Raw genomic sequence first — 57,671 nt, forward strand, 5'->3', positions numbered from 1 at the left:
TTATATTATTGTCTTGTAAAGCAAATTACAGTTTGATTGGGATATTTAATCATGAAAAATTTAGAAGATTGCTTTACATATAATTGGTTGAATTATTATTTGTGGGAACGATTTATACATATTTTTATAATTTTATAATTAAATAGCGCGATAATATTGTTCTCACAGAATAATATAATTTATTAAAATTCTGGAGGAATATACTATGACAAAACAAAACAAAGGTCGTAAATTTTTCGCAACTACAGCTACAGCAGCACTTGTAGCATCAGCAATCGTACCAGTAGCATCAGCTGCGGAATTTCAAGATGCAGCTAGCATTTCATCTTGGGCAAAAGAAGCTGTTCAATTTTTAACTGATAAAGGCTACATCCAAGGCGATGAAAAAGGAAACTTCAACCCAGCTGGTACACTTACTCGTGCAGAAGCGGCTGAAATTTTATCAAAAGCATTAGATTTAAAAGCTACTGGTACTGAAGATTTTTCTGATGTTAGTGAAAATGATTGGTTCTATAATGCAGTACTTGCAACTTCACCAGAATTATTTGATGGTATGGGCAATGGTAAATTTGAGCCTAAAGCTCAATTAACAAGAGAACAAGCTGCTAAAGTCATCGTTCAAGGCTACCAATTAACAGGTAAAGCAGATCTTAGCCAATTTGCAGATGCTTCTAAAGCTTCTAAATGGGCTGTATCTTACTTAGAAACAGCTGTAGAAAATGGTGTAATCAATGGTAAAGGCTCTTTATTAGCACCACAAGATAAAATTAGCCGCGAAGAATTCGCTACAATGGTAAAACGTACGATTGATGCAGTTCAAGAAGTAACACCAGCTGTAGAAGCTGTAAAAGGACTTAATGCAAAAGAACTTGAAGTGAAATTCAACACAGCTGTTGATGCAAAAGATGCAGCAATCACAACAAAATATGCTGTTGAAGGTGTAGCAATCACTAACGCAATAGTATCTGAAGACGGTATGACAGTTACGTTAACAACTGATAAAGAAGTAAAATTAACAAATGGTAAAGTAACTGTAAAACCAATTAAAACAAAAGCGGATGCTAAAGTTTTAACTGAAGAGTTCAACAAATTAATCACATTTGCAGATACGACTCCTGTAAGCGTTAATTCTGTAGAAGCTAAAGGTACTACAGCTGTTATCACTTTCGACGAGCCAGTACAAAGTGAAGGAACAATCAGCTTAAATGGTACAGAACTATCAAAAGAGCGCTATACTTTATCTGGCAAGAAATTAACAATTACTGGATTAACAGCAGAACAATCTTACAAAGTAGACATTGTTGGTGCAACTGACTTCGCTAATAATATCGCAAATCCTATCGCAGTTAACTTCACAGTTTTGAAAGCAGACGTTGATAATTCAAAACCAACTGTTTCTACAGCAGTGAATGGTACAGAAATTACGTTTGATTTCTCTGAAGAATTAATGAAACAAAATCTTAATGCAGATGCAGAGACTAAAGAATATGCAAAAGTAACAGTAGGATCAACTGTATTCTATTTAACAGATGCTGATATTAAAGATACAGAGGATAAAACTGTATTCACTATTGATGCTAAATCTGCTTTAGGTACAGCTACATTCATTAATACAAACATTAAAGTAGAAGGACAAAAAGATTTAGCTGGTAATGCAGGTGATGCATTTGAGTTCAATGCTATTCTTTCAAAAGATTTAACACCTGCTACACTTGTTTCTGCTGCTACTAAAATGTTAGTAGCTGATGATGTAAATGCTACTACAGACGTTGATGCATTATACCTTACTTTTAGTGAGCCAGTAAAAGTAGAAGGAAAATTAACTGTTAAAACACAAAATGGTATTGCTTACACTACTGGAAAAGAAACAGCAGTAAAAGCAGATGCAGGTTTCGATGTAGATGGTAACGGTAAAATCGAGGGTGCAGAGAAAAACACTGTAAAAGTTGACATTGATCTAGATAGCAATTCAACATACACTTTCGAGTTATCTGCTAAAGCAGTAACAGATTTAGCTGGCAATGTAACTGCTGATACTGTTACTTTCAATGTAACAACAGGCGTATTTGAAGCTACACCTGAAACACCAACAGATTCATTAGTATTCGGCGCTACTCCAGTTGTTGTAACTGACAATAACGTATTCACAGTTGAGTATGCTAAAGATGTGACTGCAACAGCTACAAATGCTGCTAACTACACACTTGGAGGAAAAGAACTTCCTGCAGGTACGCAACTTCAGTTTGTAGATGGTACTAAGAAAGTAAGATTCACTTTACCAGAAGGTTCTATCACAGCTAATGGTAATTATGTACTTGAAGCTAGCAATGTAGTAGATACAAAAGGTAACACGCTTAAAGGTGGAAAAGTGACAACTCAAGTTGCACTTAAAGAAAATATTGTTCCTGTTGCTACTAAAGTAACTGCAGTAGATAGCAAAACATTTACAGTAGATTTCTCTGAAAATATTGCTGATCAAGCTGCTCCAACAGGTGTTACTGTTAAAATTGCAGGATCAACTGTAGAACTTGCTTCTATTACAGTAGCTGGTGGTAAACTTACTGCGATAACTAAAGCTGACTATGCATTAACAGACAGCATTGTAGTTGAATTCAAATCAACAAACCTAGTTGATGCTAATAACAACAAAGTAAAAGACGGTTCTATTGCAAAATAATTAAATCGTTCATTGAAAAGCCCTGTGGAGATTTCCACAGGGCTTTTTTAGTGTTTAAATAAGGATCATGCTAATAGGAGAGAAAGACCTTTAGGCAAGGCGAGAGGTTGATTTCCGTTCCGCCAGCGTCCTTTCCAGAGGGCGTCCGATGAGCCGCTGTGTTCGCTCCAGGGTCTCCTCTGAGACGCTAAATCCCCTAGGAGTGACGCTGGCTCCACTCCAATCAACCATTCTGCAAAAGTGTTTTTTCCTTATTTTTCATACTAGCAGTAGCGATCAAAATAGCCCATGATTTGCATGATTAGAAAAAGGATAGGTTTTTATTTTCAATGTAGAGAAGTGATGCGTGATAACACCTCTTCATAAAACCTTCACTTTATTTGTAAACCTTTGCTAATAAGGTAACACTTTTGTGGGGGAGGGGAGGGCTACTTGACTCCCGTGGGATAGCAAGACAGGCAAAACGCTAAACGGAGTGGTAGCGGAGGAAGCAATTCGGCGCTCGCCCACAGGAAAGTAAGTAGCCTGCAATGGAAATTCATTTTCACTTTTTATTGATTGCTTTTTTAACACTATGAAACCCCTTGGTAGATTTCCACAGGGTCTTTTTAATTTGTTTCTTCTTATTTAATAATGCACCACAGAAGAAACATTAGTATTTCAGTAACGGTAAGCACAAAATAACAGGTTCTCAACTAAATATACACCAGTTGACGGAAACAAATCGACGACTGGCTGTGCATATTGAACGGCTATTTGTAAGGGAATTTGCTAGGGATAGGTCCAAAGGCAATCCAATGGTACTTAAAGAATCTGCCCATCAATAGCACGACCATCCATGTGACGAATAGAGCAAAGATAAAGCCACCAATGCTCCATAGGTGATAGATTATACTATTACCACCAGTACTTAATTGTCTATAAAGGAAAAGGAAAAATGGATGCAATAGATAGACGCCAAATGATACTGTTCCTAGATTGATTAAGCCATTTACAAAAGCATGGTTCCATATATCATAGATCCAGAAAGAAAGCTGTAATAAGACAATACAGGCTGTTAAAGATTGTAGCTGAAAAACTAGCTCAAATATTGTGCTGTTCACTATATAGGTTTGTGATGTATAAACAAAGTAATATAAATAAACATTATATATAGTAGAAATTAGCCATATGCACCACACAAAAAGTATCTTGATAGGAAAATTTTCTTTTTTTAGTTGAAGCCATCCTTTGTATTTTTCAAAATAAATTCCTAAAAATGCCCCTGCTAAGAAATAAAAGAGATAGGAAAAAGCGATACTCCCTCTATAGGGAAACTGCCATAACTCAGCGTTTAATAGAATAAAGACCCATTGAAGAACGAACCCAATCCAAATTAAATAAGGAGATAGTGCTGGTTTTTTCTTTAAAATATATAGGAATAATGGGAACATAAGATAGAATTGAACAATAATAAAAATATAGTATAGATGCGTATACGCTTTGCCTAATAAAAGTTTTTCTAGAAATTCGATACTAAATAGAGAACGCCATGTGTCTACTAAATCATGTGACACATAAAATTGCATCGCTGCATAATAAAAAATAGAAAAAAAGAGATAAGGAATGAGTATTTGGGTCACTCTTTTTTTATAAAAATGAATGATAAGCTCCTTTGTTAAATCCTTTTGTATATAATTGTAAAATAATACAAAGCCACTTAAAAAAATAAAAGCAGGGACAGCGAATTTAGGGGAGATATTGAAAAATACATAAAATGGATATAATTTTGAGTCACTAGATAAAGCCGTTACAGGTGTACTAGTAGAATGAATAAGAAGAACAGCTAGAATGGCTAAAGCCCGTGTAATAGCTAATTCATTAATATGTGCTCGCTTCATACGATCATCTCCAAAGTATTAATTATAGTATTGAATTCCCAGAATACTGCCTACATACTCTATTGGTATGCTTGTTAGTACAAATTTAGACAAGCTTTGTTGCCTAAATTTGTCTAAAGGAAACAAGTGGGTTGTTCATGAGCTACTATAAAGCGCTTTTATGTCAGGGAGATGTCAACAATAAAAAAAGCTACCACGCTCGCTTTGCGTAGTAGCTGTATGTTGTTATTCGCCATCTAGAATTATTTTCTGGGAAATAGAATAAAGAAGGAAGCTTAATTAAACTCCTTATAATGCAACAAGGATTCTACCTCTTGCTTGACCCTTCAGTAAAATAGGTAAAACATCAGGAAGTTGTTGTAGTGTTACCTCTTGCTGAATAAAATCATTAAGGTTTGCTGGTTTGAAATCAGTCGCTAGTCGATGCCAAATGTTTAATCGAATGTCCATTGGGCAATAAACAGAATCAACTCCAAGTAAACTCACGCCTCTTAAAATGAAGGGAAATACACTTGTAGGAAGCTGTGTACCTGCCGTTAAACCACTACATGCAACAGCCCCACCATATTGAATTTGGCTTAATAATGAGGCAAGTGGCTCTCCACCAACAGAATCAACAGCAGCAGCCCATTTTTGTTTGCCTAATGCTTTAATTTTTCCATCATAAACCTCTTCACGATTTACTATTGTAGTAGCCCCGAGTGATTGTAAATATTCATGTTCAGATTCTTTTCCTGTGCTCGCTTCAACTTGATAACCCAGTGTTGAAAGAATAGATACGGCAAAGCTACCTACACCTCCTGTAGCCCCTGTCACAAGAATTTTCCCCTTTTCAGGATGAATACCATTTTCCTCTAACTTTTGAACAGATAATGCAGCTGTAAATCCTGCAGTACCAATTACCATAGCCTCTTTAAGGGAAAGTCCTTTTGGAAGCGGTACAATCCATTGCGCTGGGATGCGGGCATATTCACTAAAGCCACCAAAATGGGAAACACCTATTTCATAGCTAGTCGCAATGACCTCGTCACCAATTTTAAAGCGAGAATCCTCAGAAGAAACAACAGTCCCAGCTAAATCAATGCCAGGAACAAAAGGATAAGACGTAACGATTTTACCATCAGGAATAGAGGCAAGACTATCTTTATAATTAATACCTGAATAACTAACTTTAATTAATACCTCACCCTTTGGTAGATCTTCTAAAGTTAACTTGTTCACTTTCACTGTAAATGCATCATCTTTATTGACTACTAACGCACTAAAATTTTCTGCCGTCATCGTAAACGTCCCCCCTATAATTTTATTCCATTAAACAGTATCAAAATTATTCTGACCGGTCAACATAAAATTGGATTGTTGCTACTCTTCATGTATAATAACTTCTATCAAGTCATCGGAGGCTCCTATGAAAAAGAAAGAGGAAGAACGTAAAAAACAGATTATGAAAGCAGCCTTTAACGCTGTTTCACAATTAGGTTATGATAAGGTTACACTACAAGACATAGCCAATCATGCCAGTGTCTCAAAAGGGGTAGTTCATTACTACTTTACAAGCAAACAAAACATTTTATTAGAATTACTTGAATCCACTACGAACAAAATCTACAGCTATGAAATACAGGAAATAGGCAAGCATCAAACAGCTATAGACAAGCTTCATGCCTACTTAAATGCTGTATTTGTATCGCCTATAGAAAATAAAAAATTTTACAGGGTTTATTTAGACTTTTTAGCTCAGGCAAATAGCAAAGAAGAGTACAAAAGAATTAACTTAAAATTTTATGAGAATTGCTGGGGAATTGGACAAGAAATTATTGAATTAGGAAAAAGAGAAGGTGTCTTTAGTTCAGACATTGATTCCTTAACCTATGCAAAAATGATGAGGGCAATGATTGATGGTTCATTAATTCAGTGGTTAACCTGCGATTTAGAAGAACAACATAAATTTTATAAAGAAACCTGTTTGAATAGTATTGTGCGATTATTAAAATAGGCAATTGAAAAGCCTTATTACTATTGTAGTAAGGCTTTTTTTTGCCGTAAAAAAGAAGAATAATTGAATGATTTTGGAAAATATTTATTAACATATTGCATTTATAGATAAAATTACCGTCAAAATTTTCGGAAAAAACTATAAAAAAAGAACAGTTTTAATATTTTGTTTAGTAATTTTTTACAAAAATACGCACTTAAAAGGAAAAAAATGTTTTGTTATGCATTGAAATAGCGTTTATGCAATCGTTTATACAAGAATAAATCTATGTTTTTAATAATTTAAACTGTATAAAAATTTAAAATAATGTCGAGTTGAGTCAATGTTGCAATTTCTTTATACTGTGAAAGTAATTATTGGAGAGGAGAAAACATCATGAATAAAGAAGTGACAATTATTGGGGTGCCCATGGATTTAGGTCAAACAAGAAGAGGCGTAGACATGGGACCAAGTGCTATCAGATATGCGGGGGTAACTGAACGACTTGAGAGACTTGGTTATTCGATTTACGACGAAGGGGATTTAACTATTGACTTCGTACACGAAGATAAAGACGCAGAAGGAAAGACAAACTTAAAAAATTTAAAAACTGTCACAGAAAGTAACGAGAAGCTAGGCCAAAAAGTAGACCATGAAATTTCTTTAAACCGTTTTCCTTTAGTTTTAGGTGGAGACCATAGTATTGCTATTGGAACATTAGCAGGAGTTTCCAAGCATTATGAGAATCTAGGTGTCATTTGGTATGATGCCCATGGCGATTTAAATACTGGTGAAACATCTCCTTCAGGAAATATCCATGGCATGTCTTTAGCTGTAAGCTTGGGCCTTGGACATCCAGCACTTACAAATATCGGAGGCTATGCTCCAAAGGTAAAGCCTGAAAACGTTGTTATCATTGGTGCTCGAGATTTAGATCCTGGTGAAAAAAAGCTTATTAAGGAAATTGGTATTAAAGTATACACGATGCATGAAATTGATCGTTTAGGAATGACGAAAGTAATGTCAGAAACGATTGACTATTTAAAGGAGCGCACAGACGGTGTTCACCTATCATTAGATTTAGATGGACTGGATCCAAATGATGCACCAGGTGTAGGCACGCCAGTAGCAGGTGGTATTAGCTATCGTGAAAGTCATTTAGCTATGGAAATGCTGTCAGAAGCAAATATTATTACTTCAGCAGAATTTGTTGAGACAAACCCTGTATTAGATCAATACAATAAAACGGCTATTGCTGCGGTAGCTTTAATCAGCTCACTATTTGGCGATACATTACTTTAAGCCATGAATAGAAGTCATTTTGTATCCCAGAAGGAAGAACTTTTCTTAAAAAATTAGGTCGCGACAACCAACTATAAGAAAATAGCTCTCCCTATAGTAAGTTTACAATACAATTTAGCTATTCAATAGCCTTTATTTTGTCAGAAAATTGACAGTTCATAAAATATATAAAACAGTTTATCTATTAACATTCAAATTTTAGATTGTTATCTGTTTTGTACGAAAAAAAGAAAGTGCTTACACAGATAATGAATGTAAGGAGTTTTTTATGGCAGCAGAACAATATGAATTAAAAAGAAGTATGAAAGCAAGACACTTATTTATGATTTCACTTGGCGGATGTATTGGAACTGGTTTCTTTCTTGGATCAGGCTACACGATTAACCAAGCTGGGCCAACTGGTGCCATCCTAGCTTACTTAGTAGGCGGAGCAGTTATGTATTTAACAATGCTATGTTTGGGTGAATTGTCTGTTGCTATGCCGGTATCAGGTTCATTCCAAACGTACACGACGAAATTTATCGGTCCTGCTACTGGTTTTGCCGTTGGATGGCTATACTGGCTAGGTTGGGCAGTAACTGTTGCTCTTGAGTTTTTAGGGGCTGGACAACTAATGCAAAGATGGTTTCCTGATTCACCAGTATGGATGTGGTGCCTAATATTTGCAGCACTACTCTTTGTATTGAATGGTTTATCAGCAAAAGCATTTGGTGAAGCAGAATTTGTCTTCTCCAGCATTAAGATATTGGCAATTATTATGTTCCTTGCGGTTGGTGGAGCAGCTATGTTTGGGCTAATCGATATGAAAGATGGAACAAACGCCCCATTCCTTACTCATTTTTATGAGGGTGGATTGTTTCCTAATGGTGTAACAGCACTGCTTATTACAATGATTACCGTGAATTTTTCATTCCAGGGTACAGAATTGATTGGTATTGCTGCTGGGGAGAGTGAAAATCCTGAAAAGACTATCCCTAAATCTATTAAGCAAACTGTTTGGCGTACGCTGTTCTTCTTTGTGTTATCCGTATTTGTACTTGCAGCAATGATACCAATGGATAAAGCAGGTGTGGTGGAAAGTCCATTTGTAGTCGTATTAGATAGCATAGGTATTCCATATGCAGCAGATATTATGAATTTTGTTATCCTAACAGCCTTATTATCTGTCGCAAACTCTGGTCTTTATGCTGCAACACGTATGCTGTTCTCACTATCTGTCGAAAAGATGGCAAGTCCCGTTTTAGGGAAAGTTAATAAAAGAGGTATCCCAATGAATGCATTACTAATCACACTCGCTGTAGCAGGTCTGTCTTTACTGTCAAGTGTATTTGCTGCTAATACAGTCTTTGTGTGGTTATTATCTCTAGCAGGCTTAGGTGCACAAATTGGTTGGATTGCGATTACAGCATCTCAAATTGCATTTAGACGCTCCTATATACGCCAAGGAGGAAAAGTAGAGGATTTAAAATTCAAAGCGCCACTGTATCCAGTGATCCCTATTTTAGGTTTATTAGCGAACTGTATTGTTATGGCAAGCTTGGCTTTTGATCCAGCTCAACGTTTAGCACTCTACTGTGGTGGAACATTCTTCATTGGTTGTTATATCGTTTATTATTTAAAAGTGAAAAAAGTGACGAATTTAGAAATAAACCAACAAGAAGTCCAATTAAAATTAAATCAAAAAATATATCTTTAATATCAAAGAGTAGCTACTTACATGGCTACTCTTTTCTTCATAGATAAGCAACAACAAAGACGTATTTAACAAAGAATAGTTCCAGTAATAAGAGAAAAAATTTATTGTTTTTCGATAAATAAATATTGAAATAAGATAATTTATCGTTTATTCTTCATACAAGAAGCAATTTAATTATGAACAAGTTCATTTGAGGTGGATTCATGTTGAAGAATTTTATTAAAGACTTAGGAGTCTTTACGTATCATCAATCATTATCTTGTATTTTTCCTGTTGTGATATTTGCTACACTTGCACTCTCTAAAGCCATTCAAATACCTGGGGTAGGAAGATATGACTTTATTCTGGCAATCTGTCTATTGACTCAGTACTTGATGTATAAATTTGGTTTAGAAACAAAGGATGAAATAAAAGTCATTTGCTTGTTTCACATTATTGGGCTCGTGCTCGAACTATATAAAGTGAATTTCAATTCATGGTCATATCCTGAAGAGGCGTGGACAAAAATAGGGGGTGTGCCTTTATATAGCGGATTTATGTATGCGAGTGTAGCAAGTTATATTTGCCAAGCTTGGCGTAGGTTTGATTTAAAAATTGTAAGCTGGCCAAAAAGTTATGTAGCTATTCCACTTGGAGCCATTATCTACTTGAATTTTTTCACACACCATTTTATTTATGATTTTAGATGGCTGTTAATGGCACTACTATTTATTGTGTTTTATCGTACTGTTGTAAAATTTACAGTACGGAACAAAGTCTTTAAAATGCCCATCGTTGTATCGTTCTTTTTGATTGGCTTTTTCATTTGGATTGCTGAAAATATTGCAACGTTCTTTGGAGCATGGTCCTATCCGAATCAAGAGGTGTCTTGGTCGATTGTTCATTTTGGTAAAATCAGTTCATGGTTCTTACTTGTAGTCATTAGCATTATGATTGTTGCGCAACTTAAACTATTCTATCGTGATGTAGGTGAAAATTTGGAGAATAAATCATTCAATATATGACATTCATTTGTAGAACTAGAGAACTTCTAAGAAAATAGTATGGGCTTTTGATAAACTAGTATTTTTACCTTGTACCCATGCCCTTTCATCAAACTGTCCCTTTTTTAACGTGCAATACTGCTGTAGACTCCTTTTTAGAAGAGGATAGGGGGAATGATAATGGTAACAGATATTCGGATGATAAATAGAGCTTGTACAGATGAAAAAAAAATTAAACAATTTTTAGAAGGCGCACAAACTGCATTTCTTGGTTTGGTAGATCAACATATGCCATATGTTATTCCGCTAAATTATGTTTACAAAGACGGAAGTTTTTATTTTCATGGTGCCAACGAAGGAAGAAAAATAGATATTCTAACAAATAATCGGAATGCATGTATCACAATAAGTGAAAATTATGGAACAATGGTAGACCCTATTCCTGCTGAGACTGATACGGCTTATATAAGTGTAGTAGCAAATGGTTTGGTGGAATTTGTTACAGATTTAAATGAAGCTACTGCTGCTATGCAGGCAATGCTTGATAAATATGTACCAGATTATTACCAAGCACCTTTATCAAAAAAGCATATCGAAAAATATCAGTCATCTTTAGGGAGCAAAACGCTTGTTCTCAAAGTGAAACCGACCAGTATAGCTGTAAAAGAGAATAAATTAAATAAACAAATGCTATATTACGCAGGTAGAGTGGTAACACAGGATATGAGTCGAAAATCTACTGCTACAGCAATCAATCCAACAAATTAATTACCAGAAAATGCGAGGCTTGGGATATAACCTAAGCCTATTTTTGATGTAGTAATAGTTCATTATGAGGCTATCTATGATTTTGTTAATATAAACCTATTAAAAGTAGAGTTGGAAAGATGTTTTCATCTAACTACCCTAATAATAGATATAGTCATGCGTAAGTGCTATAATGCCTGTGAAAAATCATTGGAAAACAAGTGGGGAGAAGGAGAGGGCAATACAGTTGAATATATTAGTTGTTGACGATGAAAAGGAAATTGCAGATTTAATAGAACTTTACTTAAAAAATGAAAACTATCATGTATTTAAGTTTTATACGGCTCAAGAGGCTTTGGCATGTATTGAGCATGAGAAAGTAGATTTAGCTGTTCTGGATATTATGATGCCTGATATAGATGGGTTTACTATTTTACGAAAAATCCGAGAAACACTGAATTTTCCAGTGATAATGCTTACGGCAAAGGAAGAAGAAATCGATAAAATAAATGGATTTTCTCTGGGAGCAGATGATTATATAACAAAGCCATTTCGTCCATTAGAGTTGGTTGCTCGTGTAAAGGCGCAAATACGAAGATTTACTTTCTACAACCAAGGTTCGAAGCAACAGGAAGATATCATTGATTTTGCTGGCTTGGTGATTAATAAAAACACACGACAAGTCTTTTTAAATGAAAGGCCCATATCCCTTACACCTACGGAGTTCGCTATTCTTTGGTATTTATGTGCAAATCGAGGGACAGTTATTAGCTCAGAGCAATTATTCCAAGAAATTTGGGGGGAAAAGTACTTTAGCAGCAATAACACGGTAATGGTTCACATTCGACATTTACGGGAAAAAATGAAGGATGCTGCGGAGAACCCAAAGTATATTAAAACGGTTTGGGGAGTGGGGTATACCATTGAAAAATGAGTTTGGCAAACTGAAAAGGAAAATGGTTCTACAAATTATTTCGATACTTGTCATCGCTAGCATCATAGGCTATTTTATTAATTTTGCATTTATTGATGGGGTCTTACAAGCTCCCTTTGCAGATGCTTTTATTGCTTTTTGTGAAAATGTCTTGCAGCTTGATTATTATGCTGCAAGCAATGCCTATCATGTGTTATTTCGACAAAATAAATCACTTTGGCTTGCGATAGGATTTATTTTATTATTATTGATTATTTTTTATATCGCCTTGTCTCGATTTACCCGATATTTTCATCAAATTAGTTCAAGTATTACCATGCTTGCTGATGAGTCAGGGAAGGAAATTGAGCTCCCAGCTGAACTCGATTTTTTGGAGAAAAAATTAAATAACGTGAAATATAAATTAGAAAAGCGTGCAAGGGATGCACAAGAAGCTGAGCAACGAAAGAATGATTTAGTTGTCTATTTAGCGCATGATATTAAAACACCTTTAACATCTATTATTGGCTACTTAAGTCTTTTAGATGAAGCGAGGGATATGCCGGTAGAGCAGAAAGAAAAATATGTGACGATTACATTAGATAAATCTTATAGACTGGAACAACTAATCAATGAATTTTTTGAAATAACCAGGTTTAATTTACAATCCATCATTTTAGAGAAAGATTCTATTCCTTTACAACATATGTTAATGCAAGTGGCTGACGAGTTTTATCCATTGCTGGCACCAAAGGGTCAAAAAGTCATCGTCAAATTAGATGAAGATATTACTATCTATGCAGACGGTAATAAAATAGCAAGGGTATTTAATAATATTTTAAAAAATGCAATTGCCTACAGTGATCCAAATAGTACAATTGAAATTAGTGCGCAAAGCGAAAATAATCAGACATTTATTTCGTTTACGAATACAGGGAAGACGATCCCTCCTGAAAAATTAAAAATGATATTTGAAAAGTTTTACCGCTTAGATAGTGCAAGGTCTACCCAAACAGGAGGTGCTGGGCTTGGTTTAGCCATTTCTAATGAAATTGTACAGGCCCATGGCGGAACCATTACCGCAACTTCTAGTAATGATACAACCGTATTCACCGTGATGATTCCAACCAATTCTTAAGAAACCTTAAGAATTCACTAATAGTAAATTAAAAATAAGCTCCTTTTTTTATGGTTGAATAAAAGCATAAAGAGAAGGAGTTGTTTTTATGTTCAAGAGAAAAGGTATATTGAGTTTATTGTTCTTATCCATAATGATTTTCGTTTATTTACTATTGAAAGAATCGCCAATGACTTTACGTCAGGAAATAGATCATGCACCAAAAGTAGTACAAACAGCCAGTCAGCATATGCTCGATCTTGATATGTACAGTTCGAATGCAATATTAGTGAATTTGGATGAAAATCAAATTGTTTTAGATAAAAAAAGTGAGGAAAAGATTTATCCTGCTTCTTTGACAAAAATGATGACGGTTTTAGTCGCGATTGAGCAGATCTCCAATTTACAAGAAGAAATCATTTTACCTAAACATATCTTTCGGGATTTATTAGAGGAAAATGCGTCAGTGGCGGGCTTTCTCCCAAATGAAAAGCTGACAGTAGAAGATTTGTTGTATGGCTCTATGTTGCCATCAGGTGCAGAGGCATCACTAGGTTTAGCTGAATATGTTGCGGGGTCAGAACGTGGATTTGTGAAACTGATGAACGAAAAGGCGCAGCAGCTAGGCATGAAAAATACGCACTTTGTGAATACAACTGGACTCCACCATTCAGATCATTATACAACTGTAAAGGATATGTCTTTACTTTTACAATACGCCTTAACAAACGATGATTTTCGAAATGTTTATACAGCAGAAAGATATTCTATAAAATCAACAAACCTTCATCCGGAAGGCATTACTTTTACCAGTCGCATGTTTCAGCATATGACGTCAAGTGCATTGCCAGGAGGGGAAATTTTAGGTGGAAAAACTGGCTATACAGAAGATGCAGGCTTATGTTTAGCAAGCTTAGCTCTTATAAATGGACAAGAATATGTGCTAGTGACAGTAGGAGCGGACGGCAGCCCTAGAACGGAGCAATATAATATTACCGATGCCATTTCGGTATATAGTCAATTATAACTAGCCCTAATAGTGTGTGATTAGAGAATAATTTATTTTCTAGTCACACTTTTTTGTAGTTGTAAAAATAATAGAATTGAATAATAGATGGGAGATTCCATATAAGTCTCTATAAACCAACGTGTTGTTGGTATGGCAGAAATAATTTATTAATTTTAATCTTCAGAAAAATGATATATAGTAAATATGATCAAATACATTCATCTTTAAGGAGGATACTATGGGGAGATTAGTTCATTTTGAAATTCATGTAAGTGATATGGATCGGGCTAAGGATTTTTATGGGGAAGTTTTTGGATGGTCATTTCAGGACTGGAGTGAATATGCAGGCATGCCTTACTTCGGTGCCGTGACAGGTGAAGATGGTGAACTTGGCATTAACGGTGCTTTAATGCAACGCCAAGGGCCTCCACCAGAAACAAACCAAGCGTTGAATGGCTTTGCTTGTACAATGGGTGTTGAAAGTTATGATGTAACGGAAGCAAAAATTCTTGAAAACGGGGGCAAAGTAGCCATGCCAAAGTACGCATTACCAGGAATGGCATGGCAAGGCTATTATATTGATACGGAAGGCAATGTATTTGGTATTCACCAGCCCGATAAAAATGCCAAATAGTATTGAGGGATAAATCGCTCTAAGAAGGAGGGAACCCGCTCCTAAAGAAGCGAAAACCCGCTCTTAAAAGTGTGAGAGCCACTCCAATGTAGTGAAAAACCCACTCATTAGCAGTTGAAAGCAGTAAGACCTATGTTCGAGAAAACGAGCATAGGTCTTTTTTTGATTATCTGATAGGTAAATGGGGAGATTTGTAAATATATAATGTTTTATTTTGGTAAATTTGGTATCGTTGAATGAGGTAATTTATCAAATGATACATAGTATGCAAGGAGAAATAGCAATGAAAAAAAGAAGCTTTATGTTATTTTTATTCGCACCAATATTGATTTTAGCATCTTGTAGTAGTGAGGACGAAAGTGTTACTGCTAATGAGAAAAAGTATATTTCATCGATACAGAAAAAGGAGGTCTATGAGATTCAACAGCCTGCAAAAGTCAATATTGCTAGAGGTTCAATCATCAATAATATGAATAATGCTTTAAATATTAATGAAATTGAAAGAGGACTCATGAATTTATCGGTGAATCATTTCTCAACTGATAAGTTTTATATGCAGGAAGGTCAATATCTGGAAGAGAAAATGATCAGCCAATGGTTAAGTAGAAAAACAGATGAAGGTATTGGGTTAAATCCAGCCATTGAAACTAGAAGTGACAATGTGCTAGAGGATGAAAAAAAGTATCCTTTGATTCTCTCACATGTGTTAGAACAAAATTTTATTAATAAAGAAAATAACAAAGTAGAGGGACTATCGATCGCGATCTCGTTAAATGAATTTTATGATATACGAGTTTCCGATGCCAATGGTTTAATTTACACAGGCCAAGTGAAAGTAGACCAAAATGATGATGATATCAACGATGTTAAAAATTATGGGAAGGAAGTAGCTAAAAGGATTCTTGAGGATATTAGAAAAAATGAAAAATATCCGAGAGTCCCTATTTATTTAACTTTATATCAAGAATCTAATATAAACGATATTATTCCAGGCATATTTTTAGCTGAAACCTTTATTTCTAAAGATGCAGATACCATAACAAAATGGTTTGATATAGATAAAAAGCATTATATATTCCCATCAGATGCTTTATATAGTTTGGACCAAAATATGTATAATAAATTATTAATTTTTAAAGAGGATATTCAAGGTGGATTTAAACATTTAAATCCTAAAATCATGGGAAAACTTCGTTATGAAGATGGCAAATTAACAGATATTAATCTAGAAATACATGTACCACTGGTTAATGATATTGAATTAATTGGCTTGTTACAGCTCACTAGTACAAAAATGAATACAATTTTATTTGACTATATCCCCATCACCATTCGGGTAATCGATCAGAAGCAGGATGTTGGAATTGTTCTCTGGGACCCAACGGAAAAACAAATTTTTGCATCACCTATTTGAATAGAAAAAAGCTAAAGGGTGAAGCTCCATATTAAATTTCGTAACTTGTATTTATATCTACTGTAATTGAAGAACCATCATTATTATCAAATTTCATGAACCATTGACCAGCTTGGCTTGCATCCAACTCGTAAGTTGAAGTAAATGATTGTCCAGATTTAATGATCTCTCCGTCTATCCAAACCGTTCCATTAGGTGCAGTTAATATAAACCTAATAGATTGTGAGCTGTTATTTTTTACATAAATTTGAATTGTATCAGTGCCATTACTAGGTCCTTTAAAATTAAAGCTCATCGAACCCTGACCAGTTGGAAAGGTAGAAGACGTTGTAAGAAGAGAATCATCACTTTTTTCAGCTGTGGGGGTAGAATAAGATTCCTCAGCAGAAGCACCAAGGTTCGGCGGAATAGATGGTTGGAGTATAGGATCTTCTATAAAAGATGCTCCACCAATTGGAAATATAAAAAGAGTAACTATAAATAAAGAGGTAAATTTTCTCATGATTCCTCCGCTTAAATATTTTTGAATTATCTCAATAATACCTTTATTTAACTTTATAGTAAATATTAGTTTGGTTGCTTATTTTTCATTTGTAGAGGACCTTCAAAAACTTAATAGTATTTCATTGCAATCTCTGCCATGAATGATTATTATGAAAATGATAATCATTATCAATTAAAAAGAAGGAGAGTAGCAATGAAAAGACACCTTATTATTGGAATGCATTTAGCTGTTTACGGTAATCATGGCAAACAGGGTGCCTTGATAGAAGAACATATTGCATTTGCGCAGCGTGCTGAAGCAGCGAAATTAGATTTTGTATTTAAGGCGGATTATTTAACAGCTCATCCAGAATTAATGGCTAAAATGAAAGGAACAGTTGGCTTAGATCCTAACTTTTTAATGGCGATGGTGGCAAGAGAAACGAAACAGATTGGCTTAGTAACAACGATTTCCACATCCTTTACGCCACCTTATCTGATTGCGCGTCAATTGCAGTCCTTAAATTGGATTAGCGAAGGACGAGTTGGATGGAATATCGTAACCTCTATAGATGGCGCCCATAATTTCAGCAATGAGCCCATGCCTTCTTCCGAGGAGCGTTATGCTAAAGCTGCAGAATGTACAGCGGTGGTCAAGCAGCTATGGCATAGTTATCCCTATGAAACATTAGAAATGGATGGGAATTTAGAGAAAATAAAAGAGCTTGTTAAGCCAATTGAACATGAAGGCGAATTTTTCCATATAAAAGGTCCCTTAAATCTCCCAATGCATCCAGCAGGAGAGATTCCACTCTTCCAAGCAGGAGCGTCGGATGTTGGGCGGCAATTTGCGGCTACTGTTTCCAATGCGATTTTTGCGGCTACACCAGCCATGGAGGTGGGTATTGAGATGCGTAATGATTTGCGTCAGCAGGCTATAGAAGTAGGTCGTTCAGCCGACGATATTCGCTTATTACCCGGACTCTATTTCTTTATAGGGGATACATATGAAGAAGCACTCGAAATGCACCGACAAGCACATGCACATTTAACACTTGAGCGGCGTTACAGTGCTTTAGAATCTGTGATTGGCATGGATGTTCGTCATTTGGCACTTGAAGATCAGGTAACGGTTGATATGCTGCCATCAAAAGATCAACAAGTACGTAGTAAAACACATGCAGATTTGGTACGTCGTTATATTGTAAACAATGAACCAACTGTCGCAGTATTGTTAGCACGCCCAGAGGTAATTGGCTCAGCCCACCTTGTAGCAATCGGTACACCACAGGATATTGTCGATCAAATCGTTACTTTTTATGAAGAGGGTGCATTAGATGGCTTTATTGCCATACCAGGCGGACCTGCGAAATCTTTGGATTTGTTCTTTAGCGACGTTATTCCCATGTTAGTAGAGCGGGGTTTATTCAGAGCTGAATATGAAGGTAGCACATTACGTTCCCATTTAGGCTTAGATGTGCGATCCCCCATTAATAGCTGAAAAAGGGCAAGCCATAAGCTTTGCCCTTTTATTGCTAGAAACTCATTCGAATATTAATAGGATAAAGATAAGGTGATTCAGGTTGTTCGATTGTTACCCAATCATCAATATGGATAACAGGTAAGCTTGCACCTTCATATGTTGTTTGACTAATTGTACCGACCACTTCAATCCATGTATCTTCTGTGAGTGTAGGAGCGTCCGAAAACTCTGTCAGAAAGCCGACAATACTGGCATCGGCGACGCAATGCGTAATAAGAAATCTTGAAATCACTAGTTGCTTTTCTGTAAAATTTTCTTCTTTTAAAACAAAGCCCTTCAACTGTATTTTCTTCCCCAAATAGTTAGCCAAATTTTGATTAATTTCTTCATAATAAATCGTGTAGTCCTCATCGGTCATTTTTAGCATGGATTGTTGGGATAGCTGTTGCTTTAATTGCTCATATTGTTTTTTTGTCATTTCCTGTTTTTCCTCTGTCAGTCGGGGATCAGCTTCATGTTCATCATAGATGTTTTCATCAATCGTTTCATTTGAAGTGAGGTAATCCTCTATTTTAGATGATTGATTTTGCTGGGTGAGAATAAATGCACCACCTTTTTTATCAGCGATGGATGCATCTAAAATTTTTGCTGGCACGAAGAAGCCTGTCATTATTGGTGTCATGATAATGAGGTAGGCTATCATTTTTTTTCGGGTAAAGGCTGTGTGACCATGGTCGTGATGGGAGCAGCATGCTTGTCCCGTTTGAACACATGAATGGGGAACCTTTGAAAAAGATATAATTCTTGTCACTTGAACAAGAAATAGTATAAAAAATAAAATGGCGGCTGTTTTACTCAGCCCTTCATATTTAGGGTTGATAAATTTTGTTAGTTCTCCGGTCCAATGCAGGTTGGCAATCATAGCCGAAAAGGCGAGTAACATGAAGGCTCTTAGCGCTTGTTGAACGTGAAATTTCATGGTTTTCCCCCTTAGAGATACGCTGAAAGAATCCATATACTAATGTAGACAACTGTAGCCACTAAGGCGATTAACCAAAAAACAAATTTTAAACGAAATACGCTCATCAACATAATGGTATTTTTCAAATCGATCATAGGGCCAAAAATAAGAAAGGCCAGAATGGATGGAGTGGAGAAAATAGCACTAAAGGATGCGCCAATAAAGGCATCTGCCTCAGAGCAAAGTGACAGAATGAAGGCTAAGCCCATCATAACTAGAATGGAGGAGGGTTCACCTTCTCCAATGGCTACGAGTGTTTTGGTAGATATATAGGTTTGTACAAAGGCAGCTAAAAATGCCCCGATAATTAAGTATTTACCCATATCAAAAAATTCATCGATGGCATGTTTGACCATATTTAATAATTTGGTGAAGAAGGATGTTTGTAGACTAGGGATTGTTAATGAGTAGGGCTGTAAAGAGCTCTTAAATTGGGAGCCTTTAAAAAATAAGCTGATAAGTAATGCTACTACAATAGCAATGACAAAGCCAACAAGCATTCGAAGGCTCGCTATTCTTAAATCATTTCCAAATGCCATATAAGTAGAAAGAATAACAACGGGATTAATAAGTGGACCAGTTAACATAAAGCCTATAGCTGCATGTATAGGTACGCCTTTGACAATCAATCTTCTAACAATCGGAACAATCCCACATTCACAGGCTGGAAATAATGCACCTACAAGACAACTCATGATAACTGCCATCACAGGGTTTCGAGGAATCCACCTTTGGATATGTTCCTCTGTTATAAAAATCTGTATAAAGCCAGCAATCAGTATTCCAATTAAGACAAATGGTAATGCTTCAATTAAAATACTTAAAAATATCGTATTTAAATTGAGTAGAGAGGAACTAAGGTCGTTTAAAGCTGAGACGTTGTATAACAGTAGTGGTAGAATGCCTAGGAATAAAATGAAGAGCAGCCAAAAATTCAATACATATTTAGAAAAATGGAGACGTTCCACATAGACCTCCTTAAAGTGTAATGGTTACGTTTTAATTCAAGATATGACATAGATGATATTGTTAGTACTTCAAAAAAGGAAAGAGAAAGTAAAAATTGATTTCTACCATCTTTTTACTTTCCCTCTATATCGAATTATTTATGAGAATACTTAGTTCTATATTGTTTAGGGGTAATTCCCGTAAATTTTTTGAAAACTTTAATGAAATAGCTTTGATCTGTGAAATTAAGTAATGAACCGATGTCTAGGATTGGATAGTTGGTAAATGTTAAGAGTTTTTTCGCCTCATCAATCCTTTGCTGCTGAATATATTCACTAAAGGAAGTACCTACTTCCTTTTTAAATAAGGAGGAAAGATAATTGGGGCTTAGGTGGCAAATTGCTGAAAGCTGGTCGAGTGTTAGATCTCCATATAATTCATTTTCAATAAAATGGATACAGGTAGTAATGGGTCCAGAATACTTCCTTGTATTTGCCTGTGATACACGGCTTGTATAGTCGTAAATAGCTTCCTCCATTAACGAAAGAATTTCGATTAAACTGTTTTGATCCTCTAGCTTTTGAATGTAAAAATCATTTAATGTAAAGGCTGTTTCTTCATTTAAACCACCCTCAATTGCTGCACGGCAAATAAGTGCAATGCCTGTAATCATCAAATATTGAACACTTCTTAAATTATTGCGTTTTGATAGTATTCCAAGTTCTGCTTGCTCAACAATGGAATAATTCAAAACTTCATTTAGTTTCTCTATACGCCCATTTTTCACATTGTCTAACAATATTTTTTCATAGTAAAGATTTGTATGAACAATATCATTTCTTCTTGCATAGGAGAGTTCAAGCGTAGTATTTTCCTCATGACGAATGAGAGGTCTTAATGCTTGGTTGTGATAAATGACAGCAGATTTATTTAATGTCTTTTGATAGATGGCGTAATACACAAATAAACTAATGGCTAAACTTTGTTGATAATGAAGAATAGGAATCAGCTCTTGATTAACACTTGTCTTTATGTCTTCCACTTCTGGCGAAAGGGAAGGGCCAACTACAATTGCACCTAAATATTGATCCTCTTGCTGCACATTAATATAGAAAAAATTAAACTCAGCATAAGAGAAAAAAATTGGATAGGCATTAGAATCTTTATGGTAAGGATGTGTTTTCAACTGTTCCTTTAAAGAAATGTAAGATGGATTATTTGTTGATGAATAGTCAAAGATTATTTTTCCTAATGAATTAATATAAGTGACTGGAAGATGATGTGTTTCGTAGATTAATTGGCTGATGTATTGAAGATCAATAGTGTTAATTTTCATGTTCCTACACTCCAGTTCGTAATAATTCTATTAAAATGAAAGCATTTACATTTTTATTGGATAGACATTGAGAAAGTACTATTTTGTGTAGAATAATACAATAAATAAAGGAGAAGTAGCAATAAAATAGACAGTGACTTTAAAATGTTAGGGAGGAATAGAAGATGGATCTTTTGAATAAAATTGCAGTTGTAACAGGCGCAGGAAGCGGAATTGGAAGAGCTAGCAGCTTGAAACTTGCTAGCAATGGTGCAAAAGTGGTGGTAGTGGATTTCAACAAAGAAACAGGGGAAGAAACAGTAAGCTTAATTAGAGAACAAGGCGGGGAAGGTATTTTCGTTCAGGCAGACGTTTCAAAAAGTGAAGACGTTCAGAAATATGTCAATACTGCTGTTGATACGTACGGACGTATTGATGTATTTTTCAATAATGCTGGGGTTATTCAGAAAATTTCTCCACTAACAGAGATTGAAGATGCAGAATATGACCGTATTATGTCGATCAATGTGAAGGGTGTATTCCTTGGCTTAAAATATGTTTTAAAAGTAATGGAGGGACAAGGAAGCGGTTCAATTATAAATACAGCTTCTACAGCAGGAGTTCGCAGTGAGCACAGTATGGCTGTCTATTCTGCAAGTAAGCATGCAGTAGTGGGTTTTACAAAATCAGCTTCTTTGGAGTATGTAAAAAAAGGTATTCGGATCAATGGTATCTGTCCAGGGGGAGTAGAAACGGCATTAACAAACAGTGTAACTGCGATGTTTGAAACAGGTGGCTATGTGCCAGAGGAGATTCCAAATATGAGAATGGGACGCTATGCAAAACCAGAGGAATTAGCAGAAATGGTAGTATTCCTAGCATCAGACAAAGCAAGCTATATGACAGGCTCTATTGTGTTAGTAGATGGTGGTTTAACTTTATAATGAAAGAAGAAATCCAGTGAATCATTTCACTGGATTTTTTGCGGTAATGAATCGAATCGCTATAGGGTGAATTTTTTGAGCTCATTCATCAACGTATTAGTCATAGCTTCAAGATCGTCTATCTTAGCACTAATTTTTTGGAAGGAAAGTAGCTGTTCTTGCGTTGATGCCGATATTTCTTCTGTGCCAGCAGCCGTTTCTTCTGTAATAGCAGAAATATTTTCAATGGTACTATTTACTTGCTGTCTCATTTCATTTGTTTGTGCCATTTCTCTTGTGAGGTTTTGTAAATCGCGATGGATATTTGTTATGTGCATGGTAATAACAGAGAATGATTGTTCTGTCTCTACCATGGATTGAGATTGCTCATTTGACAGCAGATAACCTCGTTCAGCCGTAGTAAGGATGTGCGTAATGCCATCTTGAATATGCGAGACCATTGAAGTGATTAAATTCGTAGCATTCTCCGTTTCAGAAGAGAGCTTTTTAACCTCCTCGGCAACAATGGCAAACCCTTTGCCTGCTTCTCCAGCTCTTGCAGCCTCGATGGCAGCATTTAGTGCTAATAAATTTGTTTGGCTAGCAATCGTATGGACAGCATTGGCTGCGCCTTCAATTTCCGAAGTGAATTGAGAAAATTGAGTTACAGCTTCCTTAATATCAAGTGATGTGGTTGATATATCCTTTGCAATGGAAGATTGTTTTTCTAATGAATATTGACCATTTTGAACAGCCTCCAGAGCTTGTTTACCAGTGTCAGCCGATTGCTCACTCGTACGCATAACATCCCTAAATTGATCTGCCATATTATTCATTTGGAGTGCCACTGATTGAATGTCTTCTGACATCGTATAGCTGCCTTTTGCTAATTCGTCGGTTGAGGTAGCGACTTGATTACTACTTTCATGAATATTGTTCATATGGCTCGTCACTTCTTGTGTAAACAAATTAACATCCTTTCCAATATTATCAATGGATTGTACAGTATTTTTTAAATTATTCATCATGTCTGCAAAGCTTTTTGTTAATTGATCAATCTCATATCGACTGTTTGCTTGATAGGAAAGGGTAGAAGTATCCATTGTTAAGTTTCCTGTTGCTGCAGCCTGTGCACAATCTACAATCTGATTAATGGGTTTGGTAATTCTTTTCGCAGCTACATAGGAATAAAGTATCGTAGCAATAATTAATAGCACACTACCTATGATGGTAGAGGTTGTAATGAAACCTATTTTTTGCTTCGTTACTTGGATCATTTCTTGATACCATTCGTTCGTTTCTTTTTTGAGCAAATACATATCGTTTAAAATTCCTTTAATTCTGATGGACTGCTTTTTAATTTCAGAGCGATTGTTTTCTTGAAACCCGCTTTCAGTCGCTTTTTCTAGATTTTCAAATTTACTAGCTATTTTTTCGACGATTGTCTGATGTTCAGGTATTCTCGTTAGGGAAGCTAATGCCTCTAAATTACTTTTTGTTTCTTGTAAAATAGCGAGCGCTTCGTTTTTATTGGCTTCACTATCCAGGTAGGTAAAATTATTTAAAGATTGGCTGGCAACAACTAAACTTTGCTCTAGTTCTTTCACTGCAAGTAAAAGTTTCGTATCATCCTGTGCTGTTGTTTGGATCGTGAATGTTTGTAGGATAATAAAGCCAATCATAGCCATAGCCAATACGATTGGAATCAATGTGTTCATAAATAATTTCTTACGTAGTGTCACTGGTCATTCCTCTTTTCCGCAGTAACTTTTATCGTACCTGAAATAATGGCTTCTTTGGCTTTTTCGATAGCAGTCTGTTGCTCAGCTGTCAGTTGAATTACACGAATATCTGCTAGTCCCACACCCTGATCCGCTAAACCTAATGCAAAGGATTTTTCTGTAATTTTACCATTTTCTGCTAATGTCTTAGCGAGTTGATAGACGGCTAGATCAACATTTTTAAGCATGGATGTGACAACTGTTTTTTCGGCAACAAAAAACTGATCGATATCAACACCTGCTGCATAGATCCCCATTTCCTCTGCCTTTTTTATCGCCCCAAAGCCAGTAAAGCCTGCTGCATGGTAAATAAAATCAACGTTATTTTTGATATATCTTTCTGCTATTGCTGCACCAGCCTGGGTATCGTCAAAGGTACCAGCATAGTCACTCATAATTTCAATCGATGGCTGTACATAACGTGCCCCTTCGATAAAACCATTTTCAAAGTGATGGATAACAGGAGCATCTGCTCCACCAATAAAGCCAACTTTTCCTGTTTTACTTGTCATAGCAGCAATCATGCCAACTAAAAAGCTACCTTCTTGTTCTTTAAAGGTAATCGAAATGATGTTGTTAATATCAGATTGCCCGTCAATCAGTATAAATTGCTGAGAGGGATTTTGTTTTGCAGTCTTTTCTAGTGCTTCTTGTACAGAGAACCCAAGACCAATGATGATATCATATTTTTCTGCTACAAGTTCATTCAGCTTTTCCTCGTATTTACCATCAGGAGCCTCTTTGTAATCAAACAAAATGCCTAGCTCATCGCGCGCTTTTTCTAAGCCTTTAAAAGCGGAATCATTAAATGATTCATCGCCTAGTCCTGCATCTGATAGTAAAATTCCTATCTTATATCCTTCAGTTGATGTTTCTGTCGATGCTGAGGAACAGCCTGCTATCAACAGAGTGATCAAAAGAAAACTAGTGAATAATTTCTTCAAATTTTGTGTACCTCCTGTTGTGTATAAAATATATATCGGCAAAAACTTAATATTTTTAGTCTGATGTCAGACATCCGTGCAAAAAATTTTTAGGATGTCTAAGAATAATGAATCATTTCTATATACATAATAAGTTAATAATATAAAGCTAGATTACTAATAAAGTAATTGATTTATAAAGGTTTTCGTAGCACTTCTTGTATGTACAGCACTATAAAAGCCTAACGCAAATAGCGTCAGGCTCTATATGTTCTAAACAGCGCCGAATAATTTTAATAAATTAATAATAATAATGCCGATTACCCCAAAGTCTGAATCACCGAAGGTTGTGCCCTCATAGCCAATGTCTCCCATAAAGATAAGGAGTATGGCTGGAATAAAGCTAATTAATAAACCATTGGCAAAGGCTCCGGACATCGCACCAATTCTACCGCCAGTAGCATTTCCAAAGACACCCGCCGCAGCACCTGTGAAGAAATGTGGAACAAGACCTGGTACGATGACTTTTAGTCCGATGAAGGGGAGTATAAACATGGAAACCAGCCCTGCTATAAAACTAAAAATGAAACCAATAATAACGGCATTTGGTGCAAAAGGAAAGATGGTTGGACAATCAAGTGCTGGTTTTGTGTTTGGTACAAGTTTATCTGCAATGCCTTTGAAGGCTGGAATAATTTCAGCAATTAACATCCGTACACCTGCTAAAATAATATAAACACCCGCTGCAAATGTAATCGCTTGCATAATAGCGAAAATAATAAAATTTGAGCCAGCTGATAATTGTGACTCAATATAGGAAGGGCCAGCAAAAAGGGCAACAATTACAAAGAACACACTCATTGTTAAGGAAATAGCAACTGAGGTATCTCGTAAAAAGCCTAATGCTTTCGGAACCTGTATATCTTCTGTGGATTTCATTTTATTACCAAAGAGCTTACCAATCTTTGCAGAAACATAATAGCCAACACTGCCAAAGTGACCAACAGCAAAGTCATTACTCCCTGTTATTTGTCGAACTGTCGGCTGTAAAATGGCAGGGAACACGACCATACAAAGTCCAAGAATGATAGACCCAACAAGAATAAGAGGTGTACCACTCATCCCTCCAACTGATAATGAAGCGGCGATTAAACAAGCCATAAATAATGTATGATGTCCAGTTAAAAAGATATATTTTAATGGCGTAAATCGCGCAAATAGTAGATTCATAATCATACCAAATACCATGATTAGTGCAGTAGCTGTACCAAAATTAGTCTGAGCAGCTGCCACGATGGCCTCATTGTTGGGAATGACTCCTTGTACTTGAAAGGCATGATCGAACATTTTACTAAAATGATCTAAAGAGCCAATTAAGACAGTGGCACCAGCTCCGAGGATGACAAAGCCCATTATCGTTTTTAATGTACCTGACAGAACAGTGGAACTTGATTTTTTTTGAATAAGTAAACCAATAAAAGCGAATAGGCCGACTAATATAGCTGGTGTTCCTAAAATGTCATGCATGATAACATCTAACATACCAACACCTCATCCTATCCAAATTTTTAATGCTTAAAGCAACGGTTCAAGCTTTTCTTTTATTTCTGAAATACTCATCATATTTACGATGCTCACAATGATTCCTTTGTCTTTCGCTAATTCATTCACGATATCTGCTGCCCCTAAATAAATATCTGCTTTCTCCGCCTTGGCAGACGCTAAATCTGTATGCGTTACCTCTGCATCTTTCCCCAATACTTCTAATGCTTTTTTAACATTCAATTCTAAAATAAAGCTACTTCCTAAACCGCTCCCACACACGACTAAAATTTTCATTCTGTTGACTCCTTTGTCGTATATTGTTTGATTTTCTCCCATATCATGTCCGCATGTTGACAGGCGATTAGGTCATCAATCTGATCGGGTTCTTGTAAGACTAATGCCAAATCAGCCAACACCTGTAGATGTGAAGCATTGTCAATGGCAGCTAGCACAATTAGTAGGTAGACAGGCTGATTAGGGCTAAAAAAAACAGGCTTTTGTAATCGTAGCAAGCTTATGGCTAGTTCAAGAACCCCATCAGATGGCCGTGCATGAGGAATGGCTACTTTGGGTGTGATGACAACGTAAGGACCATAGTGTTCAATAGATCGAATCATGGCTTCGACATAGCGCTGTTCAATTTTGTGTTGTTGTACTAATGGGCTAGCCGCTTTATGAATTGCTTCTTGCCATGATCGGACAAAGTTTGCAAGCTGTATACAATCTTTTGTCAACAGCTTGGTTAGCAAGGACAACCCTCCTTTCATAAAAATATCTTTCCATTCCATGTTATTACGACTGTATGTGGAATTATGTCATCGTAGAAGACATTTTTAATTGCTTTGCTATTTCATAAACCGACATTTTTACAAATTCATCCATTTTATGATCTAAGCGCGTTTTCGGATAAATCAATTGAATTTTTCTATTTAGTGTTACATCATGTAGATCTTTCTTGAGCAGTACACCTGATTTTAATTCTTCTTCTATTAAGGAAACAGATAGAAACGCCAAGTTTTTGCCAAAGGTCAGCATCTTTTTAATCGTGCTCACAGAATCCAGCTCAATTGTGTAAATAGAAGGCTGAAATGGGTCCATCCACTTTTCAATGAAGTGATTCGTGGAGCTAGAGGATGTATGCAACAATAGCTTGTACTTAAGAATATCTTCTTTGGTGATGTCGTTTTGTGCTGCTAGCTCGTGAGATGGGCTAAATGCCAATACAAGTGCATCTTCACCGATTGTTTCGTAATGAAGTAAAGGATTTTCCTGCTTAGTCTCCATGATGAGCCCGAAATCTAATTCTTGTAGTGCTACCTTTTTTTCAATTTCAGGTGCTGTTTTTACTTCTAATGAAATGTGAATCTCAGGATAGGTCGTTGAAACTTGATGAATTAAATCTGGCATAAAAATATGGGCAGGTAAGCCACTCGCCCCTAGTCGTAATGAACCGATATGGCCTGCTAAAAGATTTTCAATAAAACGATCCATATCCTTTTGAAGTTGAACCATTTGACGAGCGTAATGATACACACCTTCGCCCGCTTCTGTTAAACGGTATCCTCCAGCATTTGTTCGAAATAAATGAATACCGTATTCCTCCTCTATAGAGCGAATATGAAATGATACGGTGGGGGCTGTAATGCCAAGTGCTTTGGCGACAGGGGCTAATTTTTTTAATTCTACAAGTAAGCAAAATGCCTGTAATTTACTATTGTTCATTTTATCCTCCTAAAGGAAATTAGAAAAAATCTTGTATTTGCTTTAGTTTATTAGATTTTTTTTAACGTGTTATTAATAGTAGATTAATATTTTCTAAATATCTGGAATTTATAGTTGTAAGTAACGAGGAGGATACTTATGAAAATCTCATTAAAAAATATCGAGAAAAAATATGGGCAGTCTCAAGCATTGTGGCCGATTGATGTGGAGTTAGATCAGCAATTTATTACGATTCTCGGACAATCAGGCTGTGGCAAAACAACCTTATTAAAGTTGATAGCTGGCCTTGAACAGCCATCAAAAGGAGAAATAAGATTTGATGACACCGTCATTTATTCTTCGGCGTCTCGTAAAAATGTCAAACCAAATAAGCGTAATATTGCCATGGTTTTTCAAGATTTTGCTCTATGGCCACATATGACCATCTTCCAAAATATTGCCTTTGGCTTAAAGGGCATTATTCCGAAATCAGCTATTCCAGAACGAGTCGAGCATGTGATGCGATTGGTAAAAATGCAAGGCTATGAGAAACGAAAGCCAGGTGAATTATCGGGTGGACAACAGCAGCGAGTGGCATTAGCTAGAGCTTTAGCGACCAAACCGCAATTAATTTTATTTGATGAACCTTTATCCGCTCTCGATGCTGTTTTAAGAGAGCAAATGCAAGATGAAATCATGCACCTCATTCATGAGCTTAATTGCCAAGCCATTTTCGTAACACATGATCAAACAGAGGCCATGACAATGTCTGATCAAATTATTGTTATGGAGGCAGGGAGGATTGCTCAAATTGGCTCGCCTGAAGAAATTTATCGTGCACCAGCAACGCCCTATGTGGCAGATTTTATTGGCAAAGTGAATTGGCTTCACAATCGACAATCAATTGTGCGACCTGAGGGTGTTTCGAGAATATCGCGTCCTGGTACGATTGCCAAACAAGCGCAGATTGTGAAAAGTACATTTGTTGGCGATCGTTATCTAGTACAAGCACAGGTAGAAGGACAGTATTGGAGCTTTTATGAGAAGCAGCCATTAGAGCATGGAAAAAGATTGCAAGTTTTTATTGATGAAAAACAAATCTATCAATTGGAGGGTTTACATTGAAGAAACGACATTTTAAATTATGGGCAACTGCTGGCATTTTATTGGTCTTAGCATTAGCTGGCTGTGGTAATAAAGAGGCAAAAGAGACGAATGAAGCAAGTGCAAAGACACAGGAGGAGAAAGTTCTGACAGTGTATTCTGCTGGGCCAGATGGTTTAGCTGCAAATATTCAGCAAGCATTTGAAGAAAAAACAGGGATTAAAGTGGAAATGTTTCAAGGAACTACGGGTAAAATTCTCTCTCGTTTAGAAGCGGAAAAAAATAATCCTGTAGCTGACATTGTTGTACTTGCCTCTGTTGCCTCAATGGATGGGTTAAAAGCAACAGATCAATTGCAAAGCTACGAAGCGGCTAAAAACAAGGACAAAATTAACAGTGATTGGTCGGATCAAGATGGATATTTTTATGGCTACAGTGCCTCTGCTTTAGGTATTGCCTATAATACGAAAAATACGACACAGGCGCCTACGGATTGGTCTGATTTAGCAAAAGCTGATTGGCAAAATAAAATGAATATACCAGATCCAAGTCTGTCAGGCTCTGCTGTTGATTTCTTATTTGGCTACACAGCAGCAGAAAAAACAGCTTGGAGCACGATTGATAGTTGGAAGAAAAATGGCTTACAAGTCAATGGTGCGAATAAAGAAGCCTTGGATGCGGTTATTACAGGCGAGAAAAATGCCACGATTGCAGGTGTAGATTATATGGCTTATAAAGCAAAAGCAGACGGTGAGCCAGTGGAAATTATCTATCCGACGAGTGGGACAGTAGTTAGTCCAAGAGCGGTAGGTATTTTAAAGGATGCGCAACATGTAGAATCTGCACAAGCCTATGTTGATTTTTTATTGTCAGATGAAGGGCAAAAGCTAGTAGCAGATGCTTACTTATTACCAGGGAATAAAGATATTGCTGTGAAAAATCGTGCAGCATTAGATGAAATTCCACAGTTAACAGTTGATTGGATGGGTGCGGAAGCGAAACAGCTGGAAGTACTAACAAAATTTACGGATTTATTTCGCTAAATAAAGGGAGGTTGATATACCTCCTTCTAGTTTTCATAGAGAAGGGTTGACATGCCATGATAATGGAAGGAAGACGAGCTTTTGGATTTTTACTGACAATTGTCATCATATTTGCTATCGCACCGTTGATGGCCATTTTATTTTATACCTTTATAAAAGAGGGACATGTTGATATATCACAATTTAGTCGAATGTTTGCACATGATAGAATATGGAAAACGCTTGGGAATTCGGTGGTTTTAGGGGTTTTTGTGATTATTGGGACAACAATTATCGCATTACCTATGGCTTTCATTCGCACGAAAACAAGTTTATATCAATATGAATGGCTCGATATAGTGTTAACGATTCCATTTATGACACCTCCCTATATTGGTTCAATGGGCTGGATTTTGTTTATGCAGCACAATGGTTTTTTACAGCAGCTTATTCCAAGTGCTGCTTGGATGACAGATTCCTTCTTTTCCTTATTTGGCATGGTAGTGATCATGAGCCTACACCTGTTTCCGTTTTTGTATTTAATGCTGAAAAATACATTGCTTCGCATAAATGGCTCATTTTTAGATGCAGCGCTGATTTTTGGGCGAAGTTCTTTGCAAAATTGGCTAAAAGTTGTGTTACCTCTTTTACTTTCGAGCTATGTTTTGGGAAGTCTCCTTATTTTTATTAAGACGCTTGCTGAATTTGGAACGCCAGCTACATTCGGCAGTCGGATTGGATTTCAAGTGTTTACAACCGAAATTCATTCCTATTTATCAAGATGGCCAGTTGATATTCGCATGGCAACCTCGCTATCCTTATTCTTATTGTCAGTTTGCTTAGTCATTTGGTATTTCCAAAATCTCATTGGACGCAAATATACATATGGTGTGCTATCAGGAAAAACACCTGCTAGACGTGAGATCAAGGACAAGTGGTATATAAGAACAGCTTCTTGGACTTTTGTAGGGCTTATTTTATTGCTATCTATCGGCATTCCTTATTTCTCTATTATCGTGACCTCATTGCAAAAGGTACGGGGAGATGGTTTACAGGCAGGGAATTTCAGTTTGGCTTCTTATCAAGAGGTCTTCACTAGTGGAAGTGCAGGATTGACAGCATTTTTAAATAGCATTGTTTTTTCTATCATGACGGCCTTGATAACCGCCATAATAGGTTTATTCATCGCTCTTTATATTAAAAAAGGAGAAACCAGAAAGCAGCAAATATTAGACTTCTTTAGTTTAATGCCTAATATTATTCCGGGGATTGTCTTTGTTGTAGGTTTAATTATGTTTTGGAATGCTCCTTGGCTTCCCGCAACAATTTATAACACAAAGGCAATGGTAATAGTCACATACTGTGTACTGTTTTTACCTTATTCGGTGCAGTATATAAAGTCTTCTTTTTCACAATTGGATGCCTCTATTTTTCAATCAGCTGCTATTTTTGGACGTAGTAACATTGCGGTTTATCGTCGCATCATCCTACCACTTTTGATGCAGGGTATTTTTACAGGAATGATGATGACTTTTATTATTTCAATGCGAGAGCTTGTAGCTGGCCTTTTAATTTTGCCACCATCCGTAGAGACAGGGGCAACCTTTATCTATAGCCAATTTGAGCAAGGTAATGTAGGGGTTGGAATGGCAGTAGCTGTTATAACCGTCCTTATGACTGTTATTTTTATGTTCCTATTGGGTTGGCTGCAAAAACGAGGAGGGCAGGCCAATGCTTAGTGTTGAAATTTTAGGTGGTGTAGGCGAATATGGGCGCAATTGTTTTTATATAGAAAATCAGAGGCAGGCCATTTTATTGGATTGTGGCATTATGAAAAATACACAAAAAACGCCACCAAATATTACATTTAATCATATTGAAAAGCTAGTTGCTGTCTTTATTTCTCATTCGCATATTGATCATGTAGGGGCATTGCCAATACTACAGAACATGGGCTATACGGGACCGATACTAATGAGTCATACAACTGCTCAGCAGCTTCCACTGCTTATCCCACAAGGCAGAACTTTCTATCCAGATACGATTGGAAAATGGATAGAGGTCAATGAATATCTTGCCTTTCAATGGGGATATAGCGGGCATTTAATTGGAAGCGTGTGGTACAAAATTCGTTTCTTTGATGAAATGATTTTTTTCTCTGGTGATTATGTAGTCGATTCGTATTTATTAAAGGCGACCTTGCCAGAGGAGGATGGAACGGTTTATGATGTAGCGTTTATTGATAGTGGACATGCGGAAAAATGCATTCGAAATCTTGAGGTGTTACAGCAAATGGCTATGTATGTAAAGGCTCATCCCAATCATTCATTTATATTCCCCTCCTCTTTTTCGGGCAAAACAGTCGATATTATGACGTATCTTTCCGAACATACAACTCGAGCGATTAGGGTAGATGCCAAGCTACAACCTTTATTGGCGCATTATGATGAAGAACATGAAAATATTTGGCCAAATAAAGTGATGCTTTTAGAACGACTCAAGCAAAAACAGGACAGTCCCCATGTACTGTATTTTGTCTCAGAGCAGGATGTGGCTCAAGTGGAGGAGCTTGCAATGGATTATCCGACGGCAATTTTTGTTCATACAGGCTATTCTCGTCATGCTTACAATCCAGCTAGCTTAAAGCATATCTCTGAGGAGTTCTTCTATAAAACACATCCAGACTATTGGGATTTAGTGGCACTGTCACAGAGACTTCGTGCACGACAAACGATCTATTTTCACAGTACACATACAAATTTAACAACAACATTTCCGAAGGAGGAATTAAAGCGTGACTAAACTAAAAAAATGGGCATTTTATCTGTGTGTTTTGGGCTTGATAATGATTAGTATGATGGGTGTGAATACAACACAAGCGAAAGCAGCCATTGAGCCAGGCCATGAAATTAAATTCAATATTAAACCTGAGATTTTTAATGAATCAACTATTGTCCAGGCTTTTCAAGCAACTAAAAAGGATGACGTAAAAGTTTATTTTTATGATACGCTGGACCAATCGTTCCTACGTCATGACTATATACACCGCTTACGTGTATATAAGGGTAGTAATAAAATGGATATAACCTACAAAAAGCGTTTTTTAAACACACCTTTAAGTGAAGCAATGGCAGAAACAATGAATCATGGTTTTACTGGTTCTGAGTCAAATTATAAGTTTGAGCTAGATATTAAGGGAGATCATCGTACATTTACGATAAGCCGAAAGGAATCTTTGAAGACTTCTGCTGAGGTCTCTTATGATTCAGTTGCTACAAATGTTGCAAAAAAACTCATTCTTGAAAATGCGCCAAAGAAAATTGTAAATTGGAACTCCGAAGCATGGTATAAAAATACGTTGTCTCAAGTTGTCGTATATGGGCCTGCTAATGCTACGAACTATAAAGGAAGCTTTTTAGGACATGAAGCGGATATAGAGGTATGGCAGTACAAAGGCGATATTATGGTTGAACTTTCTACGAAGGTAGATGATGCGGCTCAAGCAGCTACTATAGAAAAGCAATGGTATGAGCAACTATTATCCACTGGCTATCTAAGCGGGGATCAACGTGGTAAAACGGCATTTGTTATGGATAAATGAATAGGACGATAATGATTTCGCCTCATATAGAAATGAGGCGAAATTTTTCTTTGGCAACAGAGAGATTAAAAAAGTAGGTCCATGTTTGTTCTAACTTTGATAATTTCGCTTACACTTACTATAGGACGAACTTTGGGTGATATGAGGGGGAAATAACATAGCGAAAAAAATGGGCATTGTTACACTACTACTTTTCGGTGTTTACGTGCTTTGTATGTACTGGTATATTTTCCACAGCGGTGGTGGTAAAATACCAAGTGCCTTACAAGGAACGGCGGCAGATCCAGTGATGTTTATGTCTGGCAAGGAGCTTTTTTTAAGTGGTGAATATTCAAAAATACGGAACTTTGTATTCTTTGTAGCCACACCTTTAGAATGGCTTATTTACTTCTTGATTTTACTATTGGGTGTATCTCGTTATTTCGAAAATGTGACGACCTCCCAAACGAAGTGGAAGCTATTGCAAAATGCGGGTTACTTATTCCTATTATCTTTATTGCTCTATATTGTGCTATTCCCACTTGATTATTATCGCTATCATCTAAGCAAAAGCTATGGCATCAGTACACAAGCATTTGCATCTTGGATGAAGGATGGTGTCATTGATTTTTGGGTGAATTTTGGCACTAGCTTGATTATTGTTACGGTGATTTATTGGCTCATTAAAAAGAGCGAAAAAAGATGGTGGCTCTATGCTTGGCTTTTAACTATCCCCTTTACAATCTTTGTGATGTTCATTCAGCCAGTTGTCATTGATCCTTTGTACAATGATTTTTATCCACTAAAAAATAAAGAATTGGAAACAAAGATACTTTCACTTGCTACACAGGCCAATATTCCGGCAGAGCATGTTTATGAGGTCAACATGGCAGAAAAGACAAATGCTTTAAATGCTTATGTGACAGGAATTGGGAGCAATTCGAGAATTGTGCTATGGGATACTACATTAAATAGACTAACGGACAATGAAATTTTATTTATCATGGCACATGAAATGGGACATTATGTTGAAAAGCATATTTATTTTGGCATTGCAGGCTATTTATTCTTAATGTTAATAGGGCTATGGCTAACAGCGAAAATTATGCGTCGCTTGATTTCACGATATGGACAGGTTTTAAAAATTAATAAAATCAGTAGCATTCGTTCCTATCCATTATTTTTACTCATTACTTCTATTTTACTATTTGCTTCCAATCCAGTATCCAATTTTATATCGAGATATCAAGAAACGAGAGCCGATCAATATGCTATTAACCTTATGAATGATCGAGAAGCGGCTGTAACAGCATTTCAAAAGCTAACGATTTCAGGCTTAAGTGAAGTGAACCCGCCACTCTTAGTGAAGTGGTTCCGTTATACACATCCACCGATGCTTGAGCGAATCTATAAAGTTGCGGATACAGGGGAACATAAACAAAATATGCCTTTAAAGGAAGAACAGAAGAAAAAGTAAGAGGATAGGTTTTTCAGGAGAGTAAATTGGGTAGTCTATGACAAAGATGTATCAAAAATTGGTCGTTGATTGATAGGGGATAGCATTATGCGAAATGTGATTATAATTACACTTTCTTCCATTTTAGTGGCCTTTGCCTATAATTATTTATTGATTCCCCATGAAATCTTGAGTGGTGGGTTGAGTGGTATTGCCATCATGCTTGGGATTATTACCCCTTTAAATACAGGCGTGTTAAATTTACTGCTTAACCTACCTTTACTGATTTTAGGTGTGATGAAGCTCGGCAAGCGATTTATTAGCTACACCATTCTTTCGGTGGCTGTGTTGTCAGTGAGTTTATATATTATTCCAATACACAAAGCGACACAAGAGCCAATCCTCGCGTCCTTATTTGGTGGTGTTATTGTAGGGTTTGCAATGGGCATGATTTTCCGAGCAGCTGGCTCCTCAGGGGGCTTTGATATAATTGCTATGCTACTTAGCCGGAAACGTGATTTTCCGCTCGGTACGTTAATTGCCGCTATGAATGGAATCGTAGTGGCTGCTTCTGGCTTTGTCTTTAGCTGGGATGCGGCGTTGTTAACCCTTGTGTCCATTTATGCAACTGGAAAAGTAGTGGATACAATTCATACGAGCCATATTAAATTAACGCTGATGATTATTACGAGTAAAGGGGACGAGGTCAAACAGCAACTATTAGAAAAGCTACATCGTGGAGTAACGATTATCGATGCAAAGGGAGCGTATTCAGGCGAGGGTCGGAAAGTATTAATTACTGTTATTACGCGTTACCAACTAGCTGATGTGAAAAGCACGATTAAGGAGACTGATCCAAAGTCGTTTGTGAATATTTTACAGACGACGGAAGTAATCGGGATGTTTGATCGTGGTACAACTAAATAATGCTATTCTCTACACACGTTTTAGGTTATACTTACCATAATCGAACGTGTGTTTTTATTTGAGGGGACGGGGATTGTAAAGATGGAAAAAGAAATAATTCATGCTTACTGTATACAGCTTCATGGAACAACGTATGACTATCAAGAGGAGTGGCAAGCAGATCGCTATCATATCGGTGGAAAAATGTATGCCATGCTTGGAGGAAATAGAACAGGTAAGCCTGTTCTTACATTGAAATGTGAGCCTTCTCGAGCGGAGGAATTACGAGAAGCCTATGCAAGCATTATACCTGGTTACTATATGAATAAAACCCATTGGAATTCCATTTATATGGATGCTGAGGATGTCCCGATGGATTTGGTAGAGAATCTTATTAAGCATTCGTATGAACTTGTTTTCAATAAATTAACGAAGAAAGCACAGCAGGAAATTCAATTGATTGGCAACCCTTCAAACAAGTAATGAATAGCGCATTTACCTTTTTGGCAAATGCGCTAATTCCTAATTATAACCATGCTCACCATAAGGTTTTAGTGTCTCAAGCCATTTTTGCTCCAGCTTTTCGAGCTCTTTTTTTTCATCGAAATAGCCTTCTTCTTTTTTCTTTAAATACTCAACGATTTCCACCTCAAAAGCTTCTTGACCATATAAATTGTAATCTGCCTGAAGCACCTTATTCGTATGTGTATTGGTTTTTAGCATAAATTGAAAGCCATTTAAACGCTTTAAATTATTAAAGCTCCCCACAAATAATTTGCCTGTTTGTGTATTGGTCATTGTAAAAACGCCAGCTTCAATTTTCATCTCTTTATACATTTCTTTTAACTCTTTTTTATGATCCATTTTTATTAACCTACTTTCTTATTTTTTTACCCAATAGGCACTGCCATCTGCTTTCCGGTCAAGAAAACCGTATTCAATTAAGTAACGACGTATGTGTACATAGTCTTCATACATCGGTTTAATCACTTCATTTAATTCTTTTTCAGTATAATGCTTTTCTTGGTCAAAAAGATTTGCAATTGCACGCAGCACTACAATTTTCTGTTTTTCGCGCTTTGGAAAGCGAACCAGTTCCTTGCCAACACCGTTTGGAAATAGCTTCTCTAATAATTGCTGTTCTTCCGTGAGGGTTACGTTATAGCGATCGTCGACCATAGTAGCTGTTTTATGAATAGGCACAAATGGTTCCTCCTTCTGATCTTGTTCTTTTAGTAACTCCATCATCACCATCAATGTTTTGGCTTGGCGTTCCTTTTCTTTTAAAGCAAAACGGTGATGGCGAATCGTGGTGGCACTGCCAATCTCTAATTCTTCTTTTATCTCCTGATCTGATTTTCCCTCATAAAATAAGCGTAAAATATGACTTTGATGTTCTGTTAAGCCTGTCATTTTTTTATTGAGACCGTTTAAATAATGAAAAACAGAATGGTGAGCCAATGTAATATGGTGTTGCATCATTTTCTCTGCTTCATATAATAAGCCCTCTTGAGGATAAATAATGCCTTTTTCTACTTTTTCACCGCATAGTAGGCAGGTGAAGTGTGTCGCTTGATCGATATATCCCTTTTTTAGATCATCGATAGGAGCTTGCCAAAATAATTCATTTACATCCATTGCAATCCCTCCTTGATAAAACAAACGAATTCTGAATTTGTTTGTTATTTAATATTTAAAATAACAAAATGTTTGTATTAAAGCAATAAAAAACACATCGTATTCTAAACGATGTGTAAAATGGTTGGCTCATATTTAGTTATACTTTCTCTTAAATAAGATCATAGATGCTAGAGAAAGAACTACAATTGTACAGACAATCACAATTAGACTTGTTGTGGAGCTAAGTATATGTCCATTTAGTTCATAAACAATGCCATAATTCATTTTATAATCTTCCGCATAAGAAACGGGCACACCATCAAAGACATTTGCAATAGAGCTCTCCATAAATGCATTGCGTAATAATAGTGTTGTATGGCTAATTGGAAAGTACATGATTATATGTTGTGCAAAGCTTGGTAGAGCTCCAAGAGGTACATAAACACCACATAAAAATCCAAGTAATGTACCAACAATTGTGCCGAGTGTTGAGAAAGCATTTTGGGTCGACACAAATAACGAAAGAAATAAATTAAAAACACTCGCAAGCAAGACAGATAAAAACAGTATGCTCAATACCTGAATAAAATCCCCAAAACTTAGAAGCTTACCTCCCGTTGTGACAATAAAGATTTCACAGCCAAGGAGCGCAATAAAGGAAAAAATACAGCCGATAATAAATGCATTGAGCACATAGCTCAACTGAATAGTTGCTCGAGAAAGAGGAGCTGTTAAAAAGTCGGCTTGAACTTTGGATTCTTGGTCTTTAACAGCGATACCATAGGCACCAAGTGTAGTCGAAACAGCAATCATGGATAGTAAACCTGCTACTAGCCACTCATTGACCATGGTGATCAATTCAGGTGTAGCTTCTGTTAGTTGTTCAATTGCATCTACCTGCATTTTTTGGAGAAAGACAGCGTACAACACAATGACAATAATGACTGACAGTAGGGAGAAGAACACCTGTGTTTTATCCCGTCTAAATATTTTGTTATTACGCAGAACTAAACTAATTAATGCTTCCACTACGCAACCTCCTCCTCTGCCATAATATGAAGAAAGACATCATCCATTGATCCTTTAATGACTTCGAAGGAGGCGATAAGTGGCTCAGCTTTTTTTAAAAGGGGAAGTGCTTGTAAGGTAGACGTTAAACGGATGGTGTATATCCCTTGATTCTCTGTGTAGGAGATCGCATTTTCCTCAAGAAACTTCACACCCTCCTGTGCATTTTGAAAAACGAGAGCCATTGAATCATAGGCATATTTTGTTTTTAGTGCATCGGGCGTTCCCTGTGCGACAATTTTACCTTGCTTTAAGACAGTGACTTGGTGAGCGACTGCCGCTTCCTCCATATAATGGGTCGTTAAAAAAACAGTCATATTGGTTTCCCGTTGTAGCTGCTTAATCGCCTGCCAAACAAATTGACGTGTTTGTGGATCTAAACCCGTTGTAGGTTCATCCAGAAATAAAATACTTGGACGATGAATCAGTGCACGAGCAATATCTGCTCGCCTTTTTTGTCCCCCTGATAATGTTCCATATTTTTTCTCTTCAATATCCTCTAAATGCAAATAGGTGGAAACAAATTGATAGTTATCGGTAAGCTGTGCTTTCGATAAACCATATGTTTTACCTCGATGGAGGATATTTTCACGTACAGTTAATCGCTCATCTAATAGACTTTGCTGGAAAACGACACCAATAGATTTACGGATATCCGCATTACCATTGCTTGCGTCGAGTGTGAAACCATTAATAGTTACTTGACCACTCGATTTTTTTAGTAAAGTACAAAGTATTTCAATCGTTGTAGATTTACCTGCACCGTTTTCACCTAAAAAAGCGAATAGGGTGCCTTGTTCGACTGTAAAAGAAATACCTTTGACAGCTTGCTGTTCTCCATACTGTTTACATAAATTTTCAACTTTTATCGCAAACGTCATAAGTGGTTAATCCCTTCTCTTTTGAATTTCTTTATTGATTTTTTCAATATCATTTAATTGAAGAACATATAGAATACACCAAACAATCAAGTAAATAATGGCTTCAGCAATAAGTACATACCATACACCTGAATCAAACCAACTACCAAAATAGCCTGCGGTTAGTACACATGCTGTCACCGCTACTAAATGGAGAAGAAGCTGAACTGTAAAAGGCAATTGCTCCATATCAAAAATGACGGATAGCAAACCAATGGCAATGCCAAGGATGGCCGCGATAACAATTTGCTCCAATAATTCTGTTCCTGAGGCCACCGCATTATTTGATAGGACGCTAAGTGTCACTAAGACATAAGAGGAGCTAAGGGAAATGAGTAGACCGATAATCATCATGCGTAAATACTTCATGCTATGAATCCCTCCCAATACCTAAGTGTCTCTTTAATTCTTTTAAATATTTTCGGCTGACATGAATGGCTACGTCATTTTCAAGTAATAGCTGTGTAGTGCCGATTTTGCCCATTTGAATAGAGGATATTTTATGGATATTGACGAGTGTAGACTTACTCACGCGTACAAAATCTTTGGCTAGCTGAGCCTCAAGCTCATATAATTTTCGCTTGGACTCAAACTCTTGCTCATCTGTCTGTAAAAATACTTTGGCATCCTCTGCGTAAATGGAATAAATATCGGAAATTTTTAAGAGATGAATTTCTTGTTGGTCATACCCATCTAGCATAGTAGTTTGGGATGCTTGAAGCTGTCTCATCAATCTTTCAATTTGCTCATTATATTCCTTGGCATGAATATGAACCTCAGTTTCCTCGAGCTCATGATTGATGGTTAAATGAATTTTCATAGGAGGCCTCCTTTAAAAACGCAGAATCAGGTATTACTAATGTAGCATAGAAAATTTTAGCAAGGATAAATTGTTCGATAAGAGGTTTTATTTGTTGGATAACAGGTTCTTTTTCAACGATAGCAAACAGCTCAAAAGTCGGTCCAGTAGAAAAAACGGTTTATAAAGGTCATAATAGGCTTATCGAGTTGAAGGGGTTGCTACCATGTTTATTTTTGATAAGCATATGTTCATCACATTATGCATTGGTTTAATAGGTGCTGTAGTTTTTCAATTTTTCCATATACCGATGCCTTGGCTGTTAGGAGCGATTACAGCGGTGCTCATCGTGCAGCTATCCACCAACGTCCAATTAAAATGGCATCATTCTTTCCGCAATTTTGGTTTAGTCGTAGCAGGTTATTCTATCGGCTATGCCTTTACACCAGAAGCTGTACAGGACATCAAGCTTTTTTTAGGAAGCATGGTCGTGTTAAATATCATATTTATTTTGTTGTTTTTTGCGGTAAGTTTCCTTGTTGCCAAGCGGACAGATTTAGATTTTGCGACTGCCTTAACGTGTTGTGTTCCTGGGGGCATGTCGCAGGTTGTGGCATTTGCGGAAGAGCAACAAGAGATGGATATGGTGGTCATCACATTCTTTCAAATCCTTCGCGTTCTTTTAATCGTTGGCTTTGTTCCTTTAATGGTGGCAGGGGCAGGTGGCAATAGTTCTATGATTGATGGAACATACACATGGAACCTTGTTGGCATACTTGTGGTATGTGGTGGCGCAGGGTGGCTAGCACAAAAGCTAAAAATTCCAACAGGCTATATGCTAGGCCCAGTGTTTTTACTAATGGGCGTTAATATGGCAGGGATAGAAGTGCCAAAATTACCATTATCGCTTCTGCATATTGCTCAACTCATGCTAGGAATTTATATTGGATTATTATTAAAAAAAGAGGATTTACATTTATCGAAGAAGCATATCTTTTATGCGTTTGTTTCGGCGGGCATTTTTATTGGGGCAGCCTATGGTTTAACATTTGTGATGGCAGCGTTGTACAGCCTTGATTTTAGGACAAGCTTTTTAAGTATTGTTCCTGGTGGTCTTGATCAAATGGGGATTATTGCCGCTTCGGTCCATGCAAATGTCACGATTGTCACGGCCTTTCAGCTTTTTCGTGTACTAGTTGTCTCGATTTTTCTGGTGCCTGTGGTAAAAGTATTTGTAAGAAAAGTGAAAACATGATGGGGCTATGAATCAACCTCTCATGTTTTTCTTTGTGCGAATTTCGATCAAATAGAACTTTTGAATAATGATAAATGAACGTTAAATTTTCCCTTTCCAAATAATCCGAATAATGTTATGATAGCCATAACTACTATGAACGGAGGTGAGAAGGAATGAATAAAAACGCTACGAAAACATGTGTAAAAGTGGATACGGCTATGTATTTTGCACGTGTGATTACTTTCGATTTTGCGAACAACGGGATAGGTCTGTCCATTTTTAAGCAAAATCAAATAACAAACGTAGCGAATTAACCATTCTTTTTCACACATTTAATTGAGAAGAGGACTGCTTGTTAATGAGCAGTCTTTTTTGTGTTCTAAAGATGTTTTCGCACGTTTCATTGGAGGAAAAAACGATGCAAATGAAAGCTGAACAAATTCAAAAAATTATGGGTGGCAATATATTATTCGAGAACCTACAGCTAGAGGTAAATAGTGGTGAACATGTGGCGATTGTTGGTGTAAATGGCAGTGGAAAAACGACTTTATTACAACTGCTTGCAGGGGTAGAGATACCTGACAAGGGACGAATAATTAAAAGTAAAGAAGCGACGATTGGCTATTTACATCAGATTCCACATTATCCACTCCATGCTGTGAAAGAAGTGCTGGAGGAAGCATTTGCGGATATTTATGCAATAAAGGCAAAAATGACAGCACTTGAGCAAGAGATGCAGTCGACGGTCACGGATAAAATATTACTACAATATGGGCAATTGCAGGAGCAATTTATGCTATTAGGGGGCTATGAAGTAGATGCACAGCTAGCAATGATTGCAAATGGACTAGGTATTTCAGATATGCTAGAGCAGCCATTTAGTAGTTTAAGTGGTGGGGAAAAAACAAAGGTTATGCTTGGACAAATTTTATTGAAAAAGCCCTCTATTTTGTTATTGGATGAACCAACGAACCATCTGGATATGCAAGCTATTGAGTGGCTTGAACATTATGTGCGAAACTTTGAGGGGATTGTCATTGTCGTATCCCATGATCGTCAATTCATGAATCAAGTAGCCCAGAAGATTATTGAAATTGAGGATGGGGAGGCTTTTACGTATAACGGCCATTATGATGCCTTTATAGCACAAAAAGAAGCAAAAATTGAGCAACAGTTTGCAAATTATGAAGAGCAACAAAAGAAAATTAAAAAGATGCAAGAAACAATTAAACGATTAAAGCAGTGGGCAAATGAGGCGAATCCACCAAACGCATCCATGCATCGACGTGCAAAGAGTATGGAAAAAGCATTAGCACGTATCGAGCGAGTAAAGAAGCCCCTCACTAAAAAGAAAATGAATTTAGCTTTAACGATGGCTGAACGCAGTGGTAAAGAGGTCGTGCTTTTGCAAGCCATTGATCATGGCTTTGATAAGCCTTTATTGAAGGAAAGCAATCTAGCTATTTATTTTGGCGAAAGATTAGCGATTGTTGGGAGCAATGGTAGTGGAAAATCAACATTATTAAAAATGATATTAGGGGAAATCATTCCTAATCAGGGAGTGTGTCAGATTGGAAGTAATGTGAAATTTGGATACCTTTCCCAGCAATTTGAACATCCAAATCCTGCTATACGATTAATTGATGCCTTTCGTGAAAGTGTCGCCGTGTCAGAGGCGGAAGCTCGCCATATACTCGCACGATTTTTGTTCTATGGCTATGATGTCTTTAAAAAAGTGAAGGACTTAAGTGGTGGAGAAAAAATGCGTCTTCGTTTAGCACAATTAATGCATGAGGATATCAATGTCTTAATCTTAGATGAGCCAACGAATCATTTAGATATTGAAGCAAGAGAAGTATTGGAAGAGACACTGGAATCCTTTGAAGGCACGATTATTGGGGTGTCACATGACCGCTATTTCTTACAGAAAATTTTTACGAAAACGGCGTGGATTGAAAACCAGACTATTCAAGTTTTTGAGGGAGATTATGAGTGGGCTAGAGAAAAACGACAGGAACTTGCAATGAAAACGATTGAAAAACAACCAGTAAATAAAACGCAGCCACCTAAAAAAGAATTACCGATTGAACAACAAATTGAAAAATTAGAGACAAAACTACAACAACCATCGCTTGCTAAAGAACAACGGCAGAAGCTTGAACTTCAATTAGAAAATTTATATGAAAGATGGTTAGAAGGGGGCACAGAGCATGTTTAATTTAGAACGCATTATGCAGCTTGATATAGAGTATGTGAAGAGTTTCAGTGAAGTGGAGGTTTGTAAGGAGGGGGTCTTATTTTACAATCAGGCTATCCCAACCTATTACGATGCAAATCATGCACAGATTTGGAGAAAGGTTGAGCAACCGGATTTATTTTTACACGACATCAAAGATTTCTACCAATCAAAATCTCTGATCCCACGGATTTATTTATATAATCTAGAACAAAATCAGCTATGTATAGAGGCATTAGAGACGCACGGCTTTCAATATGAGCATTTTGTTAATGAAATTCAGTACTGGGATGGTGAATATGCGATACTTCCACCTAATCCTGCCATTCAAATTGAGCGTGTAACGGATGCAAATATGGAGGAAGCATTAGCAGTAGAAATGAGCATTTCTGCATTTGGGGAGCCTTCATTAATAAAAAAGGCATTTGAGCAAACCTATCATTCGTCACATTTTACGTATTATCTACTAAGACTAGATGGGGTGGCGTGCTGCTCAGCAAATATTTTTGTGTCAGAAAATCAAGGTAGGATTGAAAGTGTTGCAACAACTGAAGGCTATCGTGGTCGAGGTTTAATCGGCTATATGCTGCAGCATATTCAACAGCAATCAGTCAAGCTGGGATTGGACGATCTTTGGATATTACCAATTAGTGAACAGGTTGCCAAAGTCTATGAGAAGGCAAATTTTAAATCGGTGGGCTCCATGGCATCGATTCATGCGTTTACTGAAGGGAAGAGCATTCAAGATATCCGCCAACAGGCTTAAATAGCTACACATAAAGATCGCCAAATTCCTGTAGTGCTTACAAGGAATTTGGCAATTTTTTAGAACTGTACTTGTCAATTTTGATTACAGGTTGCTTTAATGAAGGGATGCTTTAAAATATAATCAGCAAAAATTATTTCCTGCTCCTGTAGAACGATAGCTGCTCATTACGACATCAAATTCCTCAGGCCTCAGTTAACAGCATTGTTTTTATCTTGTCATCTATCGCTTTGATATAAATTTGCGAGATGCAACCATACACGGGTTAGTGGAGAAGGTGGAAAGGTGTTAAAGGATAAGTAGGAATAAATGAAAACTAGTAAAATCCTGAATAGTATCGACTATTCGGGATTTTTGTTTTATTGTTAAAAAGAAGGATTTTCAATTATTAAAAGTTTTTTACTTGAAAAAATGTCGTATTCGATTTATTGTCTTTAGAGATACTTGTTTAATGGACTTGGAGGATATGAAATGCACGGAATTTATATACGCTATAATGTCTCAGATGAAACCCAAGCAGCACAATGGCCCAAAAAAATGGATGCATTTGCGTATGTTCAACGAGAAAAACCACAACAAGACAATGATAACTTGCTGTCAAAAGAAGAGCTAAAAAACCATGCCATTCGCTATATTAAAAGCTTGAAAGACAATGCAAGTGTCCATTTAGTAGAGCAGCGCAACGGTGAAATTGAACATTTTGATCGACGCTACATGGAGTCATTAAAGTTAAAGGAAAGCATCGATTCCCAACTTATTAATCTAGAAGAAATACGCTTATTATTGCAATTAATGAATGTCTTGAATTTATCCCATGCTTTTGGAGAAAATGCTGGCAAGCTACTTCGTCAAATAACGCCATATGCCAAAGAGGTAGAACATCCAACATTCCAAACAACACGCGTTGAGCGCCATTTCTATTCGGAGCTAATTGAACAAATTGAAATGGTTTACGCACGAATTATGCGTCAGCACAACCCATCGACAACGGAAATGCAACAATCAGAAAAGCTCTGGACAACTGTCTGTGAGCAAGCAATAGAAAAAGTAGAAGCACGAATCGAACGTTTATCTTCTATTAAGTTAAAGCATGAGAAAAATTTACTAGAGTTTAGTCACTTAAAACAGCAAAATATCGAAGCGAAGGAACGCTTAGATCTAGCTGTCCATGAGCTGGATGCCATTTTAAATGTATTAGAATCATAAGAAAAGCATGTCTCTGTTTAAAATCAGAGACATGCTTTTTATGTTGTCGTCGGATAGAGGGACAAAAGTGACGGTTAGCAGTGCGAAAGTGGTGGAAAGCTTTGTAAGATTGACGGATAGCTGTGCTTTACTTAGCTTTCTCCTCTGTTTGATCCCGCTTAGTTTGGCGTGAAAGGCGGATTAAATCCAATCCAAGAAGCACAACAATGATATAGAATAGAGGACTTGTGAACGATAGGCCAATTTGTGATTGACCGCCAAGTAATGTTAAAACAATCCATAATTCAACTGTATACAATGTTAATCCGATATAAGCCTTTTTTGATAATCTTTTATATCTACCCTTGTCGAAGGCTAGCTGAATGATGACAAGCCCAACTAATATAAGCAATATTATTTTTTTAGTCAGCATCGCAGCAATAGCTGTATCAGGGAAGAAATCATTAACGAATAATAACGTGAAAAATACTAGAATTATAAAATTTAAGATTGTCGAAAGCTTCATGCCATTTCTCCTTAGTTGTCAGAATACTTTTCTATTGTAACATGGTTCTAATAGAGAAAAATGTATTTATGTTATAATGAAGAGAAAATTATGTATAGAGCAGGGGGAGTTATTTTTTGTTTAAAGTTTCATGATATCTTTTTAGCATTGTTGCAAATTGTTCTCGTGTTAAGAAATTTTGAGGATTCGTTCCATCTGTTAAACCTTTGTTTTTTAACCATTGCCATGCTGTACTATGTATTTTAGAGGCTTGTCGAGAAGGACTGTTGGTTTGCTTTGTTTTTAATGCCTCCTCAAGTTCTTTTATTTTATTGAGTAATTCTATATATTGTGACATTGTGAGAGCTCCTTTGTTGATTGAAATAGTATTTGGTTCATTAGTTAAAGAAATATACTTCATAGGATCAGTTGCATTTGGCTGGCCTTTCTCCCATGCTCCATCGTGAATTTCGAAATGCAGGTGAATCCCATAAGCTCGACCAGTGTTACCCATCATACCAATTTGTTGACCTTGTACCACTTTTTGCCCGACATGAACACAATAAGAGTCTAGATGAGCATAATTTGTTTCGAATGTTTTGCCATTAACGATATGTTTAATCATTATCACTTTTCCATAACTACTTAACACCTGGGCACGACTAATTACCCCAGCTGCACTAGCGTAAATCGGAACTTTTCCTGTTGAAGCAAGATCTACACCCTGATGCCATTCGTTGCCAAACCCAATATTCCTCCATCCGAACTTACTCGTTAATCTTGCATTTTTTACGGGACAGATAAAATTTGTCATTATCGATCATCTCGTTTCGGTTTTTTATAAATTAAGGCTCGTGATGAATCACTTAAGCTGGCAGTAGTTGGATCTAAAATGGCATTATATGTACTTACAGCCATTAAGGCGATTACATAAGGATTTGAAGCGGCGTTGACAAGTAAGGTCTTTACACTGGACCATGTGGTTAAATCGGCTCCTGTAATACCGTAATAAGCGAATAGAGGGGTAATAATTGATAATCCAACTGTAATCCAAAATTGAGGATTATGGATGCGCACTTTCCAGTTGATTTTCATAAAGATCAAATCCTTTCTTAGAGACCTAATGTTTTTAAAATTAAAGCACCAATTATTATAGTAGGTATGAGAATCCACCAGTGTAGGTACTGTTTTATCATATTGCTAATTGAAATATTGTCTTTTGCAGATTCCTGTTTTAAATCATCTTCAATACTATCAACTCGTTTTCCAATAACTTTTACATCCTCTTGCAATTCAACTTGAGACATATTTAATTTTGTTAAATTCATATTGATGTTATTAAAAGTTTTATCCATTCTATTTAATTGTATTTGCTGATGTTTATTCATTTCTTGCTGTTGTTCGGATACTAATGTTAAGCGATATAATAACTCATGATTACCTTCTAATTTTGAAATTCGGTTTTCCTGATTCTTAATTTCAACTTCCGCACTAGCCAATCTCTCACCAAATTTTTCATTTTGCATGTAATCACCAACTTTTACATAAATTAAAAAAGGATAGATGGAATTATCCATCTACCCTTGTATGAAATTACTGGGTTATATCAGAATCGTTTAGTAATTGGATATCTTCGAAAATTTGACAGAATCTATCGTAGAGAACTGCTTTCTGACCAGTAAATTCTAAATCACAACTTAAAATAATAGTTTGTAAAATTTGTAGCATTTCTATTTTATCTGCCGTTTCTTCAATGATAAATTCTTCATTCATCATTAGCATAATTTGCTTTTGTGCTTCTTTTTCTTCTTTTTCTGAAGGGAATACAACTATTTCTTCCTCTTTATTATGTATTTCTTTAGTTTCTGTAACAATTTCGCCTTGTGCATCCTTTAAAGCATAATCATTTATGAGTTGTTGTCTTTCCATTTTTATAAGCTCTACTTGATTTTCCAATAATTTAATGAACCTAGTTCGCATTCTCGATTCTTTACCTTTGAGAACTAAATTGAAAAGAAATGATTGTAATTCACCTATTTCATAGTTTTTCATTATCATAAATTTTATCTCCTTTTGTCTTACATAATAAATGCGTAACCTGATACTGTCCCATTAATAATAATTAGTGCTGTCACATTATTTACCATAATGATACGAGGCTCAATTACAGTTGATACTCCTTTGTCAACCCATGTTGGAATAGTAATCTCAGTATGTACTAAACATCTGTTTACAGAGATTTCTATATTAACTTGTGACACTCGCTTAATATCAATTACAGTATTAACTTGATTTACAGATTTTACGTCAATTTCAGTAGAAACATCATCAATATATCTAACAAAGATCTCTGTATTTATTTCTGTTTCTTCAAAACGTTGTATATCAATGGCTACCTCAATATTAGGTCTAGAAACGATAATCTCAGTGACAACATCAGACTTAATATTAGCTTCAATTTCTACCAACATATCGTTTCTATGTTTTACTTCAATTTCTGCTTCAATTTTTAATCTTGAGATAAGAACTACGGTTAAAAGATTAATTTCTTTACCTACTCTAGATGTGATTTCCGTAGTTATTTTATCTTTTGCTACAAAAAGCTCTGCGCCAACAATAGAAGTCCAAGTTTCATTAATTTCGATTTCGGTTAATACTTCTTTTTTATCATGACGAGGAACAGTGATTTCAGTCTGGATTAATGGAATAGTTACTGAAATAGTTGTGTCAACAACACTTTCACCTCTTAGAGCACATAGGATTTTAGCTAAAGTAAAGGGTTTGTTAATTGTGACTTCTGCTGATTTTTCCTTATTAAGGGATCTTCTTGCTCCGATTTCGGTTAGAATCTTACTGTCCTCACGAATTGATGAAGTGATTTCAATTTCAATATGTGGCTTACATACTGTGATTTCAACTAGAGCTTCGAAATCTAAAGGCACTTCTGCTCTGTGAACGTAAATTTCAGTATCTAACTTTTCGAAAGTGTAAATAGAGTCAACTATGACCTCAGTTAGTTTTTCAGAGTTACTTCTCCTGTAGGCAAAAATTTCAGTTAAGTGTTGACTTCTACCTTGAGAGAATATTCTTGAGTCAAAGTATTTTACGATTAATTCAGGGGGAGAAATAGTTTCTCTGGTATAGAATATTGTGTGACCCAGATCGGTTTCGTTAGATAAACGAATAATAAAACCGTTATTAATTTTTTCCAGTGAAACCCAAGATTGCACAATTTTAAGGACATCGAATTCAACGTATCCTTGATTTAAATTTATAGTGAACTCGTCTGTAATTAAATCAATCGGAATTGGCCTATTCAAGTGGGTAATGTTAGTTTCTTGCCACTTTTTATTGGCATTTAATATTTCCAGTTTAACATTTTCGGGGATTGAGCCTTTGTAGTATAAACGCAAATAGGATTCTTTTAGTATATAGGAAGAATGAATTAAAGATAAATCGAATTGAACAAATGAGCGCCAGATATCATCTTGGCTTCGGCCAACAACCATTGAGGAATTACTTCCGTAGTTGATTGATTGGAAAGCTGTTCCTTCCCTTGTGAAAGCATCCTGAGTAGGGTTGAATATATCTGTAACGATAGGTGGTTGCTGTACTTCATAAATAGCAAACATCCTATTATGAGGTGGTACTTCAATTTCAGCTTCTAAGAAGTTGTAACCAATAGGCTGAATCTCAGTAAAGACTTCTGAATTTCCACGATACATTATGTTTAAGAATGTATCTTTTTCGGTTATATTTATAGCCCGAGAAATAAGTTCAATGGTTTTAGCACTTTCTCTTAAAGGTCTAGCAACAATCTCAACATCATTTTCTAGTTTTCCTACTGCAATAAGCTTGTATTTAGCTTTAAAACGATTATTAGGTGCTACTATAATTTCAGTTAAAACAATATTTTCTCTATGTTGTATAGCAAAAATTTCAACATCAGTTTTGTCACTTCCATAAAGAGGTACACTAATTTCAATAAATAAATCATTTTCTGCTGTTATAGTTGATTGAGAGGAAATATCTGTTTCTAAATTAAATTCTTTCTCCTCCATAATTTCACTTCCTATCACATTGTATTGTGATTAGGCTTTGTCTGCTCTCACGATAATGTCAAATGAACCGTTAGCGTCAGGCGTTGAACCTAATTCAGTTTTTAATCGAATGAAGAATGACATTTCTTCGTTGTTTTTTAGTACACTACCTAGTTTTAAATCAGGTTGTGGCATAAAAGGAGATTGACTTGTACTAAATTCTATAGTCATACCTGTAGGGAAATTAGATTTGTTAGTATACAAGTGAATATCCTTAATGGCATAACCATATTGGTTTTTAAGAATAACCTCATGTTCAATTGTAGTTTGACCTGCAATAATGACACCAAAATCAAGGTATTGAAGTACCTCACCAATCTCACTTGAGTAGTATTGACCATAAATATCTTTGAACATAAGACCTGAGTATGTTCCCATGAATTGAGTTGACCAATAATCAGTAGTACCAAAGAAATCTTGGAACTCTACTTTAAGTGTGTTCCAATCTTCAATTCTAATATCTTTACTGCCAATGGCTAATTCGAAATTCTGAGGCGATTCACCTAGTTTAGTAAAGCTTCCATCAGCAGGGTAGTAGTAGGCGTTGTTTAGTAATACACGATATTGAACACGCGTTAAATCATCATCACTCAAAATTCCTTTAAGAACATTAGCATCAAATGAAATATCAATCTTAGCAGTTGTGTTTAAAATGTATAGGCTTATATTCTTAATAATTGTAGTGTCACGAGGAAGATAGTCTTCAAATGAAATTTCTTCAACAATGGTTTTGATGGTGTCACGAAGATTGTCTACAATGAACATACCGATATTGATATATTCACTAGTCCATGTGCGCCATTGCATGTCAGTGATATTGTTCAACTCTTTGTAAGTCATACCATTTAACATGATTTTTTGTGTATTTGAAGCATCAGCAACAACGAATCTCTTATCGTTTTTGTTCCATACATACCATTTATCAGGTGTTTCTCCACCGATAAAGTAACGAGCTTCATCACGATATGATTGAGAAATATCATTCACAAACACATCATCTAAAGAGCCATATAAACGTTTAGGGTTAACTAGTTTAACGAATTGAGGTTGTGGTATTGCTTTCATATCAAGAACTCTCTGAGCAGTCTCAGGGGCTTCATCTGTCCATGTCACAACTTCAAAATCACCTTCAAGTTCATCTATAGGCGACCAATTAGCTTCAAGGATTAAATCAGCATTTGTTACAGTTTCATCATCTGTGTAGTAAAGAACCTCAACACTTTCACCAAATTCATCATAAATATCAAATGGCTCAACATTTGTTGATACGATAATATCATCATTTGTTTCAGTGTAGATTGCTACAGTAGGTAACTCACCAATATAGTCATAGACACTATAAGGTTCAACAACTGTTTCTACAGCAATATTAGAAGTGTCTGAATCAGTGTAGTAAATAGCTTGAGCAGAATCACCTAGTAAATCTTGTGATTTAAATCTATCTTTGTTTAATACAACAGAAGTGAATTGCTTATCTTGAAAGTCAGACCACATAATTACTGATTTATCTCCTGTTAACTCTTTCCATTGTTTTTCTGTAATATGGTTTAGATTGTTCATACCATATTGGATGAAGTTTTCTTCTGTTGGTGTTGTTAATTTCCATGAAGTGCCATCGTGGTATTTGTAATCACCATTATGTTCAACTAAATATTTATCAGGAATAGGGGAGATTACTCTGTCATAGATTTCAATTGAGTCTAACTCTCCTTTAAAATATCCAGAAGTAGATAATCTTGTCGGTAATCTTCCTACAGTAAAAAGACCATTAGTTGGAACATATGAATACCCTAAACTACCTTCCACCAATGAGCTTTTCATATTGTCAACATAAACTTTAAACAAGCCTTGTTCATTCCAAGTTACTAGAATGTCATACCATTTATCAATTTGTACTGAGTTTGGCGAAGTTATCTGTAAATCCCAAACTTTGCTTGTTGATATACCAACATTCAGCTTCATGTCTACACTAAACCAAATTTGAAAACCCATACCTGCTGAATTTCTGTTGCTAAAAATTATTTGAGGGTCTGTGTTAGTCTTAGGCTTAACTTTCAATCTAACGCTTCCTACTGAGCTATTTATAACAGGATTATTAAACTCTACATACTGATTAGTTCCATTAAAACTCATTGCATAACCTTGACCATTCCAACCTGTCACACGAGTAGGAGCATTATTTAAAGCTCCTGTGTAACCACCAATTGAATCCATTACATTACCACTAGGTTCATCAAAACCGATAAAGGCTTTACCATACTTACTTAAATTATCTTTTGTATTAGCCATTGTATTGACCTCCAATATTTTTCCATATTAAAAGGACAACCTTTTAATAGTTGTCCTTAAACATTGCTGTTTTAAAATCAGTACCAATAGGAATTGTAAACATTCTACCTTTTCCTAGTGGAGTTTTATTGTTACTTACTATTTCATACTCAGTGGTAGGTTTAGTGAAATCAATTGGTTGGCTATCAACTGCTGAATCAATCTCTTTTACAATTCCACCTTGAGCTAACAACATATATTCTGCTGTGTTAGGAATCTCTTTCACACGAGTTGAAGTAGGGGATAAAACAAGGTTTTTATTGTCTGTTGTTTTGACTACTAAACGTTTTTGAGTGAAATCAGAAGGGGAGAGAGCTTTGTTGTAGATTTGTAAATCATCAATTTGACCATTTAAAAATCTTCCTGCTTGACTATAAAAGGAGGATGCATTTAATAATCCAAGAGGGTTTGTTGCATTAAAAATAGTGGTTGATAAAACAGTACCATACAACTTTTCGTCTACATATATTGACACTAGTTTATTAGAATTTTTTGAAATAATAATGTCATGCCATTTGTTATCCAAAATTCCGTAAATATCTATATAACAATTTATTGTTGCTCCATTAGTAGTAGCTTCTACATATCGAACAGAATCAGTCATTGTTGCTAAAGTAAAACCATAATTAGCATTAGTTGTACCCATATGAACATTACCTAAGAAATAAGAACCTGCCGAAGTATTAGGTAATGCTTTAATTTTGAATCTTATGGTAAATATTTCATTGGGTATAATATTTTTATTAAAAACTACATATTGATTTGTCCCATTGGATTGAATTGAGCTACCTCCACCATTCCAACCACCAACTCTTGTAGCTCCTGTAACTGTGCCAACGTATCCATTGTCTAATTTATCATATACATTTCCACTTACTTCATCAAAGCAAAACCAAGCAACACCAAATTGTTCCATTAATTGCTCTGTAGTTGCCAAATTAAATCTCCTCTCTCTTAAAACCATATTGAATTTCACCTATGGAAACATCTGTTCCGTGTCCATTGTTCTCTAAAATCTCTACCTTGTAGTAAGAAAACTTTTCATTGTTGTTGAAGCTATATTCTCTTAATTCATTAGCAGTCCAATTAGTTTGATTTGTAAATGCTCCCAAGATAACGAAATTCACTCCATCTTTAGAACCTAGAATATTGAAGTTTTTTGGTGCGGCAGTCAGATTACTAACAATAGAAATGTTTACTCTATTCGCAATAACACCTTTTCCAAAGTCAATCTGAATCCAACCTGTTCTACTGTTACTTGTCATCCAACTGTCATTACCAGTAGTTCCTCTCGTTCCATTAAAAGCTTTGTAAGGGGAGAAAGAAGTATAAGTGCTACTAGCACTTGCAACTAAGGGTGTTGGCGCTGTGTTAGAAGTCATATTGGTTTCATACCATACATCATTAGGTAGAACAATAGATACTACACCTTCTTCCCTAAGTTCTTTAATACTCAAAGTATTAATTTTACCAATATCATGTGTGAACACTTTTCCACTTGCATTAGCAACAGGTGTGTCATTAAAATATCTATGCTTAGTAAAAGGCACATCTAATTGAATATATTCACCTTTCTCAATACCATACTCAATAATACTTTCAGTTGTATTGTCAGGAAGGTGAATGAGGGTTCTGTCTGATAGAGAGTATTGTGTGTCTTTTGTTAGATTTTTAATTATCATTTTTTTAAGTGGTTTTATTTCTTTATATGGTTTAATTTCACCGTTACTATCTATATCAATTGCATCTAAATAAAAAGTTGCTCCTGCTTGTATGCTTAATCCTTTTATTTTAACAAAGTGTTCCTTGTTCTCTAATCCGACTTTTTCATAAACAAGACATTTCCAGATAACTCCACTTGCAACCTCTGTATATTGCTCCTCTACGCCATCAATAAATATACTAATTTTAGGCGCTCTATAAGCAGAGGTGTTAACTACAGATATAATCCTCAGCTTAGTTCCGACGAAGTTAAAGGTTGCTTCTGACAGAGTTCCTTCTTTGAATTCTGAATAACTACTGCCATAAGCACTTCCACTACTAAGAGTGTTGAAGGTTGTTTTAGATATATTCGAATTGGTGTCGTCAATTCTTTGCCATCCACTTTCGGGTTGAAGTAGTTGCTGTCCAATTGTTGCCATTATAAATCATTCCTTTCTTATTGTATTAAGAAAAATCAAAATAAAACTCAGCACTAATTAAAACTAATGCTGAGTGGTTTTTTATCTACTTTTTTTATCCAAAGACCTTGCTCATTCTCTGTAACGGTATCATCTTGTAAGATGTAATTTTTAGTAGCTATTGGTTCATTTAGATTTAATAGCTCATTTTGACCATATTCAATGAAGTTTTCTTGTGAACACTTAGGCAAGTCAATTATAGTGTTTCCTTTATATCCAAATTGCAATTCTCCAATAGCACTATAACTACTAAATCCGTCATTCGAAATCACTGTTAGCCTATATATACGATATTTTTTAGCGTTATTAAATGTAATCATACGTGTTTCATTCAATGCCCAATTTGTTTGTCCTGTAATATTTGCTATTACATCAAAAGTTAAACCATCATTTGATGCACTTATTGTAAAATCCTTTGGACAAGCATTGGCTGTACTTCCTGACCTAGAAGTAAGTTTTATTTGATTACAGTATTTAGGAGAGCCGAAGTCTAGTTGAATCCAACCTTCTATAGAACCACCAACTGTTATCCAACAATCATTACTATCAACATTTGTTCCATTAAATGCTTTCCAAGCTTGATAAGTAGAATTCCAAATACTGCTAGCGCTTGCTACTAAAGGAGAGGGGGATGCATCACTTGTCATTTTTGTTTCATACCAAGTATCAACTTGTTTATCAAATGAATATGTTTTATTGTTAGAGTGAAGTAGTATTCTCTTTTCTTTGAAGTAATATGTCATAACATTAAACACTTCAATGTCTGACAAAGTGGATTCCCAAATAATAATATCATCATAAGAGCCATATACTTTTGTAGTTGAATTAAAGTTACCATTAACATAACAAGTTGAAAAATTGAGTCCTATATCATGCGTTTGATTCACAGATTTAATTAGCTTACCATTGAGGTAGATTTGATATGTTCCATTAAGAGCAGTGAGAGCAAGATGTACCCATTCGCCTACTTTTAAGAATACACCACTGTTTTCTACTTGATGGACTGAGCCATTGAAGTAGTAGAGTCCAACTTCCTTACTAGCTGATACTGCAATATGCACACTTCGAGCAGAACCATTTGTAATACCTAGTATTGCAGTTTCCCAAGAAAGAGGGGTAGTCTTACCAAATGAATCAAGCTTATAGAGAGCAGATATTGTAAAATTTTTGTTGCTTGATAAAACACTTCTACAATAAATACCTTGAGAACTAGCACTTACTTTTCTTGCTGACCCTTTGTTATCAAGAGAAGTATCTAAAGTGGAAGAAGTAATGGCGTTTAATCCATTACCACTACTATCTTGCAATGTTGTTGAGACAGCTTCATCCATCAACCACCTTGCTTTGTAACCTTCTTTTATTTTCATTATCTCACCTCATTTTCAATTAAAACTAATACTTGTTGGTTTTTTATCTAGTTTTTGTATCCAAAGTCCTTGTTCTTTTAGAGTGTCTGTATCCTGTAGCATGTATCTTTTGTTTTTATAGGTGCTTTGTAGTTGAACACTAGAAATAGTGAAATCTTTATAAGCCTTTATGTTTTTTGCTTCATACAAATAATCATCTACAAAAAAGTATTTAATTTCACCTAGAAATGGCATGTTTGTTTGAGGTATATAAAAGTAAAAATATCTGTGTTTTACTGTAGAGTCAAAGAATAGTTTTTGCGTTGCTCCACTACCTAGATTTAATGAAGTGAAATTTTTTATAGTGGTAAAATCTGTGCCATTGTTAGAGCCTGACACATTAATTCCACTTATAGAGGTATTTCCTCCATGAGTTAAGTAGATGCCACTTACTTCTTTTTCCTCCCCAAAATCAAAAGTTAGTCGAAGTTGTGTTCCTGCCCCACTACTACCTGTTCTAACATATGTGCTATTATTTCCATCGAAAGCTAAATAGGGTGGATAAGTAGAATTGGCGTTTGAATTAAATACTCTTAAAGGAGAAGGAGCAGTATTAGAGGTCATTTTTGTTTCGTAAATAATTTCTTCTTCTAAAACAGCATAAAATTTACTATTTTTTTTGTAGAGAATAGCTCCTGCCACTATTTCACCTCAGTTCTGATACTTCTAATATCAAAATATTTCTTTAAATCTATAGTTTTATTAAATACTTTTCCTATTTCACCAACACCTAAAATCTCACTTTTATCTATCATTGACATAGGCTCTAATGTTGTAACTTTG

At 36.0% G+C, this 57,671-nt stretch carries 56 protein-coding genes (1 of these 56 running past the window's edge); 26 read left to right on the forward strand and 30 right to left on the reverse strand.

From position 1 onward, the window contains the following. The first annotated feature begins 205 nt into the window (after positions 1–205). Positions 206–2,677, forward strand: coding sequence for an S-layer homology domain-containing protein (locus tag VK91_RS00005; RefSeq protein ID WP_048389657.1), 2,472 nt, complete (start codon positions 206–208; stop codon positions 2,675–2,677). Positions 2,678–3,429: 752 nt separating this feature from the next. On the opposite strand, the gene VK91_RS00010 is transcribed toward VK91_RS00005, so the two are convergent. Then, on the reverse strand, positions 3,430–4,557 hold the full coding sequence (locus tag VK91_RS00010; RefSeq protein ID WP_048389659.1) for an acyltransferase: 1,128 nt from the start codon (positions 4,555–4,557) through the stop codon (positions 3,430–3,432). Between the two features lie 288 nt (positions 4,558–4,845). Continuing rightward, positions 4,846–5,838: an acryloyl-CoA reductase gene (locus VK91_RS00015; protein WP_048389661.1), complete on the reverse strand. Its 993-nt coding sequence runs from the start codon at positions 5,836–5,838 to the stop codon at positions 4,846–4,848. A 127-nt stretch (positions 5,839–5,965) separates the two neighbouring features. On the opposite strand from VK91_RS00015, the gene VK91_RS00020 reads away from it, so the two are divergent. The 10 genes from VK91_RS00020 to VK91_RS00065 all read left to right on the forward strand — a co-directional run bounded on the left by VK91_RS00020 (position 5,966) and on the right by VK91_RS00065 (position 16,347). After that, the gene (locus VK91_RS00020) at positions 5,966–6,553 is read left to right on the forward strand and encodes a TetR/AcrR family transcriptional regulator (RefSeq protein ID WP_048389665.1); all 588 of its coding nucleotides are present in this window, start codon (positions 5,966–5,968) and stop codon (positions 6,551–6,553) included. A 375-nt stretch (positions 6,554–6,928) separates the two neighbouring features. Next, complete coding sequence (rocF, locus tag VK91_RS00025; protein ID WP_048389666.1) at positions 6,929–7,834, forward strand: arginase; 906 nt, start codon at positions 6,929–6,931, stop codon at positions 7,832–7,834. Positions 7,835–8,102: 268 nt separating this feature from the next. Next, entirely contained in the window at positions 8,103–9,530 is a 1,428-nt protein-coding gene (locus VK91_RS00030; RefSeq protein WP_048389667.1) for an amino acid permease, read from the forward strand. A gap of 203 nt (positions 9,531–9,733) precedes the next feature. Continuing rightward, the gene (locus VK91_RS00035; protein ID WP_048389668.1) at positions 9,734–10,534 is read left to right on the forward strand and encodes a DUF817 domain-containing protein; all 801 of its coding nucleotides are present in this window, start codon (positions 9,734–9,736) and stop codon (positions 10,532–10,534) included. A gap of 159 nt (positions 10,535–10,693) precedes the next feature. Next, on the forward strand, positions 10,694–11,281 hold the full coding sequence (locus VK91_RS00040) for a pyridoxamine 5'-phosphate oxidase family protein (RefSeq protein WP_048389670.1): 588 nt from the start codon (positions 10,694–10,696) through the stop codon (positions 11,279–11,281). 220 nt (positions 11,282–11,501) lie between these two features. Then, the gene (gene vanR / locus VK91_RS00045; protein ID WP_167444827.1) at positions 11,502–12,194 is read left to right on the forward strand and encodes a VanR-ABDEGLN family response regulator transcription factor; all 693 of its coding nucleotides are present in this window, start codon (positions 11,502–11,504) and stop codon (positions 12,192–12,194) included. After that, positions 12,130–13,311, forward strand: coding sequence for a cell wall metabolism sensor histidine kinase WalK (locus tag VK91_RS00050; protein WP_048389673.1), 1,182 nt, complete (start codon positions 12,130–12,132; stop codon positions 13,309–13,311). The genes vanR and VK91_RS00050 overlap by 65 nt, the downstream gene beginning before the upstream one ends. A gap of 88 nt (positions 13,312–13,399) precedes the next feature. Next, a complete protein-coding gene (locus VK91_RS00055; RefSeq protein ID WP_048389674.1) occupies positions 13,400–14,317 on the forward strand; it encodes a D-alanyl-D-alanine carboxypeptidase family protein in 918 nt (305 codons plus the stop codon). 220 nt (positions 14,318–14,537) lie between these two features. Continuing rightward, a complete protein-coding gene (locus VK91_RS00060) occupies positions 14,538–14,933 on the forward strand; it encodes a VOC family protein (RefSeq protein WP_048389675.1) in 396 nt (131 codons plus the stop codon). 283 nt (positions 14,934–15,216) lie between these two features. After that, positions 15,217–16,347, forward strand: a complete 1,131-nt coding sequence (locus tag VK91_RS00065; protein WP_082148096.1) for a CamS family sex pheromone protein — start codon at positions 15,217–15,219, stop codon at positions 16,345–16,347. 31 nt (positions 16,348–16,378) lie between these two features. Here VK91_RS00065 and VK91_RS00070 read toward each other — a convergent pair whose 3' ends face one another. After that, complete coding sequence (locus VK91_RS00070; RefSeq protein ID WP_048389677.1) at positions 16,379–16,849, reverse strand: hypothetical protein; 471 nt, start codon at positions 16,847–16,849, stop codon at positions 16,379–16,381. A 219-nt stretch (positions 16,850–17,068) separates the two neighbouring features. On the opposite strand from VK91_RS00070, the gene VK91_RS00075 reads away from it, so the two are divergent. Then, positions 17,069–18,331, forward strand: coding sequence for an NtaA/DmoA family FMN-dependent monooxygenase (locus VK91_RS00075; protein ID WP_231595550.1), 1,263 nt, complete (start codon positions 17,069–17,071; stop codon positions 18,329–18,331). 34 nt (positions 18,332–18,365) lie between these two features. Here VK91_RS00075 and VK91_RS00080 read toward each other — a convergent pair whose 3' ends face one another. The 3 genes from VK91_RS00080 to VK91_RS00090 form a co-directional block, all read right to left on the reverse strand. Next, a complete protein-coding gene (locus tag VK91_RS00080) occupies positions 18,366–19,292 on the reverse strand; it encodes a TIGR03943 family protein (protein ID WP_048389679.1) in 927 nt (308 codons plus the stop codon). Positions 19,293–19,303: 11 nt separating this feature from the next. Continuing rightward, on the reverse strand, positions 19,304–20,302 hold the full coding sequence (locus VK91_RS00085; protein WP_048389680.1) for a permease: 999 nt from the start codon (positions 20,300–20,302) through the stop codon (positions 19,304–19,306). A 134-nt stretch (positions 20,303–20,436) separates the two neighbouring features. Further along, positions 20,437–21,618: an AraC family transcriptional regulator gene (locus VK91_RS00090; protein WP_048389681.1), complete on the reverse strand. Its 1,182-nt coding sequence runs from the start codon at positions 21,616–21,618 to the stop codon at positions 20,437–20,439. 164 nt (positions 21,619–21,782) lie between these two features. Here VK91_RS00090 and VK91_RS00095 point away from each other — a divergent pair, with 164 nt between their 5' ends. After that, positions 21,783–22,541, forward strand: a complete 759-nt coding sequence (locus VK91_RS00095; protein WP_048389682.1) for an SDR family NAD(P)-dependent oxidoreductase — start codon at positions 21,783–21,785, stop codon at positions 22,539–22,541. Positions 22,542–22,600: 59 nt separating this feature from the next. Here VK91_RS00095 and VK91_RS00100 read toward each other — a convergent pair whose 3' ends face one another. From VK91_RS00100 to VK91_RS00125, 6 genes are all read right to left on the reverse strand, one after another. Then, positions 22,601–24,262, reverse strand: coding sequence for a methyl-accepting chemotaxis protein (locus VK91_RS00100; protein ID WP_048389683.1), 1,662 nt, complete (start codon positions 24,260–24,262; stop codon positions 22,601–22,603). Further along, complete coding sequence (locus VK91_RS00105) at positions 24,259–25,245, reverse strand: BMP family protein (RefSeq protein ID WP_048389685.1); 987 nt, start codon at positions 25,243–25,245, stop codon at positions 24,259–24,261. Before VK91_RS00105 ends, VK91_RS00100 begins: the two co-directional genes overlap by 4 nt. Before the next feature lie 252 nt (positions 25,246–25,497). Continuing rightward, positions 25,498–26,766, reverse strand: coding sequence for a PTS ascorbate transporter subunit IIC (locus VK91_RS00110; RefSeq protein ID WP_048389687.1), 1,269 nt, complete (start codon positions 26,764–26,766; stop codon positions 25,498–25,500). 33 nt (positions 26,767–26,799) lie between these two features. After that, a complete protein-coding gene (locus tag VK91_RS00115; RefSeq protein ID WP_004232490.1) occupies positions 26,800–27,063 on the reverse strand; it encodes a PTS sugar transporter subunit IIB in 264 nt (87 codons plus the stop codon). Further along, the gene (locus tag VK91_RS00120; RefSeq protein ID WP_048389690.1) at positions 27,060–27,518 is read right to left on the reverse strand and encodes a PTS sugar transporter subunit IIA; all 459 of its coding nucleotides are present in this window, start codon (positions 27,516–27,518) and stop codon (positions 27,060–27,062) included. The genes VK91_RS00115 and VK91_RS00120 overlap by 4 nt, the downstream gene beginning before the upstream one ends. 61 nt (positions 27,519–27,579) lie before the next feature. Beyond that, positions 27,580–28,491, reverse strand: a complete 912-nt coding sequence (locus VK91_RS00125; protein ID WP_048389692.1) for a LysR family transcriptional regulator — start codon at positions 28,489–28,491, stop codon at positions 27,580–27,582. Between the two features lie 138 nt (positions 28,492–28,629). Here VK91_RS00125 and VK91_RS00130 point away from each other — a divergent pair, with 138 nt between their 5' ends. From VK91_RS00130 to VK91_RS00165, 8 genes are all read left to right on the forward strand, one after another. Further along, on the forward strand, positions 28,630–29,595 hold the full coding sequence (locus VK91_RS00130) for an ABC transporter ATP-binding protein (protein WP_048389693.1): 966 nt from the start codon (positions 28,630–28,632) through the stop codon (positions 29,593–29,595). Further along, the gene (locus VK91_RS00135; RefSeq protein ID WP_048389694.1) at positions 29,592–30,617 is read left to right on the forward strand and encodes an ABC transporter substrate-binding protein; all 1,026 of its coding nucleotides are present in this window, start codon (positions 29,592–29,594) and stop codon (positions 30,615–30,617) included. Before VK91_RS00130 ends, VK91_RS00135 begins: the two co-directional genes overlap by 4 nt. A gap of 56 nt (positions 30,618–30,673) precedes the next feature. Next, positions 30,674–32,335: an iron ABC transporter permease gene (locus VK91_RS00140; protein WP_048389695.1), complete on the forward strand. Its 1,662-nt coding sequence runs from the start codon at positions 30,674–30,676 to the stop codon at positions 32,333–32,335. Beyond that, on the forward strand, positions 32,328–33,398 hold the full coding sequence (locus VK91_RS00145) for an MBL fold metallo-hydrolase (protein ID WP_048389696.1): 1,071 nt from the start codon (positions 32,328–32,330) through the stop codon (positions 33,396–33,398). The genes VK91_RS00140 and VK91_RS00145 overlap by 8 nt, the downstream gene beginning before the upstream one ends. Then, positions 33,391–34,197 carry a hypothetical protein gene (locus VK91_RS00150; RefSeq protein WP_048389699.1) on the forward strand — a complete coding sequence of 269 codons (807 nt, stop codon included), beginning with the start codon at positions 33,391–33,393 and terminating at the stop codon, positions 34,195–34,197. Before VK91_RS00145 ends, VK91_RS00150 begins: the two co-directional genes overlap by 8 nt. A 157-nt stretch (positions 34,198–34,354) precedes the next feature. Beyond that, positions 34,355–35,653, forward strand: a complete 1,299-nt coding sequence (locus VK91_RS00155; protein WP_048389701.1) for a M48 family metallopeptidase — start codon at positions 34,355–34,357, stop codon at positions 35,651–35,653. Between the two features lie 87 nt (positions 35,654–35,740). Then, entirely contained in the window at positions 35,741–36,559 is an 819-nt protein-coding gene (locus tag VK91_RS00160; protein WP_004232517.1) for a YitT family protein, read from the forward strand. A gap of 81 nt (positions 36,560–36,640) precedes the next feature. Continuing rightward, positions 36,641–37,021, forward strand: a complete 381-nt coding sequence (locus tag VK91_RS00165; protein WP_048389704.1) for an MmcQ/YjbR family DNA-binding protein — start codon at positions 36,641–36,643, stop codon at positions 37,019–37,021. A 39-nt stretch (positions 37,022–37,060) separates the two neighbouring features. Here the strand turns inward: VK91_RS00165 and VK91_RS00170 are convergent, their stop codons facing one another. From VK91_RS00170 to VK91_RS00195, 6 genes are all read right to left on the reverse strand, one after another. Further along, positions 37,061–37,402 (reverse strand): GIY-YIG nuclease family protein, encoded by a 342-nt coding sequence (locus tag VK91_RS00170; RefSeq protein ID WP_048389707.1) that lies wholly within the window; start codon positions 37,400–37,402, stop codon positions 37,061–37,063. 18 nt (positions 37,403–37,420) lie between these two features. Further along, complete coding sequence (locus tag VK91_RS00175) at positions 37,421–38,176, reverse strand: DUF2087 domain-containing protein (protein WP_048389708.1); 756 nt, start codon at positions 38,174–38,176, stop codon at positions 37,421–37,423. Between the two features lie 135 nt (positions 38,177–38,311). Continuing rightward, entirely contained in the window at positions 38,312–39,187 is an 876-nt protein-coding gene (locus VK91_RS00180; RefSeq protein WP_048389709.1) for an ABC transporter permease, read from the reverse strand. After that, the gene (locus VK91_RS00185; RefSeq protein ID WP_048389710.1) at positions 39,187–40,107 is read right to left on the reverse strand and encodes an ABC transporter ATP-binding protein; all 921 of its coding nucleotides are present in this window, start codon (positions 40,105–40,107) and stop codon (positions 39,187–39,189) included. The genes VK91_RS00180 and VK91_RS00185 overlap by 1 nt, the downstream gene beginning before the upstream one ends. A gap of 6 nt (positions 40,108–40,113) precedes the next feature. Then, entirely contained in the window at positions 40,114–40,515 is a 402-nt protein-coding gene (locus VK91_RS00190; protein WP_048389711.1) for a DUF3021 domain-containing protein, read from the reverse strand. A 1-nt stretch (position 40,516) separates the two neighbouring features. Then, on the reverse strand, positions 40,517–40,966 hold the full coding sequence (locus VK91_RS00195) for a LytTR family DNA-binding domain-containing protein (protein ID WP_048389715.1): 450 nt from the start codon (positions 40,964–40,966) through the stop codon (positions 40,517–40,519). A gap of 205 nt (positions 40,967–41,171) precedes the next feature. On the opposite strand from VK91_RS00195, the gene VK91_RS00200 reads away from it, so the two are divergent. The 5 genes from VK91_RS00200 (at position 41,172) to VK91_RS00215 (ending at position 46,390) form a co-directional block, all read left to right on the forward strand. Continuing rightward, positions 41,172–42,200, forward strand: a complete 1,029-nt coding sequence (locus VK91_RS00200; RefSeq protein WP_048389717.1) for an AbrB family transcriptional regulator — start codon at positions 41,172–41,174, stop codon at positions 42,198–42,200. Between the two features lie 155 nt (positions 42,201–42,355). Beyond that, entirely contained in the window at positions 42,356–42,496 is a 141-nt protein-coding gene (locus tag VK91_RS22790; RefSeq protein ID WP_004232534.1) for an RAxF-45 family protein, read from the forward strand. 104 nt (positions 42,497–42,600) lie between these two features. Then, positions 42,601–44,400: a ribosomal protection-like ABC-F family protein gene (gene abc-f, locus VK91_RS00205; RefSeq protein ID WP_048389722.1), complete on the forward strand. Its 1,800-nt coding sequence runs from the start codon at positions 42,601–42,603 to the stop codon at positions 44,398–44,400. After that, positions 44,393–45,184, forward strand: a complete 792-nt coding sequence (locus tag VK91_RS00210; protein WP_048389724.1) for a GNAT family N-acetyltransferase — start codon at positions 44,393–44,395, stop codon at positions 45,182–45,184. Before abc-f ends, VK91_RS00210 begins: the two co-directional genes overlap by 8 nt. Before the next feature lie 471 nt (positions 45,185–45,655). Continuing rightward, positions 45,656–46,390: a hypothetical protein gene (locus tag VK91_RS00215; protein ID WP_048389726.1), complete on the forward strand. Its 735-nt coding sequence runs from the start codon at positions 45,656–45,658 to the stop codon at positions 46,388–46,390. 127 nt (positions 46,391–46,517) lie between these two features. On the opposite strand, the gene VK91_RS00220 is transcribed toward VK91_RS00215, so the two are convergent. From VK91_RS00220 to VK91_RS00275, 12 genes are all read right to left on the reverse strand, one after another. Beyond that, positions 46,518–46,895 (reverse strand): hypothetical protein, encoded by a 378-nt coding sequence (locus tag VK91_RS00220; protein ID WP_048389728.1) that lies wholly within the window; start codon positions 46,893–46,895, stop codon positions 46,518–46,520. 109 nt (positions 46,896–47,004) lie between these two features. Continuing rightward, positions 47,005–47,688, reverse strand: coding sequence for a M23 family metallopeptidase (locus VK91_RS00225; RefSeq protein ID WP_048389730.1), 684 nt, complete (start codon positions 47,686–47,688; stop codon positions 47,005–47,007). Then, positions 47,688–47,969, reverse strand: coding sequence for a phage holin (locus tag VK91_RS00230; RefSeq protein WP_048389732.1), 282 nt, complete (start codon positions 47,967–47,969; stop codon positions 47,688–47,690). Before VK91_RS00230 ends, VK91_RS00225 begins: the two co-directional genes overlap by 1 nt. Before the next feature lie 17 nt (positions 47,970–47,986). After that, positions 47,987–48,400 (reverse strand): hypothetical protein, encoded by a 414-nt coding sequence (locus tag VK91_RS00235; protein WP_156181888.1) that lies wholly within the window; start codon positions 48,398–48,400, stop codon positions 47,987–47,989. Between the two features lie 67 nt (positions 48,401–48,467). Continuing rightward, a complete protein-coding gene (locus VK91_RS00240; RefSeq protein ID WP_048389735.1) occupies positions 48,468–48,932 on the reverse strand; it encodes a hypothetical protein in 465 nt (154 codons plus the stop codon). 20 nt (positions 48,933–48,952) lie between these two features. Further along, positions 48,953–50,935, reverse strand: coding sequence for a DNRLRE domain-containing protein (locus VK91_RS00245; protein ID WP_048389736.1), 1,983 nt, complete (start codon positions 50,933–50,935; stop codon positions 48,953–48,955). 30 nt (positions 50,936–50,965) lie between these two features. Further along, complete coding sequence (locus VK91_RS00250; protein WP_048389738.1) at positions 50,966–53,263, reverse strand: LamG domain-containing protein; 2,298 nt, start codon at positions 53,261–53,263, stop codon at positions 50,966–50,968. A gap of 43 nt (positions 53,264–53,306) precedes the next feature. Beyond that, positions 53,307–54,239 carry a LamG domain-containing protein gene (locus VK91_RS00255; protein WP_048389739.1) on the reverse strand — a complete coding sequence of 311 codons (933 nt, stop codon included), beginning with the start codon at positions 54,237–54,239 and terminating at the stop codon, positions 53,307–53,309. Position 54,240: 1 nt separating this feature from the next. Continuing rightward, positions 54,241–55,443, reverse strand: a complete 1,203-nt coding sequence (locus VK91_RS22230) for a discoidin domain-containing protein (protein ID WP_053075660.1) — start codon at positions 55,441–55,443, stop codon at positions 54,241–54,243. Positions 55,444–55,496: 53 nt separating this feature from the next. Next, positions 55,497–56,849, reverse strand: coding sequence for a discoidin domain-containing protein (locus VK91_RS00265; protein ID WP_048389740.1), 1,353 nt, complete (start codon positions 56,847–56,849; stop codon positions 55,497–55,499). Between the two features lie 15 nt (positions 56,850–56,864). Next, positions 56,865–57,530, reverse strand: coding sequence for a discoidin domain-containing protein (locus tag VK91_RS00270; RefSeq protein WP_048389742.1), 666 nt, complete (start codon positions 57,528–57,530; stop codon positions 56,865–56,867). After that, on the reverse strand, positions 57,530–57,671 hold the end of the coding sequence (locus VK91_RS00275) for a hypothetical protein (protein WP_048389743.1). Its footprint extends 1,559 nt past the window's final position; 142 of the gene's 1,701 nt are visible here — the last part of the coding sequence; the start codon falls outside the window, past its right edge; the stop codon is at positions 57,530–57,532. Before VK91_RS00275 ends, VK91_RS00270 begins: the two co-directional genes overlap by 1 nt.

Origin of the sequence: Lysinibacillus sp. LK3 (assembly GCF_001043675.1) — a bacterium.
Taxonomy (GTDB): Bacteria; Bacillota; Bacilli; order Bacillales_A; family Planococcaceae; genus Lysinibacillus; species Lysinibacillus capsici.

What these genes read in the sequence shown, in the direction of transcription:
- VK91_RS00005 (WP_048389657.1), top strand. Translation starts at nt 206, where the DNA reads ATGACAAAACAAAACAAAGGTCGTAAATTTTTCGCAACTACAGCTACA.
- VK91_RS00010 (WP_048389659.1), bottom strand. Translation starts at nt 4,557, where the DNA reads ATGAAGCGAGCACATATTAATGAATTAGCTATTACACGGGCTTTAGCC.
- VK91_RS00015 (WP_048389661.1), bottom strand. Translation starts at nt 5,838, where the DNA reads ATGACGGCAGAAAATTTTAGTGCGTTAGTAGTCAATAAAGATGATGCA.
- VK91_RS00020 (WP_048389665.1), top strand. Translation starts at nt 5,966, where the DNA reads ATGAAAAAGAAAGAGGAAGAACGTAAAAAACAGATTATGAAAGCAGCC.
- rocF (WP_048389666.1), top strand. Translation starts at nt 6,929, where the DNA reads ATGAATAAAGAAGTGACAATTATTGGGGTGCCCATGGATTTAGGTCAA.
- VK91_RS00030 (WP_048389667.1), top strand. Translation starts at nt 8,103, where the DNA reads ATGGCAGCAGAACAATATGAATTAAAAAGAAGTATGAAAGCAAGACAC.
- VK91_RS00035 (WP_048389668.1), top strand. Translation starts at nt 9,734, where the DNA reads ATGTTGAAGAATTTTATTAAAGACTTAGGAGTCTTTACGTATCATCAA.
- VK91_RS00040 (WP_048389670.1), top strand. Translation starts at nt 10,694, where the DNA reads ATGGTAACAGATATTCGGATGATAAATAGAGCTTGTACAGATGAAAAA.
- VK91_RS00050 (WP_048389673.1), top strand. Translation starts at nt 12,130, where the DNA reads ATGCTGCGGAGAACCCAAAGTATATTAAAACGGTTTGGGGAGTGGGGT.
- VK91_RS00055 (WP_048389674.1), top strand. Translation starts at nt 13,400, where the DNA reads ATGTTCAAGAGAAAAGGTATATTGAGTTTATTGTTCTTATCCATAATG.
- VK91_RS00060 (WP_048389675.1), top strand. Translation starts at nt 14,538, where the DNA reads ATGGGGAGATTAGTTCATTTTGAAATTCATGTAAGTGATATGGATCGG.
- VK91_RS00065 (WP_082148096.1), top strand. Translation starts at nt 15,217, where the DNA reads ATGAAAAAAAGAAGCTTTATGTTATTTTTATTCGCACCAATATTGATT.
- VK91_RS00070 (WP_048389677.1), bottom strand. Translation starts at nt 16,849, where the DNA reads ATGAGAAAATTTACCTCTTTATTTATAGTTACTCTTTTTATATTTCCA.
- VK91_RS00075 (WP_231595550.1), top strand. Translation starts at nt 17,069, where the DNA reads ATGCATTTAGCTGTTTACGGTAATCATGGCAAACAGGGTGCCTTGATA.
- VK91_RS00080 (WP_048389679.1), bottom strand. Translation starts at nt 19,292, where the DNA reads ATGAAATTTCACGTTCAACAAGCGCTAAGAGCCTTCATGTTACTCGCC.
- VK91_RS00090 (WP_048389681.1), bottom strand. Translation starts at nt 21,618, where the DNA reads ATGAAAATTAACACTATTGATCTTCAATACATCAGCCAATTAATCTAC.
- VK91_RS00095 (WP_048389682.1), top strand. Translation starts at nt 21,783, where the DNA reads ATGGATCTTTTGAATAAAATTGCAGTTGTAACAGGCGCAGGAAGCGGA.
- VK91_RS00110 (WP_048389687.1), bottom strand. Translation starts at nt 26,766, where the DNA reads ATGTTAGATGTTATCATGCATGACATTTTAGGAACACCAGCTATATTA.
- VK91_RS00115 (WP_004232490.1), bottom strand. Translation starts at nt 27,063, where the DNA reads ATGAAAATTTTAGTCGTGTGTGGGAGCGGTTTAGGAAGTAGCTTTATT.
- VK91_RS00125 (WP_048389692.1), bottom strand. Translation starts at nt 28,491, where the DNA reads ATGAACAATAGTAAATTACAGGCATTTTGCTTACTTGTAGAATTAAAA.
- VK91_RS00130 (WP_048389693.1), top strand. Translation starts at nt 28,630, where the DNA reads ATGAAAATCTCATTAAAAAATATCGAGAAAAAATATGGGCAGTCTCAA.
- VK91_RS00140 (WP_048389695.1), top strand. Translation starts at nt 30,674, where the DNA reads ATGATAATGGAAGGAAGACGAGCTTTTGGATTTTTACTGACAATTGTC.
- VK91_RS00145 (WP_048389696.1), top strand. Translation starts at nt 32,328, where the DNA reads ATGCTTAGTGTTGAAATTTTAGGTGGTGTAGGCGAATATGGGCGCAAT.
- VK91_RS00160 (WP_004232517.1), top strand. Translation starts at nt 35,741, where the DNA reads ATGCGAAATGTGATTATAATTACACTTTCTTCCATTTTAGTGGCCTTT.
- VK91_RS00165 (WP_048389704.1), top strand. Translation starts at nt 36,641, where the DNA reads ATGGAAAAAGAAATAATTCATGCTTACTGTATACAGCTTCATGGAACA.
- VK91_RS00170 (WP_048389707.1), bottom strand. Translation starts at nt 37,402, where the DNA reads ATGGATCATAAAAAAGAGTTAAAAGAAATGTATAAAGAGATGAAAATT.
- VK91_RS00175 (WP_048389708.1), bottom strand. Translation starts at nt 38,176, where the DNA reads ATGGATGTAAATGAATTATTTTGGCAAGCTCCTATCGATGATCTAAAA.
- VK91_RS00185 (WP_048389710.1), bottom strand. Translation starts at nt 40,107, where the DNA reads ATGACGTTTGCGATAAAAGTTGAAAATTTATGTAAACAGTATGGAGAA.
- VK91_RS00190 (WP_048389711.1), bottom strand. Translation starts at nt 40,515, where the DNA reads ATGAAGTATTTACGCATGATGATTATCGGTCTACTCATTTCCCTTAGC.
- VK91_RS00195 (WP_048389715.1), bottom strand. Translation starts at nt 40,966, where the DNA reads ATGAAAATTCATTTAACCATCAATCATGAGCTCGAGGAAACTGAGGTT.
- VK91_RS00200 (WP_048389717.1), top strand. Translation starts at nt 41,172, where the DNA reads ATGTTTATTTTTGATAAGCATATGTTCATCACATTATGCATTGGTTTA.
- VK91_RS22790 (WP_004232534.1), top strand. Translation starts at nt 42,356, where the DNA reads ATGAATAAAAACGCTACGAAAACATGTGTAAAAGTGGATACGGCTATG.
- abc-f (WP_048389722.1), top strand. Translation starts at nt 42,601, where the DNA reads ATGCAAATGAAAGCTGAACAAATTCAAAAAATTATGGGTGGCAATATA.
- VK91_RS00210 (WP_048389724.1), top strand. Translation starts at nt 44,393, where the DNA reads ATGTTTAATTTAGAACGCATTATGCAGCTTGATATAGAGTATGTGAAG.
- VK91_RS00215 (WP_048389726.1), top strand. Translation starts at nt 45,656, where the DNA reads ATGCACGGAATTTATATACGCTATAATGTCTCAGATGAAACCCAAGCA.
- VK91_RS00220 (WP_048389728.1), bottom strand. Translation starts at nt 46,895, where the DNA reads ATGAAGCTTTCGACAATCTTAAATTTTATAATTCTAGTATTTTTCACG.
- VK91_RS00225 (WP_048389730.1), bottom strand. Translation starts at nt 47,688, where the DNA reads ATGACAAATTTTATCTGTCCCGTAAAAAATGCAAGATTAACGAGTAAG.
- VK91_RS00230 (WP_048389732.1), bottom strand. Translation starts at nt 47,969, where the DNA reads ATGAAAATCAACTGGAAAGTGCGCATCCATAATCCTCAATTTTGGATT.
- VK91_RS00235 (WP_156181888.1), bottom strand. Translation starts at nt 48,400, where the DNA reads ATGCAAAATGAAAAATTTGGTGAGAGATTGGCTAGTGCGGAAGTTGAA.
- VK91_RS00240 (WP_048389735.1), bottom strand. Translation starts at nt 48,932, where the DNA reads ATGATAATGAAAAACTATGAAATAGGTGAATTACAATCATTTCTTTTC.
- VK91_RS00245 (WP_048389736.1), bottom strand. Translation starts at nt 50,935, where the DNA reads ATGGAGGAGAAAGAATTTAATTTAGAAACAGATATTTCCTCTCAATCA.
- VK91_RS00250 (WP_048389738.1), bottom strand. Translation starts at nt 53,263, where the DNA reads ATGGCTAATACAAAAGATAATTTAAGTAAGTATGGTAAAGCCTTTATC.
- VK91_RS22230 (WP_053075660.1), bottom strand. Translation starts at nt 55,443, where the DNA reads ATGGCAACAATTGGACAGCAACTACTTCAACCCGAAAGTGGATGGCAA.
- VK91_RS00265 (WP_048389740.1), bottom strand. Translation starts at nt 56,849, where the DNA reads ATGAAAATAAAAGAAGGTTACAAAGCAAGGTGGTTGATGGATGAAGCT.